The organism is Telluribacter roseus, from assembly GCF_017355915.2.
GTDB lineage: Bacteria > Bacteroidota > Bacteroidia > Cytophagales > Spirosomataceae > Telluribacter.
Genome location: NZ_JAFEUV020000010.1, coordinates 57,672 through 115,342, shown reverse-complemented (window position 1 = coordinate 115,342; position 57,671 = coordinate 57,672). Strand labels below are relative to the sequence as shown.

Genomic DNA, 57,671 nt, shown 5'->3' with positions numbered 1-57,671 from the left:
GGCTCAGCGTTTGTATCATACTATCGGGAGCGAAATAGCCGGTTAGGGCAAAGTCAAGAGCACGTTGCAGGTGAACACTCATAGCGTAAGGAAGAGATTGCGATTGTACTTTATTAAAGAAAATGAATTTGATCCGTTTTTACAACCTAATAAGCGTATACTAGCCGGAACGCTGCCCGGCTAATACAGACTGAAACCTAATACCCAGAACGTTGATCTTTTTCAGCCTCTTCGCTGGGCATATCTGGTATTTATTTGTGATCGGTCAGGACACAAACAAAGAACTTTAGTTGTATTCGTACTTGAACTTTAAATCCATCTGGAGCAGGCTATGACTAAGCTTTCCGTAGAAAGGGGGAAGGACATGAGGGTAGTATTGTTCTAAGCGTAGTTCCGAGAGCTCTGCGGCCGGTTGTTTGTCTTATCTATTCCCTAACATGCACAAATCTATTGAGCGCTGAAAAGTAGTCAATTGTGTGTATTTGTAAAAAAATTAATAAATTATTCTTAATTCATCAGCAATGTCCTTTGTGAGCTTTGATAGGATTCGTTTATGTAACATGTCAGCATGAATATAATTTCCGAGGACGAATTCAATAACTTCTTCTTTTGAATTAAATATAGAATTATAGTTAGTGTATAGCTCTTCTACCTTACTTTCTGAATATACATGTGATTTGCGAATAATATCTTCTACATAATCTTTATGAAAGAAGTATCGTTCTTTGATGCCAAAATCTCTAATACTATTATTGGCTCTAGTCAAATCATGGACACTTGCGTTTTTACAAGGTTCTAGTATTATATTGAATTCTGTATTATTAACTAAAAAGTCTACTGAATTGATATGAGTTTTGAAATTATATAAACCTTCAAGACAATCAATGAATGGATGCAGATGGGTTGCAATAGAATATGTGTTGCTTCCTTTGATGTTAGAGTTACAAACATAACAGGCAGGTATTAAGTTGTAGAAGGATAAGGCAAAATATGGATGAGACGACTTATTAAGGAAATGATCAAAGTGAGGGCGAGTTTTAATATTCTTATTTATAGTAAAAGTAAACTGCGCATTACAATATAAGCATGTAGTTAAGCCAAGCCTTGATGCATGTTTATATGCAAGTTCACCCCTTCTCAACTTTGTAAATGAACGACTACTCCTGTCGTAATCAAATATTTCTAGTATATTCTTGTTAAACCATTTTTTTACTTCCTTTGGAGGATAAGGTGGAGTAATACTATTGCTGTAAAGGTATTTTGCTGTGCGTGATAGAGTATTGATATTCGGAATATGTCCCTCTAATGTTGAGGGACGACCTTTAATTATTTCCTCAAAATTAATCAGAAGGTAGTCAAAGAGGGGACTTAGAATGTCCTCTTGCCTATTGGTGATTCTGTTTTTTGTGTCTAATTCGGTAATGAGGTCATCATAGAAGCTTTGAGCTAGGTTATCAAGCTCTGTTAGAGAAAAGGGAGCTCTAATCATTTTGATTTCTTTTTTAACCTTAGTTCGTTTATTCTTCTCTCTAGTTGTTCTATTTCTTCGTCCACACCAAATTTTATATTCCACATATCTAGTAACTTATTTCGTATAATAGGTTCTCCTATCTGCTCTATAACCTTCTTGTATTTGCTATCAGGTTCTCGATTACCAGGGTTCTTTAAAAAAAGTATTATTTTATCAATTTTGCGCTTTGCAAACTCTCCAATTAAAGCTCCATCCATATAGAAGCTGTCTGATAGGAGCGAATGTATGTTGGCACCGAATGTTTTCTTTCTGTTGTTTTCTTTGCTATGTATTATTGATTTTCCTTTGCCTTTTTTTTCGATAAAAATTAGATGGTGTTTAGGTAGATCTGATGTTAAAAACGGTGTATTCGCTGTAAAAATTAATTGAATCTTACGGTCCTGGAATAGCTTTGATAGAAAAGTAATTGTGTTTTGAAAAAAAGATCTTTGCCATTCAGGGTGAAAGCCAGCATCTCCTTCGTCAATCAATATCATAACATTATCTTTTAGTTTTTTATTTGAATGATGTAATAGGTTATGAAACCTTGCTATAAAGGATAAAAAAGATTGTTCTCCAGTACTAAGTGTCCGCCAGTTAAATTCTAAAAAGGATGTTATACCCATTATTTGTAAGTATAAGTTTATGAATATTTCAAAGTCATTATTTATTTCTTCTTCTATATTAAAAGAAAAATACTCTTCAGTATGTACAGTTATTGTTCCTTTTTTTATCAGTTCTTCAATATGTTCAATAAATTTTGGTATAAGCTTTGATAGTGTCGCATTTCTAGTATAGCTAACTGGTGTTCCATTGAAGTTGTATTCTGTTGGCAAGTTTTTAAAGAAATGCTCTGTTATTGATTTTACCAATTTTATCTTTCCTATAGATAAGTTATATTTAAATTTAATATTTATGTTAAAATTTAGATCAGTTACAAAAAAATTACAGACTAGTGATAGGAGTAAATTGTTTATTAGTCTTTCTTTGGGTTCTGATGTTGTGTTCAGTTTTCTAATATTTTCTATAAATTCTGTAACATCCTCGTCTTTATTTTTATTGAATAAAAAAAAGTAATCAGTTAGGTCAATTTTTATAAAAAGTTTCTCTGGGCTTTTAAAAGGAATGTGAATTTTGTTTTTTGAGGCTAATAGTTGAACGGCTCTTGCAGTTTCAGATGTTACATAATAATCTAAGTCAGAGGCTGTTACATGTAAGTTTTCTTTAGTAGTTTCTTCATTTGGTGAAATTAATTGATTTTCGCTTTTTTCAATTAACAGCCTGCTTGTTGATAAATCTACTAAACCTTCTGAGTTGTACTTTAAAATGGGATTCTTTTCCAAGAAGTAAGAGTAGTATATATATGAAATGTCCTCTTGTGGATTCTTGTCTAAATAATTATTATTGATTTCTTTGAAAGATTCATAAGGTCTAGCTTCAAAATGGCTTATATTGCTATCTAACGTTAATTTCATATGCATAGGATATGCGACAATATAGTATTCTTGATCAGAGATTATCGTTGAAAAAACTATTATGTCGTTTTTTATTTCATCATAAGACCCGTCTGGTAAATAGGTTTTTAAATAATTCAGTATACTGCTTTTGCCTGATCCATTTTTTCCAATTATTGCAGTTACATTTTGAATATTATCTTCTTCAAAAAAATTTTCTGTAAAATCCTCATTTCTTGTGATTTGAAGGTTGTACATTTCCTCGCTTTCTGAGGTTGGAGTAAGTTTGAAGATAAACCTAGCAGATAAATTTATTTCAGCTTTTTGTAGGTAGCCAAAGTCTTTTATCCAGATATAATGAATTTCCATAGGCAGAATTTGTTACTTATTCTCTTCTTTATTCGGAAGTTTGCATCTGTATAACTTCTATCAGATTAAGTGTCTAACCTTTATCTTCTTATACTTCTTACCCATGCCTAGGACAATCGCCGTAGAGTTTTTCAGTATAAGCTCACCTTTTTGTAAACCTGCTATGGCTTCTTTGATTTCCTGGAATTCCTTGCCAGATACACCAAAGAGATCCTTTATGACTCCGTCATTGATAGACTGTTGCTTCATGATGAGGGGGTACTGGGCGTTGGCGTAGAAGTCAAAGTATTCGCTTTTGTAGCTATCCATGTTCTGGGTTGCCAGGATGATAGACAAGCCTTTGTTACGGCCAACAGCGATGAGGTCGCGGAGGGGTTTGTTGTCAAACCCTAGCATGTAGTGTGCCTCATCAATGATGGTGAAGTGTCGGAGTTCTACGCTGGTATCGTCTACTGCCTGTTTGGGGAGCCGCTCGTAAATAAGTGTTAGCTTTGATACGATGAAATATACAATGGCTTTGGCTACTGGACCATCTTTGGGGAATGAGTCCATCTTTATGATGTAGCTATCCTTAATCAGATCTATCCTGTCATCGTCGGTGAAGAGGTTGTTGCGTATAAGTTGTTTCAGTACTGACTTTACACTGTCGTCACGGTCTTTTTCTTTGTCTGGCTGTAATGCAGTATATTCCTTTAAAATACCAGAAAAGTTGACGGGGCTATTATTGGTTTGCTTGTAAGCATTGATAATAGCCTCAGATAAGCGGTTGCTCATATTAGCGCTGATACGAGCATTATCAATGGCGCATAATGCATTTGCTAGCTCAGTAGAGTATAGGTTAATTTCATTCTGTGTACGTCCAGTGAAGTCTTTGAAGGGTGAGAATGGGAGCGGAGCAACAATTGGGTCTAGGATGGCACTTTTGTCAGTTTCAAAGAGCTGTAACCAACTGTTGTTAGCGGGATCGGAAAACTCACCTTTATAATCAAACAACAGAAAGTTGACTGGGTAGGGACTATCAATAGAGAGGCTACGAATCTCGTTAATCAATACTGCCAATAAATTGGACTTACCTGAGCCGGTGGTACCAGCAATTAGTATCTGTGTATTAGAAATTTCTTTACCATTCAGATTTAAAGTTGCCGGTATTTCGTCTTCATAGGTTCCTATGTTCAAGTCAAGTATAGGAATGGCGCCCGCCCTGCCTCCTGTTTGGCTATTGGTATTGAGCAGCCAGTCATCAAGTATGCTGTCTTGCTGAAGTAGTTTACTGCCACGTAGAATTTCAGCGTTAATAATCTTGCTTTTAAGTACTGCGTTTTCCCAGTCTACCTGCAGTCCGTGGTACCGAAGTTTGAGCAGGGCGGAGTACATAGTGCTCAGGTTGTGCAAGGTGAATAGGGTTTCAAAGATGCGCTGACTGTTTTTGGAAAGCGGAATCTGTTCTATACTTTCCAGCTCCCGTGTTTCTTTACTGGAAAGACCTGCCAATAAACAGATACGCATGATTTTGTTTCCACTGATTGAAACTGACTTTTGTCCTTGACTGTACCTGTCCAGATTGACACGTTGTTCTATCTTTACCTTACAAGTGTGTAGGTGGTCCAGCAAGCCCTCAGATTGACGGATATTTTGCAGGTTTATAACGCTCATTGTTTTATTAATTAACTGAGTTTCCGAAATAGCCATCAACTACCCGTGTAAGCTGCTGCTCCCTGTCACGTTCCAGAGTATAGGCTTTTGATACGAAGGATTCTATCTTAGTTAAATCGGAGCCAGGTCTTATTTCACTGTCAGAACTGAACAGGATGGTCTGATCAGATAACTCTGGAAAATAATTTTCTAAAACTGTGGAGCGACTGGTTTCATCCAGAACTCCCATGACAGTATCAATCATCACAGGAGGATCATAGTCACCAAACTCATGAAGGGCTTTCAGAAGTACTTGGACCACCACCTGCTTGGAGGCTGTATTAAGCTGATTGAGGTAAATTTCGTTACCAGCTTTATGGAATATTTTAAAGGTTAAGTTGGCTAAGTTTTCAGATAATTCTACCCTGTCTATTACATCTTTATACGCAGCCAGGTTGATGTTGAGGTCCTGCTTCATACGCACCTCAATCTCTTGCTTTTTAGACCTAAGCAGTTTATCAGCTACATCTTCAAAAAAGCCTTTCAATCTGCCTAATGCTTCATACTTGGGGTCAGGCTCCTGAGTAGTTTGGATATCAAATTGGTGTAGCCTTTTATCAATTTTAGTAATTTCACTCTTCACTTCGAGTATCTGCCCTTCCAATTTCCTGAGGCTGGCTTCATTTTCCTCATACGATTTCAGTAAGGTATAGTCCCGACCAGCTATCTGTTCTTTCATCTGTTCCAACTGAACTTCTAGCATCTGATTTTGGCTCAATGCCAGAGTCAGCTCAACTTGTTGCTGATTGAGAATAGGGAAGGGGTTATTGTTTTTGGTATTCACTAAGTTCTCTAGCGCTTTCACTTCTGAGAATTCCAGAAAATCATAGGGGTCGGACTGAGGGGGAGTATGAGTCGAGGCTAATACGTGATCTATTACCTCATCAAGCTTTATATCCTGTAAGACCAACTTGCGCTGCCGGAGGTATTCGAGGATGGTGTAACTGATAGCTTCTACCTGCTCGGGTTGCATAGTAATAAAACTATTCTGCTGTTGTTCCTGCCGGGCTTTTAGAACTAGCTGTACTTCGGACTTTACTGCCTCACGCAGCTTAGGAAGACAAACATCCAACTCGATATCTTTTACGAAGCTGTCTAGGTCACTTCTATATTGGGACTCCTTTTTTAAGATATTCTCTATCTGCACTTTGGTTTGCTCCATCTTATTTTTGATGGTAGTTTCCTGGCTGAGTCCATTTTTTAGGCCATCATAGAGTTCTTTGTTAGCTACTGAATATTGAAGTGCATCCTGTAACTGTTGCTGTAAAGTACTAAGGGTCGATTCAAATTTCTTTTTCTGTTCCAAGAGCTGCAGGTACTCCTGTTTTTCATTTTCGACCTGCAGTCGTTGCGCAGTATATACCTGATGCAGGCTTTCAGCTCCCCTGGCTAACTGAAGGTACTTGTTAAAGCCCATCACATTTTCGATGTTCTCTTTAATGACCCGGTTGAGATGATCTTCTTTGAGCAGGTTACCTGCCTCCATGGCGTCAAAGAGGAAGTAACGGCTCAGTTCTTGTGGGAGGTTGGCTTTGATGATCTTGTTAACCTGGGCTTCCTGTTCGGCACGCTGGGCGGATGGAGTAGCAGAGCCATAAAGGAAGATGGTACCGTTCATATTGAGCCGGACACTTTCTACCGGATGCTGAGATGCATTGAGTGCATAGGTGCGGGTCAGGACGTACTGCTGGTCCTGGTTGAGTACCTTACCTGTAAAATGAAGTTCAAGTACAATCTTCGCTTCCTCCCGGCCAAGAGCACCTGCATTTAATAATTCATGAAACTGTCTTGGGCTGTTGATTTTAAGGCCGTACAAGGCGCCATAAATGGCTTCAAAGAGGGTAGTTTTACCACCACCATTTTTTCCACCTATCAATATAATAGGCTTATCAGGCTCTACGGACAGGTCCAGGTCCAGTTCAAGATAGGTCTTGAAGTTTCGGGCTTTGATTCTTTTGATGAGCATGGGCTACTTGATTTTGAGGAGAGCTTTTTCGATGAGCCGTTCAATAGCTTTCTCGTTCAGATCCTGGTTGCTGATCCTCTTTTCATGGAATTCTTTCAATAAATCTTCCCGGACCCAATCGTATTCCAACTGGTGCTGGGTGGATAGGGTCTCGATCAGGCTCATGTCGCCCTTTCGGATGCCGTAGTGGATGAAAGTTGTATCTAGTCCTTTCTTGGCCATTGGTGAGGGAGTGTTTAGGATATAGTATGTGAAAATCAGTAAGCCTGCACGAGGGCTGGATTAAAATAGTCCCAGCCGGTGAGGTCGTGGGTATTTTCAATTTTGTTGGTACAATACCGCCAAGTCGTGGTGCCTCCCGTCTCGTTGCCAATCAATACTCCACCGATGGTAGGCTTGCCTTGCTGGTTGCGCTGGGCGATGTAGTCTACCAAGGCATTGTGTTTGAGGTGGGCCGCTGCTGGGTCGCTGCCCGCCGTTTTGGTATCAAACAGGCAGGTAATGCCTGATTTGGTCAGGATCACAAAATCCACGTAAAAAAGCCTCAGGGTTCCGCGGGCATCCGTATAGGGTACAGCGAAATGTTCCTTGCCATTGTCACCGTTTTTGTACCACCAGGCTATGTGTGCTTTGTGCTGTACCAGAAAATCAGAGAAAAGTACTTCTGGTTTGGAGGCTCTCTTTAACTGAAAGTAGGGTTCCAATACGTGGCATTCCTTGGGATTGGCTTCGTAGGTATCGTTATAAATACGCTCGGAGGGTACCTCCCAGGCGTAGTGGGCAACATCTTTCTTAGCTTTGTTGGCCTGTTGTTGCAGCAATTGCTCGTAGGCTTCGAGAGCCCGCGCAATCAGCTCGATGAAGGAAGGTTTATTTTGTTCATACAGCACCACCTTCACGGCTTCAAATTCACTCATGGCCAGGTACTCCTCAAAAAAAAGTTTGAGGGCCATTTCCAGCACGGGTGTAGAGTCTACGGGCGCGTAACCTCCCACATTGTCGCGGCAAAACTGCCGGAAAAGGATCATCAGTTCTCCTTCTGTTTTGGCAAAACGTACTGTTTCGTCCACTCGAATCACTTCGACACCTCCACTCAGATGCACGTTCTCAGGTATAACGATGTCAATGCGGCTCACGTCCAGTTCGATGAGCTTTTCAGTCAGCTTTTGACGGCTTTCGTCGGTATAGTCGCTTCTACTCAGGTCTCGGTGAACACCCCAGAGAGCTTCGGCAGTCTGATACAAGGCCAGTCGAAACTTGGAGCCCAGACGATTACGGTCAATGCGGGTGTTGATGAAGCTCGATTCGAGCAGGACGGGCCGGTAGTCGGGCTTGCGTACGGCCCGGTCCATGCTGATGTAACTCATGTCGTCCTGTACAATCACAATGCGGTCTTTGCTGAGGTTGGTGAACACGTATCCCTGATTGAGCAGGGCATCGGGGTAGTGCTTTTGCTCGGGCATTCGCAAAATTCGGCCTACTGTTTGAATGGTGAAAGTAGTACTGTGCAACTCACGGAAGATCACCAGCACGGCGGCCCGGGGGCAGTCCCAGCCCAGGGCAATGGCCTGCTTGAATAGCAGTACCTCCACCATGTTGTCAGGGGCTTCGATGCCGTCGAGATTGTCTTTCTTCCCTGACAGCCACACGGCTAGTTTGTGGTTGCTGGTGGAGATGTCTTTGCTCTCGAGATAGTGAATCACTGTGTCGATGTACTTTTTGTCCTCGACAGTTTCGGATTCACTGGTGTCGTTAGGGAGCTGAATGAGCAGCAGAGGGTTAATACTTAGGCCGAGTTTCTGGTAGGCCTGCCTGATTTCTTCCCGTTTTTCAAGGGCGATGTCCATCAGTATTTGTTCCAGTGATTTGCCGCCCGTTTGCAGGTACTGATCCAGGGCGGGATTTAGGATAATGCCCTCTTTGATCATCTCGTCCTGGATAACGTCGTGGCGCTCTACGATTACCTTGTAGTCACTGGGCGTGGTGGGCGTGGCCGATACCCGGATTTCGAGTTTGGGGTAAATCCCCTGAAGAACCTCAGTGGCGCGTTTGGCCGTGAGCGTGTTGGCAAACATGTGCTCTTCGTCAATGATGACGATGATCTCGGTTTCGTGGAGGCGGGCCTGATTGACGTAGTTGTAGAGGGTACGGCCATGCTCGTTGTCCTTTACCATCAGGTTTTTTTCCTTATTGATGCTCTCCCAGTTTACAAACAGGACGTCGTTGGGCTGGAGGGCGTCGCCGCTGATGTCGTCGAAGAAAACGGGCCGCAACGAGCGCAGTTCGGCGAAGTAGCTTTTTAGGGCGCGGTAGCTTTGAATATACAGCTTATTGGGGGCTATCCAGATAAAGGCCGCCTGTCGTTTTTCAAGGTCGAGGTGGTCGGGGAGTTCTTCGCAGAATTTGTTCAGGAAGGCCGCAATCATGATGGTCTTGCCCGCGCCGGTGGGAGCCTTGAACACCAGAGGTTGCCGCGCACCGGGGCGTTTGAGTAGCTTGAAGGTATTAAAGGTGAGAGTATTGACAGCTTCTTCCTGGTAGGGTTTAAGATGGATCATGGCAGTAAATCAGAACAAAGTGAGGGGGGTAGTTTCGGCGGCTTCTTCTTCTACAATTTGGGCCGGGGCTTGCTCGTCGGGCAGTACCTGCCGGTAGGCTTTATAGATAGCGTCGGGCAGGGCGCAGAGCGTGACGTACGGAAGTACCTCCTCAAATTCCTCGGTGTAGGGGTACTGCCCGTTGCTGAACACGTAGACCTTAAACCGTGCCTGGGGCTCTGCCTCCACGGCCTGGCGGATTAGTAGAACGGCTTCGTCTATGCAGAGGTCGTCGTAGATGATGATCAGGTACCGGCCGATACGGCCATAGCCACGGATCTGCTCGTCCAGGCTCAGGGAGGGTACCTCCTCGTACAGCCCCTCTTTAATGCAGAGCAGCTCGGTGGCACGTTGCATTAGCAGGCGCTTGGCGGGCAGGGAAGTTTGGCGGGGTACCATGTCGCTGCGGTAATACCGCAGGCTGTTGTTGGTAAGCCCCGGTACCTGCTGCCCTTTGGCATTGGTGTAGCCTTGTATTACGCGCTTGTTGCGCTCGTAGCAGACTTCCTCGGCAATTCCATTTTCATTATTAGTGACCAGGATGCACTGTCTAATACCGCCATCCTCGGCGTTTAGCTGCATGGTGGCGTGGAGGGTGGTACCGCTGCCGGCGAAGAAGTCTAAAATGATAGAATTTTTATTGGAAGCTATATTTAATATTCTGTTTAGCAATTTTAATGGCTTAGGTGTTGTAAAAAAACCTTCATCATTCCCGAAGACTTCTAAGACTTCTTTCTTTGCTTCCTGTGTATTACCTGCTTCCGTATGTAGCCAAATTGTTTGGGGTAGAACTCCATCCTGTACATCGGACAAAAATCTCTTTAGTCTTGGAACTCCCTTCCCATCACTTCCAAACCAGATTTTATTTTCTTCGACTAATTTTTTAAAATTTTCTTCTGATACTCGCCAATACATTCCTTTTGGAGGTCCATCAATCACTCTTCCACCTGGAGTAACAATCTTATAAGTCCCTAAACTATAATAGTTCCTTGCAGATAAATCACCTGAAGTCCAAATCCCTCTTGGATCATTATCCGGGTTTTTATATCTATCATTTTGTGTGCTAGTCCGTGGAAGTAGATTTAATTTTAAGGAGTTTTTATTCTTGGTATAACAAAGTATAAATTCATGATTTGAAGAGAAGAATTTGGCAGAACTCCTAGGTGCAAAATTCTTCTGCCAAATTATACAATCTATAAAATTCTCCTCCCCAAACACCTCATCACATAGGAGCTTCAACTGCGCCTGTTCATTATCGTCAATGGAGATGAAGATTACGCCCATACTGGACAGCAGCCGTTTGGCGATTAGCAGCCTCTTTTGCATAAAGCTCAGCCACTTGGAATGGCGATAGGTGTCTTCGTGATCTATGAAGCGGTCATTGTATTTAAAATCCTTGTTGCCGGTATTGTAGGGAGGGTCTATGTAAATCACGTCTACGAGGCCTTCGTGCGTAAACGTCAGGGCTGTGAGGGCGTGGAGGTTGTCACCTTCGATGAGGATATGGTCGGGGGCGGGTTTGGCTTCGCCTGTACCGGGGGCTTCTCCTTCGCTCGGATTGCCAGGTTCTTCTGCTTCTTCCTCCGTAGCGTCGGTAAAGCTAATGGTTCCTTGTTTGGCTGTTATGGAAGTAAAGAGTGGCCGAGGTGTGGGGAGTGGGTTTGATTGGGGTGATGCCAATATACGCCGCTCTACTACTTCGCTCAGCACGGGCAGGTGCTGGCGGAGGAATTCTTCGACGTCTTCGGGCTTGTCTTCCCACATGAGGCCATATTTTTTCTTGGTATTGACCAGGTTGATGAGGTATGCTTTCTGGTCCTGAGTAAGTCCCTCCTGTTGTTTGAGGGCTTCTATTAGTTCCTGTTTGTTCATAAAGTGGATGAGGGATAAGTAACCCACAGTCGTGGGTATGGTACACATTTGGCTGAGCCGGAAGGCCAAAATACTAAAAATAGCGGGTCAGGAGGGATAATTTGAGGTTTTTTTGTGATGGTACGGGGAAGTAGTACCGTTGGATAAAAAGATGGACCGTAGGATAAAAAGTTGGGAGAGGGAAGGGGTAGAAATGGATGTGTATAAGTAATATGGCTGCTTCAATATCCATTCGTCTACGATCCCACCTATCATGTTTATGAAAAATTTTCTGACTCCACTAATTCTTCTGGTTCTATTGGCTTCTGAGAAAGCATATGCACAGAAGATAAAAGCACCTTCAAATTCGGGCCAAAAAATAGATTCAATACAAATTGATTTTAGTAAGTTAAAAGATGGTAGCTGGAAGAATGCCCTGCCTGATACATTGGCTTATGGAGGAAAATATATTATCAAAATTGATAACATTAACCGGCATTTATTCAAAGTTGATGGCACAGTAGGGCAAAAGGACTTTAATGTTGATCTCCCATCTATATTTGGTACAATTAAATTGCCTGGATTCATGACCTTTGAGTTGCCTTCTATAAGTCCAGCTTCACATTTCTCTACAATTAGAGGTACAGAAAAAATGGCTAGCGACTCAGTAGTTATAAAATTTGCAGAGATTAAGAGTCCTTTGTCTATTATTGAAGAAAATTATCTATATCTACAAAAGGTAGCGAGACTTAGTAACACAATAAAAGCTTTGCAAATGGACTGTGGCCATGGTTATGCAGCCATTGAGAGAATGTTGAGGGACTCAACGAATAAGGCCTTAAGTTTAAAAGATGGAACTTCAAGGTCTGAGCAAATTGAAGTGCTGGGGAATAATTCTTTGGCAAGAATTGAGAAAGCACGAAAAGCCGGACAAATGTTGGAGGGGCTACAGGAAGAGTTACTAATGAAAATTCAGGCGAAGATTGATACAAATGATAAGATAATTCAAAGATGGGTCTTGAGCCCATTAAAACCTCAGAGTAATAATTTTAAAAATGAAAGTGAAAAGTATATTCAAGCTCAGCTTGATAAAAAGGAAGGGGAGCGGCGAATAGCAGATGTAAACTCAACTATACAAAGAGCGCTCAAAATGGTTGAAGAATTAGAAAAGATAGAAGCTGATAATAAGATACAACTGCTGGTAGATAGCTATAAGCGAATAAATCCTTCCAATTTTACTTATGTCTCAGATCCAATCAAGATTTCAAAGGATGAGACTGAGCTAAAGTTTGTTTTCAAGGCTGATACTCTCCTTACGTGTAATTATCCAAATAAGCTTACAATGCAGGAAGACATACCTACGGTAGGTGGATGGAAAGTGGATTTTAGTACAGGTGTCTTTTTTAGTGGTGGACTGGGGGGGAAAGGATTTTTCGGGCAAGAAGTATACTATCTAGCTTCATCTGATGATTCTACTAAAACAATAATACGTGAAAAAGATGCAGGTGGACGTTTGCTTATGTCTCTTGGTGCACTCGCCCATATATATAAGCGCAGCATCAATAATACAAAGTTGGTTATTAGCCCAGGAGTAAGTACAACGACCGCTTTTGATAGCTTTATGTTTCACTTGGGGCTATCAGCTATATTTGGAAGAAAAGATCGTTTTGTAATAACGCTTGGGACTACACTAAAAGAGAGTACCATTCTTGACAAGCGTTATGAAGTAGATACACCATACAGTACAAAAGAACTGCCCAAGGAGGTACCAACCATTAAGGTATTTCCGAGAGGAGGCTGGTTTTTATCATTAACGTATAACCTGTCGTCGTTGAAGAAAAATAGCTAATCAGAGTACAAAAGCAGTAAGTTTGTGTTAACTTAACGCTTAAGAAATAGCTTAATTTTATCATTGATTTGTGAATGGTTGTTGGGTAGGGTAGCTATTATTTTTGGAAAAAACGAGAAAAAAACGTGAGATGAACGAACAGAACTTAAAACCATTCTCTTCGGAGAACCAGCCAAAGAACAGGGGTAGGAAACCAGGAAGTAAGAACCGCTCGACAATAATCAGGGAATGGCTGGATGTGGAACAAGTCACTGAGAACCCTGTGACAGGCGAGATGCAAAGGCTAACGGTTGAGGAGCAGATAACACTTTCTATGGTAAAAAAAGCTTTATTAGGGGATGTAAATGCCTACAAGGCTTTGATGGATTCGGCCTATGGCAAGCCCACGCAATACATTGATACAAATCAGGATATTACAGTACATTATATTGATGATGATGGAATGGTGATGGATGAAAGTATGATGGCTGAACTAGCTCATTAAACTATTTACCCACTATACTTTTATTATGCTCAAACCATTTTTCCCCTCTATTTCATTTCTACTATTCGTTCTATTAGTTGTTGCCTCCTGTAAGTCAAGTGAGCCAGAGCCTGTTAAAAGCAGCCAAAAAGAAATATCCAGTCTGAGTCTTGATGGCGTCACTGCGGTGACTGTACTATTTGATGTTGCGTCAAATACCTACATCATCACGGTACCAGCCGGAACTGATGTCAAAGCGCTTCAACTTAAATTTACACTACCTCAGGGGGCTACTTCCAAACCCCTATCAGGTGCGGTGCATGACTTTACTAATCCAGTGACCTATACAGTTACCGCTGAGGATAGGAGTACAAAGACTTTCACGGTAAAGGTGGTGCTGCAGGATGCTCCCAAGTCTTCGGAGAAGCAGATTACGTCTTTTGCCTTAGAAGGTTTTAACCCTATAATCAAAGGAAGTATTGATCAGTCTAAGAGGACAATAACAGCTATTGTTCCATCTGATGCTAGTCTTACTGCTATCATACCTACTATATTAGTATCACCCAAGGCAGTTGTATCACCTGCTTCAGGTGTAGCTCAGGATTATACAAATCCGGTAAAGTACACTGTTACAGCAGAAGATGGGAGTACACAGGTTTATGAGATAAAGATAGAAAAGGCTCCAAAGTCAAAAGACAAGCAGATTCTGGCCTTCTCTTTCAAAGGTCTTACTCCAGAGGTTAAGGCGAGTATCAATCAGTCAAACAGGTTGATTGCGGCTACTTTACCAGCTTATGCAAATCTAACAGCACTAGTGCCTACCATTGAGGTATCAGCTAAAGCTACTGTCTCACCTGCTTCCGGTGTAGCTCAGAACTTTTTGAATACTGTAAACTATACTGTAACAGCCGAAGACGGTAGTACGCAGGTTTATGAAGTAAAGGTATCGAGGGCGCCTGCTGTGACATTGGCAGATGTAGTGGATGATCCGGCTTTAGTGGAATACTTACATGGTACATGGGGTATATATGTAGATGGGGAAGAACAAAAGTTTGACAACTATTCGTACAAGTTTGATAGATCTAGTAAAGTAATGCGTTATGAGAACTACTACAATGACTTTTATTATAGTTCTTATCCAGAAAGATCAAGTATTGATTACACCATAAAGATTGAAAATAACATTATTTTTAGAACAGCACTTCTTAATGGTACCTATGAAAAATACGCTAGAATTGAAAAGGTCTCAAATGATGAGATGAAACTTTTCTGGATATGGGAAACGGAGAATTCTTATAGAGAAATTTATATAGGCGTATTAACAAAGACCAGTAATGTTGAGAAAGCTGCGTCAGATGTAATAAAGGATAATCAGCTACTTAATGTGCTTAAAGGAGTTTGGAAGCAGGACAAGTATTCTATTTATGATAATATAACATTTGACTTTTCTTCAGGAAAGAACTACTACCAGTACGGCTATGAGTTCCAAGGAGCAAAGACCATTGATAAGATGGAATATAAAGTGGATGAGAGCGGGGTATTTAATTACCGGAGGTGGAATAGTTCCTTTGATCCATCTTGGAAGAAGTACCATGTCGAAATCATATCCGAAAGTGAGATAAAGCTTTACAAAATAGTAGATGGGAAAAGGAGATCTACTCCTGATTACCATTTAAGGCGATGAATACATTGAAGTATTAGTGGAAGAATTATTTTTTATTAAATATTTCTCTAATTCATATTCTGACTTGAAGCCAAAGCAGGGGTAATGTTCTAATATTCCAAAATTAGTGTAATTGCCCCTGCTGAATCGTTGTCGTATGAAAGCTTTTCTTTCCTCCGCCAGCAGTTGAGTCAGGTGCCTTTGGCCCAATGTATAAAAATAATCCGGAAGGGTGTCGGCTGTAATAGGGAAGGGAAGTTGCTTTATGTTGTGGTGGTAAATGAGTTGCCAAGGCTTTCCAGCGTCCAAGTCTTCGATCAATACATCCAGTAAGGCTAGCTCCTGTTGTAGCGTATCAAAAAGTATAGGGTAGCCCTCTTGGTTAATTTCGAGAGCAAAAGTAATTCCTTTCTGGTTGGTAACGTTGTGAACGCCTGCTTTTAGTGGGTTGGGTTGATGCTCCTGCTTTTCCTTATTATTCTCAGACTGAAATAATTTTGGGACTTCTGCCTGCTGCTGTTTCCACTCCTTATAATCGATCTCTAACAAATAATCGGCTAAGTCAAGCCCCTGTTCCTTTTGCTCTGAGGTAGCGATAGTTTCCAGAAAGTCTGAAACTACAAAGTGGGCAAGGGAACTGTTACTGCGGCCTTTTTCTGCCCATTCAGCGAATGCTTTTCCGTCTTTGGATAAGTCAGGGAATAACATGATTTTCCGACCTATGAACGCCTGTAACATGCTGCTGTTGAAGTTACCTTTTCCGCCAGTAGCAAGCCACACGTACTGCGGAAAGTAAATGCTTCCGATTATAGCGGACTTTTCACTCTCTACAAGTGCAACTATTTTGTCTGGTTCAAGGCTAAGCAAGTGTTCTCCAAACAGGCACTGTCCAAGGTTGTATTCCTGAGCGTTAACTTCTTTGTGTGCCCAGTGAATGTGGCTGTAGGGTTGTTTAACACGCTTGCCGGTGGAAGAGTTGTAAAGCATAATCTTGCCTGTCCGTATATTTCCTTTGCGATCTATTTGCCAAAAGATGCAAGCTCCCAACCATTTCTTTGAAGTGCCTATGTAGTACATGTTGTTTACCATCTGAACTACCTCATCATCAAATACTGCTCGTAAGAACTCAATAAAGTTATTGCTCTCATAGTGGCAGAGTGTCTTTTTTAGGATAGAGAGTGGAATGAAAGAAACTTGCTTAGGCTGAGGTTTGACCAGGGCAGGGGGCCTGGGTAGCCAATCGCTTTTGTTGCCGCGTTCCTTATCATAGATCATCTTACTGTACCCATCGCTGTATGGGCTTATATGATAACTGCATCGATCTTCACGATCGCAGCGCCCGTATAGCTCTGACAGTAACTCTCCGGTATGGGTATCGATGTATCGGGTAAAGGTCTTCCTGCCACAGTCAGGACACCGTTCTTTGTCCTTGGATGTCTGGTAGGGTTTGAGGGTATAGCGGTAGTGATTGTTTGACATGGTTTGGAACTTTTATATAGAAGTAGTAAAACGCGGTGCAACTGGTGCAGGAGCCTATACCTGGTTGCACAAATGCACCAGTGTAGTTTAGTGCATTTGCACCGGTGCAGATTAATTTGCACCGGTGCTTAGCCGCCAGTTACTATCTCCTCCTTCTTCAATAAATCCATGTGCTCTTGCCTCCTTGAAAATATCTTTGGCCGTACGATTCTTTTTCTTGGTAGCTGCCATTATCTTCTCAATAGCATCACCATAGGTATATGATTTTTGCCCACTGAATATTTGTTTACAAATGTTCAGAATATCCTCTACACGCTCACTATCTTTGTTAGTCTGCTGGGTCTGTTTTACACCTGCATCAACGTGGTAGCCTTTTTCCTTACTGTATGTGAATTGAAGCTGAGGGATATCTCCTTTTCCGGCCATTCTTAAAAACTTTGGTTCGATGTATGAGACATCACCCTCTGATTTTACCTGAATTACGCTTTCACTCTTTCGTTGGCATTGGCTCCCTAGGTGACCTCGCTCTTTATCGCTACCAGGATTAGTATGTACTATTACTATGATTGGACATGCATAACGAACAGCCAGTCCTTCAAAGAATTTAACAATAGCATTACTTGCATCCGGGTCATTTACATCCCGAATAAAATCAGCTATCCCATCTATAATTATCAGATGTATCCCTTCAAACTTTTCGCTGGCCGCTTGACAAATGCCCTCTGTACAGGATTGATATTGGTTAATATCCAATTCCCTAATATTATAGGATAGGAGGTAGTCAGGACATGTACTTTGTGCCGCCCTTCTTAATATTGTTCTTAAATTGTGTTGGTGCTTGTGCAGTGCCTGTTCGGTATCGATATGTATGATGGCTTTATCCTCAGTATTCGGTTCAACTGTCAAACCATGAAGACCATCCGTTATTTCAGACGAGGATTTAACAATTGCCCCGGCAATAATGAAGGAGGTTAAGGCACTTTTTCCGCTTTTAGCGGCTCCTGATATGGTAGTAAGGTTGCCCTCTGTACTTATTATCTCACCATTAATGGTGATAACGGGTATCGGAGGGGGTATAGATGAAGTATCAGTAATTCGAAAGCGGGCGAATGCTTCCAAAGTAGGAGCAATATTAGTGTCACTGATTTGTGTATCTTTGAAATTTGCAATCTCTTCCATGTGATCTTGTAGTGATTGCAATCCTGAAAGATCAGGTTTTAAGGCTGCTTTTGTCGAAGAATTGTTATCTTTACCTTGTTCTTCTGGTTGGGGGTGATCTTGGTTAGCGGCCATTTTTCACCCCCTTTCCTTTTTTGTAGTGACTTGCCTCGTCCCGGATTTCGTCTACTGTTTTCCTACGTCCAGCTTTGAGCCATTCTGTGAGTTCATGTTTGGAGAAGTACAATCTGTTTCCGCGCTTGCAAACGGGAATATTAGCCTTGTGTACATGGCCATATACGGTTGGTACCGTTAGATCCAGCAGCTTGGCAGCCTGCTGGACGGTTAGCATCTCATCCTCCTCCTTAGGATGAGTCAGGGATGCAAAAGATGTGTGCTTAATATCAAGGAGAAGTTCCTCGATATTTGATAATCGTCGGTCAATAATTTCAAAAGGATTTGACATATGCTTAAATAATTATTTTCTGCAAATGTCAAGAAGAGTTAAGGCTATCAGGGGGCATCAGGCCTGACGTCAGGGCCTGATATATTTGTAAATAGCTGGTATTCAATAATTTACGTTTATAATGTTTGATTGCTAAATCTTGTTTGTGATTGTTTGACTTTTTGGCTAGGATTTAAGGACCGAGATTTTGTATTCATCTTCTGCCATTATTAAAGCTTTTAGGTACCTCGCATTTTTTAGCATTTTTATAGCCATTTCTATGAGTTCAGGACGTTGTAGCCTATTCTGTCTATAAAAGAACCTTGTATAATGATTCCTGAAGTTCCTCCAACTTGTCATCTCAGGGTAGGGCTCAATAGCTTTTTTATAAAATTTAATTTGTCCCTCTTTGAGGATGTCAATCTCACCACCCTCAATTGCATACCAATAATATAAAGCCAATTCTGCTACGGTGATTGTTGATACTTTTTTACCACTATCCAATCCGTTAAGATTTGGACTTAATCTGGAAGCCATGTTTATGTTGTAGTCTCTTTCCATCCCTTGGAAGCTTTCATACAGCCATTTAAGTATATGATGTTCAGGATGTCTATTAGGAGAAGTAATTAGTGGCAATATTTGGTCTCGAAAGCCCCAGAATTCATTGTCAAACAAGTCGATGATTTCGTTCACCTCATCTCTTGTTGGTAGAAGTTCTATAAGCAATTCATACTCTTTGGGGAGTTGAAGTAACCAATCATAGTAGCGATAAGCACCCTCAATTATTGCATCATATTGGTTAGGATTGTTATCTGGGATAAGTATAGGGAGCCTAACTACGTACCAACCAAAGACATGTGGTTTTATGGATGATACTATCTTGTCTATTAGGGATTCTGCTATTTTACTCTGGCTATTCAAAAATATAGGGCTAGCAGCGTAATGTATAGCGAACTTCGCCTTACACCATCGAAAGGCTAGTTCAACATACCTTTTATATCGGTTCTTCATCCATTCATAAATGGCATCCCCGTACTTTTCTTTTTGATAAAGGATGTAGTATGGTTCCTCTTTTGTGATTATTTTTTCTTCACGTTCTGGGGAAAATATTTGTATTCCACCTCGGTATCCACTAAAATGTAAGTTTTTAATTTTGTCAGCGTCAAAAGATCGGAAGTCAATATTGACCCACTCAATTCCGTTCCCGTCATAGGTCCTAAGAATACGCTCATAAGGGTTGTCGAAATTAGTATAAGTCAGCCAGTGGTCGAGGTCTGCCTCATAGTATAGGTAGCCGAATATGTCTCTTTTAGCTTCCATCAGCTCATTAATGAATTTTATATAAAATCAATCTTTATACGGTTTGCTGCCTGCTGTTTGGTTTTATCTACAATCTTTGCGTAAATCTGGGTCGTCTTCAAGTCCCGATGTCCTAGCATCTTTGAAAGCGTGTAAATGTCGGTACCCAGTTCAAGTTGTAAGGTAGCATAGGTATGGCGGAACGAGTGAAAGGTGATTCCCTTCTTTTTTATTCCGGAATCCAGAATCCACTCTCTGAGTTTTAGATTTGTCCAAGCTGAATATACCAATCCACTGAAGATCCTTTTCTCAGGCTCACCTCGTTCTCCCAATAGCGAAACTGCCTGCTCTGAAATGGGTAAAACCTCCATTCCTTTTGTTTTCTTTTGCCTGAAGCGGATTGAAAACCCGCTCTCCTGGCTGTACTGGATCTCACTCCATAACAGCTTTTCAATATCTGAATACCTGAGTCCTGTTAGAGCTGAAAAAAGAGCTGCCTGTTTTAGTTGAGGTAATTCACAATCTGTATTTGCCAACTTGTTCAGTTCTTCGAGCGTCAGGAACTGCCGGTTGGTTTCGGCCTGCTTGATCCCGTCCACCCTACCATTCAAATCTGTTTTTAGATGCCCTTCTTTATAGGCTTGTTTCAGGGCAGCTTTGAACTTATTGAAATAGGAGTGGGCGGAGTTTTGGGCCAGCGTTTTCTTGCTGCTACGGTTGGTTGGTGATGATTGCAGGTACTCCCGAAAGTCATCACACATTTTTAATGTTAAATCCTTGAACGGTAATTTTCCACCCGTAAAAGCTACCAGGTATTTGAGCGAAGACTGCCAGTTGTCAGAGTTAGGTCCTTTGCGCTTTGCGGCTAACTGTCTGAAATATTCTACAAAGTCTCCCTTTTCTGAAGGATTGCTGATAAATCCATAATTCTGGTTCTGGATTGAAGACTGCCTTTGCCCCTTAATGGCCTCAGCCAGTGCCATTGTATTTTTGTTATGCTCCTTCTCAAATGGATTCTTTGGCTTGTCGTATATAAAGAGCTTTAAGAACTCCCGCCGGGTAGGTTTTCCTGTTTCTTCATTAGGAATTGGCGGATAGTAGTCCAGGTACAGACTATGCCTGTTGTCTGTCATTGACTTCTTCCTTAGCTTAACCTTTGTCATACAGGTGAATGGTTTTGATTACTGTAATAGTTTGTCTATGGTTGCCCGATCTACGTATATAAACTTACCCCGCTGCACCCTTTCTACCCCATTACGTCGGATGAGGTTGTACAGCGTTGATTCTGTGAGGTTAAACTTTGATTTGATCTCAGTTAGGGAATAGAAGTCAGACTCCTGGAACTCCTTCTTTATAGATGGTGACTCCACTTTGAAAACTATTGGCTCGGGCTGCTCGAAGAGCCGGTCGATATCTGAACGCCGGATGATGGTCCGGCTACCTACTTTGCCAACTTGTATACCCTTCCGCTCAATGACCCGGTAGAGGGTCCGTCTGCTTATTCCCACCAGTGCAGCGGTGTCTGCTATACTTAGGAATTCCCGGGCTTTGATTGCTTCCATAGGCCGGTCTTTCACTGCCTTTGTCTGCTGGTGACTGGTCTCCACCTTTTCGCCTCTTTTACGGGCCTTATAAGCCCTCTTTCTACAAGGATCAGAGCAGTAGCCTGTAACGGTAGTGCGGGCTGTAAACTCTGCTCCGCAGAACTCACAAATCCGGTTTATCCTAATGGTTGAAGACATAACTGTGCCTGCTTTTAATATGTGTCATGATGTGTCTAATTGTGCCATAGTGTGTCATCATGTGACATAATCTCGCCCATTCAGGGGTATGAGGTACAAAATAGCTCTGTTAGGTACAGCTAAGGTACAAAAAAGAACAAAATAAACACATACTAGATATTAACTAAATATAGGTAAAGACAATAAAAAAAGCCTCATAGAGAGGCTTATAAGTGCAATTTAGTATGATTTGGTACTTGTATATTTTGTTCTGTTACTTTCCAATACAAAACTTCGAGAATATATTCGCTAACAGGTCGTCATTCACGATGGTGCCTGTGATCTCTCCGAGGTGGTGCAGGGCCAGGCGGATGTCCTGCGCCAGGAAGTCTCCAGTGATACCCATATCCAATCCATTCAGTACATCATCGAGGGCAGCCTGCGTCTTAAGTAGGTGCTCGTAGTGCCGTAGGTTCGTTACTACTGTATCTGAGGCCGCCTGCTTTTGTACCTGAGCCACGATGGTTTCTTTAAGTACCTCGAGTCCTTGCTGGGTCTGGGCCGAGATGGGGAGTGCATCATCCATGAGTCGGAGCTCAGACACATCTACCTTATTCTGCACCCACAGTACCCTTTTGTCAGCAGGTAAGCTCTCCGCCAGCACCTGTATATCAGCAAAGGTTTCGGGGCTGTCGAATAAGAGCAGTACGATGTCCGCCTTCTCCATGGCCTTACGCGAGCGCTCGATCCCCATCGACTCTACCAGGTCCTGCGTTTCGCGGATACCGGCGGTGTCGATGAAGCGGAATTTGAGGCCGTTCAGTACCATGGTATCTTCGATGACGTCGCGGGTAGTACCGGCTATGCTGGTCACGATGGCCTTCTCTTCGTTGAGCAGGGCGTTGAGCAGGGTAGACTTACCTACATTGGGTGAACCAATGATCGCCACCGGTACGCCATCCTTGATGGCATTACCGTAGTCAAAGGATTCAATGAGCGGAGCTATGGTGCGCTGCAGGGAGTGGATCAGATTGCGCAGGTCGTCGCGCTGGGCAAACTCTACGTCCTCTTCCCCGAAGTCAAGTTCCAGTTCGACCAGGGAAGCGAAGTGGATCAACTCTTCGCGCAGCGACGCCAGCTTTTTCGAGAATCCCCCGCGCAGCTGGTTGAGTGCCGTGCGGTGGCTGGTTTCGGAATCAGCGGCGATGAGGTCGGCAACGGCTTCGGCCTGTACCAGATCAAACTGACCATTGAGGAAGGCCCGCTGCGTAAACTCGCCCGGACGGGCTATGCGGGCGCCCTGTTTGACGAGGAGCTTGATGATTTGCCGGATGATGTAGTCAGATCCGTGGCAGGAGATTTCAATGGCGTCTTCCCGGGTAAAGGAGCGGGGCGTTCGGAATACCGTCACCAGTACTTCATCCACTAGTGTGGCACCGTCGCGGATAGTACCGAAGTGTACCGTATGGCTCTCGGCCTGGCTGAGATCTTTGCCTTTAAATATACTATTAACAATATCGATAGCGCCCTGTCCGGATACCCGGATCACAGCGATGGCTCCCACTCCGGAAGGGGTAGCCAGGGCACAGATGGCTTCCTGTTGGAATACGGTTGGTTGATTCATGGTGCAAAGATGCTACTCTGCCAGGTTTTTGTTATTACTATTGTATCTATCTACTATACAAATCCAGTTTTTATGAAATTCATTCCGTTTCGCAACACCTTATGCGTAGCTGCTATGGTATTGATGGCGAGTTGTTCGACTACCCATATCTACCTGGTACGACACGCCGAGAAAGCGCAAACGCCTCCTGGCGATCCGCCTCTGACGGCAGCGGGTCAGCAGCGGGCCCAGGCGCTGGCGGATACTCTTCGTACCAAAAATATCGTGGCGATCTATTCTACCAATACCCTGCGTACTCGCTCTACGGGCGAGCCCCTGGCTAAAGAGCTGAACCTGCCTATCCGTGCCTATAGTACCGATACCCTCTGGGAAACGGCTCGTCACCTGATGAAGACCAAAAGAGGCAACGCCCTGATTATCGGCCATAGTAACACGCTGTTGCCACTGCTGGACCAGTTCCCGGTAGCGCACCGCCAGACTGCCATACCTGAAAGCGACTACGACAACCTGTACCGGGTTAGGGTACAGAAGAGACTTCTTCTACCCGCTAAGATTACTATAACAGAGGGTACGTACGGTGCTATGACAGAGTAGATTAGCGCCAGTACTTTTCCATGACGGGAGAGTCGGGCTGTTGCAGCGTAAGCAGCTGGGGAAATAAGGGGACCTGATAGAAAAGCCGCAGGAAACGGTCTTCCCACTCCACCTGAGGTACGTCCAGCAGGTTGGCCAGTTCATCCCCCAGAAAGTACCGCATCTGAGCCGCCGGCAAGTTGCGCAGCGAGGGCTGGGGCGTTTGCTGCTCCATGACCTGCAGGAGCGCCCGGGTAAGTCCCTTGCCTGCTTCGGAGGGGCGGAACTGCCTGCGTGCAATAGCCTGGCCTAGATGGTAAGCCTCGCGCAGATTGTGGGGCAGGATCTCTTCTTTTACCCCCAGCAACTGACCCACTACATTCCAGAAGTACAGGTAGGCTTCCTCTCCGGCATCCGTGGTGGATTGGTTGAGCTGGCGCAACCCCCGGATGATGATGTACGAAAAGGCTAGGTTGGTACCTGCCATATCCTCCTGACAGATGGGATACCCCCAGTCCAGATTCCAGCGTTCACTCCTTAGAGTATACCATCTCACGGCCGCGTGCAGTAGCCGGACCTTGGCGATGCGGATAAAATTACGGCCGTTGGTCCAGTCTTTCTCCTGCATAATGCCAAACACAAAAGCGCCCGTCTCCTCCAGACGCTGGTAGGTCATGGACTTGATCCGCTCCGAAATCCAGAGTACCTGGGCTCCGTTGGCTCCGGCGTAGCAGTAGGGCAGCGAGTAGGTGCCCAGCAGGAGGGAGATCAGGCGATAGTGTTGCCAGAAAAAATGGATACCTTTGTTAAAGGTTTGCAAATCAGTACCGTTAGATAGGGTACTTTGCTGCGTGATAAATTCCCTAACAGCGATAGGTTGTCCTTCCAGACTCAGATTTTCGTAGTCGGTCAGGTACTTCATGAGGCTGCCTACCACCGGGTGGCCTCCCTGTTCTGCGACTTGACTAATTACTGCATCCGCCTCCACATCACCAGTCTGGCGGAGCGGGTTGAGCAGGGAGTCCGGGAAAGATCGGCTGGATTTGATAACTTTGGGCATTCTAATGGCAAGGTTATATACCTATGAAACCCGCCGTTGAAAAATTTAGTTTTACTCAGTTAGTAACCATTGCAAATACTCTCCTCAGTGAGCCAGACTACCATGAATACCGTAGAGAATTTCGAATCATTGATCATAGATAAGCAATCAGCTCAGCTTCCCGTCATGGAGGCTTTTTATACCTTACAGGGGGAGGGTTCCCACAGTGGCAAGGCTGCCTACTTCATTCGTCTGGGCGGATGTGACGTGGGCTGTCACTGGTGCGATGTGAAGGAGTCGTGGGATGCGGATGTTCATCCTAAGTATTCCATAGAAAGTATCGTAGAAGGAGCACTGCGCTACCCCGGTCGGCTGGCGGTCATAACGGGGGGAGAGCCCCTGATGTACAACCTCGACGAGTTAACGAGCCAGTTGAAGCAGGCCGGTTTCAAAACCAACATCGAAACTTCTGGTGCCCATCCGGTGAGCGGGCTCTGGGACTGGGTGTGTTTTTCTCCCAAGAAATTCAAAGCGCCGCACGAAAGTATTTATGCGGCAGCCAACGAGCTGAAAGTAATCATCTATAATTCCAGTGATTTTGCGTTTGCAGAAGAGCATGCCTCCCGGGTATCTGATGACTGTGTGCTGTTGCTGCAGCCGGAATGGAGCCGGTCGGAGCGCGTGCTTCCGCATATAATTGAGTACATCAAATGCAATCCGAAGTGGCAAATGTCGTTACAGACCCACAAGTACATGAATATTCCCTGATGCGATCTCTTATTCGATTTACCTTTCTGTGGTGCCTGCTGGGAGCCGTACCCCTGCAGGCGCAGGATGTCGTGCTATCCAGGCGCGCCCGTGATGTCTTTGATAATGCCAAAAAGGCATGGCAGGAACGTAAACTCGATCAGGCACTAGTACTTTACCAAAAGCTGGTCGAGCTGGAGCCTTCCATCCCGGAGGCACACATTCGGCTGGGCCAGCTTTACGACTGGCAGCGCCAGCCCAACCCTACCCGCTACCACTACCAGCGGGTAGTAGCGTTGCTGCCGGGGGCTGCTGAGTCGGTGCCGGCTTACCAGTGGCTGGGCAGAGATGCTTTCCAGCGGGCCCGCTACGACTCGTCGCTCCTGTACTACGAAAAGCTGCTGCCGCTTTATCCGGAGAAGTCCAACCCGGCCCAGGTGACCCGGAGACTGATTGCCTCTGCCCAATTTGCGCAGGAGGCCCTGAAAAAGCCCCTTCCGATCCAGAAGCGCTCGTTGGGCGATACCGTCAACTTCCTGGGGCTGCAGTTTTTTCCGGTCCTGACGGCCGACAAAGAAACTCTGATCTTTACCGGGCTTACTCCCGAGCGCGATGAGAATATGTACATCAGCAAGCGCCAGGGAGGCAGCTGGAGCGAGCCGCAGGAGCTTTCGCGCAATATCAACTCCCGTAACAACGAAGGTACCTGTTCCATTTCAGCCGATGGGCGTACGCTCGTCTTTACTGCCTGTAACCGTACCGATGGCTACGGTGGGTGCGACCTGTATATATCCGTAAAGGAGGGCAATGAATGGCGCACTCCCCAGAACCTGGGCGCTACCGTCAACAGCCGCCACTGGGAGTCGCAGCCTTCGCTCTCGGCCGATGGACGTACTCTGTACTTCGCGTCGGACCGCCCGGATGGTGTAGGCAAATCAGATATCTGGAAAACCGAACGTGATGCCGAAGGCGAATGGACGAAGCCCCAGAATCTGGGCTCATCCATCAACACCTCAGAAGACGATAACGCACCTTTTATCCATGCCAATGGTCGCACCCTATTCTACGCATCCAGCGGGCGAATAGGGATGGGTGGACTGGATATATATCTGTCGCAACGTACTGATACCCTCTGGACTGAGCCGGTCAATATCGGGTACCCCATCAATACCGTAGCCGATCAGGTAGGGCTATACATTACCTCTGACGGTAAAGAAGCCTACTATACCGACGACCGTACAGAAAACGGCAGGCGCCGCTCGCACCTGTATACCTTCCGGGTACCTGACACTCTCCTCACGATGTTCAAGCCTACCCGCTATGCCAAAGGAAAAGTACTCGACAAACAGACCCAGAAGCCCCTGGCGGCCACTATCCGGCTGTACGACCTCCGTACCCAGCAACAGATCTCAGAGTTTTCATCCCAGACCGCTACGGGTGAGTACCTGGCCGTCCTGAACCAGGACAGCGACTATGCTTTTTACGTAGAGAAGGACGGGTACCTGTTCAAGAGCCTCTCTTTTACACTGACAGATTCTCTTACGGCTATACAGCTGGATATTCCCCTCGAGCCTATACTAAAGGATAGGGTAGAGGTACTGAGCAATATCTTCTTTGCCACGGGCTCCCACACGCTGGATGACAAGTCAAAGGTTGAGCTGGAAAAGCTGGCGGAGTTTTTGAGAAAGAACCCGAAGCTGCGCATTGAAATAGCTGGCCATACCGACGACGTAGGTAGTGATAAGGACAACCTCGAGCTTTCGCGCCTGAGGGCCCAGTCGGTGGTAACTGTCCTGACTTCCGCCGGTATTAAATCTGATCGCCTCATGGCTATTGGGTACGGCGAAAGCCGCCCCAAATTATCTAATACCAGTGAAGAAAACCGCCAGCAAAACCGCCGAATCGAGTGGCGCGTCCTGTAATCGCTTTGTGTTTTTGGGCGAAAAGTTGCACTTTTGTAGATGACTTCGTGTTCCTCTGTCAGAAACATTTATTGCAAAGAATATTTATAGTCGTCTACCATGTTATTCGAAAAAGTTGATTGCCTGATCATCGGATCAGGTCCCGCCGGATATACCGCCGCCATATATGCTTCCCGTGCTGGTTTAAAACCCGTTCTCTATCAGGGACCCCAGCCAGGTGGACAGCTCACCATCACGACTGATGTAGAAAATTATCCAGGCTACCCCGACGGAGTGGGCGGTCCCGAAATGATGATGGACTTCGAAAAGCAGGCCCGTCGTTTTGGAGCAGACATCCGTTATGGTCTGGCTACCTCTGTTGATTTCTCTTCGTATCCCCATAAAGTGACCATTGACGACCAGAAGGGCATTGAAGCCAGTGCGGTCATTATCTCTACCGGAGCTTCGGCCAAGTGGCTGGGACTTAAGGCGGAGCAGCGCCTCAATGGTAAGGGCGTATCGGCCTGTGCCGTATGTGACGGTTTCTTCTTCCGTGGTCAGGATGTAGTCGTAGTGGGTGCCGGTGATACTGCCGCCGAGGAAGCCAGCTACCTATCCAAGCTATGCCGCAAGGTATATCTGCTGGTACGTCGTGACGAAATGCGTGCTTCCAAAATCATGCAGAAGCGGGTACTGTCAGCTCATAACATTGAAGTACTCTGGAACACCGAAACGGTAGACCTGCTTGGTGAAGAGGAACTGGAAGGCGTTAGGGTAATCAACAATAAAACGGGTCAGGAAACCGTATTGAATGTTACCGGATTCTTCGTAGCGATTGGTCATAAGCCCAACACCGAAATATTTAAAGAGTATCTGGATATGGACGAAGCTGGCTATATCAATACCATTAAAGGAAGTACTCGTACTAACATTGAAGGGGTATTTGCCTGTGGTGATGCCCAGGATAATGTATACCGTCAGGCTATCACGGCCGCCGGCACAGGCTGTATGGCCGCCCTGGATGCGGAGCGTTTTCTGGCCGAGAAGGCTGTTTACGAAGAAGAACAGGAATTTTAAAAATAGAGCGGATAGTACGGTCCGGGAGCCAGAATAGAAAATGTGCAGCAATGCACATTTTCTGGTATAATTAGTGCACCTCTATTTCGTATTTAGAGAACTCTTCTACTGAATTAGTGACAATAACATGAAAGGAAAACTCATTGGTTGCCTGCTGATGATGATGTGTTTGGTGGGTTTAGATGCAGAAGCTCAGGAGCGTGGCAAATTCAAAAAGAATCCTAAAATCAAACAGAGCGGGACAACCACTACTCCCAATCCCACTAATCCCAATTTCCCGGCCGTAGAGCCCCAGCGCGAGCCGGAGGCCGACTTCAAAGTAGAAACGTCCAATATCAACTTCCAGAGCCAGTTTGAGCCGGCCAAGCCGCTCAACCCGGTCGTTAGTGAAGATACCAGCAGTATTGACGAGGGCGAAACCAACGTACTGGAGGTAGTAGACTCCATGATGGTGGGTAATGAGTGGGTAAAGATTGCTGATTATTATGTGATCTGGGACTCACGCACCATCGACCCCTACAACGTAAATCCGGTAGAGTTCGACGAAACCATAGACCTCAAGCTCTACGACCCGGCCGAAAACCGCTTCTGGAATAGTCCCCTGGACAACATCCGTGTAACCTCCAACTTCGGCTTTCGCTGGGGGCGCTGGCACAACGGTACCGACCTGGACCTGAATACCGGCGATCCGGTGTACGCTACTTACGACGGTATGGTGCGGATCGTGGCGGTAGATGGTAGTGGCTACGGTCGCTTTGTACTGGTTCGTCACTACAACGGACTCGAGACGCTGTACGGTCACCTCTCCAAGCCGCTGGTAGAGTCAGGCCAGCTGGTAAAGGCCGGTGATCTGCTCGGACTGGGTGGTAGTACGGGTCGTAGCTCGGGGCCGCACCTGCACTACGAAAACCGCTACGAAGGTAATCCCTTTGATCCCCGTAATATATTTGACTGGGACAATAAGCAAATTCGTTCCGACCACTTTATCCTGACCAGTAGTGTATGGGATCACCTGCGGGCAGGCCGCAACCACAAGAGCGAGTACGAGAGTGGCGAGAAGCCCGCTTTTAGCCGGACGCTGCTGCACAAGGTACGCTCCGGCGAAACCCTGACCTCCATTGCCAGCCGCTACGGCTTGTCGGTAAGAGCTCTGGCTCAGAAAAACCATATATCGGTACGCTCAACGCTGCGAGTAGGTCAGAAGCTACGCGTTAAATAGTTGTTCACACTCATCCATACGAATGAAATTAGATATTCTGGCCATTACGGCTCACCCCGACGATGTTGAACTCAGCTGCGCCGGCACCCTGCTTTCACAAGTTCAGCAGGGAAAGAAAGTAGGCATCTTGGATCTGACCCGGGGAGAGCTAGGTACCCGAGGTACCCCCGAGGGACGTATTCAGGAAGCACTCGATGCGGCTGAAATCATGGGAGTGACCGTAAGGGACAACGTAGGTCTGGCCGATGGATTTTTTAGTAACGACGAAAAGCACCAGCGCGCTATTATTCCCTTCATCCGTAAGTACCAGCCGGATATCGTCATTACCAATGCCATTGAGGACCGCCACCCCGATCACGGGCGGGCGGCCCAGCTAGTAGCCGATAGCTGCTTCTACTCCGGTCTGCGCATGATCGAGACCACCGACGAGCAGGGCAACCCGCAGGCGGCCTGGCGGCCCCGTCAGGTATTCCATGTGATTCAGGATCGTTTCATCAAGCCTGACTTTGTCGTAGATATTACGCCGTACATGGATATCAAGATAAAGGCCATGCTGGCTTTCCGGAGTCAGTTTCACGTACCCGAATACAAGGAGAAAGTAGACGAGCCGCAGAGCTATATCTCCACGCCCGAGTTCTTTGATTTTATCAGGGCGCGCGCCCAGGAGTTTGGACACTCCATCGGGGTACAGTACGGCGAAGGCTTTACCACCCGCCGTATGCTGGGAGTGCAGGATATATCCGTATTTATATAGGTAGCTTATCTAACACCCTTAGGGGGATAGCCTCTCAATTATCCAGGAGCCATTTTCAACGGACCGGTACCTGATCCGGTCGTGCAGGCGGCTGGGGCGTCCCTGCCAGAACTCGATCTGGTGGGGGATTAGCCGGTAGCCTCCCCAGTGGGGCGGACGCGGTACCTGTTTGCCTTCAAACTGCTTCTCGTAAAAGGCCTGCTTGTCAGCTAGCTCCTGCCGATCTCTGATCACGACGCTCTGGTTGGATACCCACGCGCCAATCTGACTGCCCCGGGGCCGGATGGCAAAGTATTCATCCGACTCCTGGTCACTGACCTTCTCTACCACGCCTTCCACCCTGACCTGCCTTTCCAGTTCTTTCCAGAAAAACGTAATAGAGGCATAGGGATTCACCAGCAGGTCCTGTCCCTTCTGACTCTGGTAGTTGGTGTAAAACACAAAGCCCGTATTGTCAAGTCCTTTCAGCAGTACAATGCGTCCGTTGGGGCGGTTGTCGTGCCCTACGGTACTCAGGTGCATGGCGTTGGTCTCGGGTACTTGGGCGAGTAAAGCTTCATCAAACCACTTTTTAAACTGAAGGAAAGGATTTTCGGAAACATCAGTCTCCGATAAACCGTTAAGGGTATACTCTTTCCGTAAATCAGCAATATTTTGAGTCATTTGGCACGTTGGGGTACAATGTTACTTCAACAAAATTAGTCATTTCACAGTAAAGATTGTTATTTTTGCGGATATAGGCACTTACGAAACACTTAGCACGATGGCACAAGAAGAACGCGACGCAATCGGAAACACGGAGCAGGACGACCAGCTGGTTAACAAGCCGGCGGACGATCTTGACATGGAACTGCACGAGGATCTGGAGGTAGTAGAAGGCGGAGAAGCTGTAGATTACAGCCAGCTTAGCAAGAAAGAACTAGCTGAGATCCTTGAAAGAGAATTGGCCACTATCAAGGCTGAAGGGGCTACCCCTGCCCAGCTGAAAAGGGCTGATGAGGTAGTGCGCGAGATCCGTCCTGTTGCTGACCAGATAAAGCGTACTGAACTGGAGGAGGCCCGTGGAAAATATATAGCCGATAATGGCAATGAAGAGGGATTTGAGTATAAGCATGATGAAGATACCCAGCGTATCGAGGAGCTGGGCCGCCAGATCCGGAGTCAGAAGAATGCCTACTACCAGAATATAGAGAAGAGTAAAGAAAAGAACTTCGCCACCAAAACGGCCCTGCTCCAGCGCCTGCGCGAACTGGTAGAAGCCGAAGAGTCCAAAGAGACCGACGCTTCGGATATGAAAGCCAGCTGGGAGGAGTTCAAGAAGATACAGGAAGAGTGGAAAACGGCGGGTAATATTGCCTCTCCACATAATGGTACCCTGTGGGCTACCTACAATGCCCTGGTTGACCGTTACTTCAGTATCCGTAACATCTACTTTGAGCTGAAGGAATTGGATCGTAAGCGTAACGCTGATCTGAAAACCGAGCTGTGCGAGAAGGTAGAAGCCCTGGTGGCCTCACTCGAAAATCGTCCGATGACGCGCGAGATTCTGGACGAAGCCAATCAGCTTTTTGAAGAATATAAGCACATCGGTCCGGCCCCCCGCGAAGAGCAGGAAGAGCTCTGGCAGCGCTTCAAGAAGTCGCTGGATGCCCTGTACGATGCACGTAGGGCGCAGTACAGCGACCAGAAGAAAAACATGGCTGCTACTTACGAGGAAAAGTCAAAGATCTACGAAGCCATTGTTCCCTTTACCTCGTTCTCATCGGGCAGTATCAACGACTGGAACGCCAAGACCAAGGAGATCCTGGCCTACCAGGATCAGTGGGTAGCTACCAAAGGCCCCATGCCCCGTGAGGAAGGCAAGGAATTGAGCAAGAAGTTCTGGGGAGCACTTAAGACCTTCTTCCATAATAAGGGTGAGTTCTTCAAGCAGCTTGAGTCCAAGCGGGAGCAAAACCTGAAAGCTAAGACCGAACTGTGCGAAGAAGTAGAACAGATCCTGGCAACGGGTGAGGATACCCCTCAGAATACCCAGCGCGTAATCGAGCTTCAGAAAAAATGGAAGACCATCGGTCAGGTGTCCGAAAAGTACAAAGACTCGATCTACGTACGCTTCAAGGAAGCCTGTGATGCCTACTTCAATAAGAAGCGCAACAAAAACCAGGAGGTAGAGAAGGAGTTCGAAGATAATCTGGCTAAGAAGAAGGAGCTCTGCGAGCGGATCGAGAAAGCGGCTAGCAACGCGGGTGACGCCACTCTGGATCAGCTGAACGCCTTCAAGGAGGAGTGGGCTACCATTGGCTTCGTGCCGAAGAAGGACATGCAGACAATCCAGAAGCGCTACATCAATGCCATCAACTCGTACGTCAGCGCCATTGGTAAGCTTTCTTCCAAGGAGAAGGAGCAGATGGTACTGGAAAGCGAAGTAGAGATGGTACGCGAAGGGGAATCAAGCCGTGGTCTGTACCGCAAGGAAAACGACATCCGCCGGAAGATTACTCAGCTGGAAAACGACATTGCCCTCTGGCAAAACAACATTGAGTTCTTTGCCAAGTCGAAGGCATCTGACAAACTGAAGGCCGATTTTGAGCGCAGAATTAAAACCGCCGAAGAGCAGCTGCAGGATCTCAAGCACCAACTCTCTATAATTCAGGAAGCTATCTAAAACCTGAAAAAAAGTTGAAAAAAATAGTGCGAAAACGCTTGCGTAGTATATTCCAGCCCACTATTTTTGCATCACCAAATCAGAGAAAGGGACACGGAAACGACTCTTCGAAGACTTGGAAGGAGAAGTCCGAAAAAACTACATAGATCAGCTGCGGTTCGACGCTTCGATAGAGCAACTGACTTGTAATCAGTAGGTCACTCCAAAATAAGCCTCCATAGCTCAGCTGGTAGAGCAACTGACTTGTAATCAGTAGGTCGTTGGTTCGATCCCGACTGGGGGCTCTTGAAAATCAGCCACTTAACAGAAATGTTAAGTGGCTTTTTTGTTTGGCTCGCCCACAATATAATTTTAACTCTTATTTCTGAGCATAGGGCAATAGGTTTTCTTTACTAGTTTAAGTTTTGGGTAGAATTATACCAATTGAATTAATATATTCAAAAAAGAGCATATTTAATAACAAATACTATGGATTGGAAGGTTTGGTGTTCAAATCCCTACGGACCACTTCTTCCTTGAAAAAGACGCTTTACAGGCTGTAAAGCGTCTTTCTTTATTGTTACAACTTTTATAAGCCGTTGTAGATCGTGCGCTTCGATATATGAGTAAATGTATGCCTCCAATATCTTCTCCACTTACTCACTAACTACCCCAACCTCCACACCATGAATATCACCTTTCGTCCCGCCCAGCCTGGGGATGTTAAGGCAGTGGTGCCGTTGCTTTATGCTTCAGGGCCGCATAAGTTTTATTATGTGTATACTACCTACTACTGATAAAACCGCTTACCGCATAGAATCTAAGGTGTCTTTTCTTCGGGCTGTTTGGGTTCCTTCTTTTTAATATTCACCGGCCGGTAATCATCCACTCGTTCCATCCGTTCGTAGACCGACTCATGTACCGATTCGTTGGTGTAAGGGTCCTGCATCACGGGCCGGTTGTACGCGCCCAGCCAAGAGAAGGGGGCCACAAAGGAATTATAGAGTTCTTTATTGGAAGCAGGGTTCACATTTTTCCGGAGGTACTCTGCCTCGAAGTCCAGTCCCGTTGCTTTGGCTTTATCTACCAGCCATTGCAGGGCTATGTCACTCAGTCCCTCGTCGGGGTACCCGCCCCCGATGTTGGAGTGTACGCCCGGAAACCACACCTGTTCCAGTACCTGGGCGACCTTATGCTGTTTTACACTATTGCTCTGCTGCCATATAGCGGGCTGAAAGCTTTTCCGCTTTTCGTCCACCGCCAGGGCCTGGTAGGCATAGTCGATGGTGCTGCTGAGCGTGGTGTCATGAAACTCGTACTTTTTCTTATTACCCAGAAACTTAACAGGTATTCCCAGGGAGCCGACCGTATCCCATACCCCTATAAATTTAATTCGTACATCCGGCTGGCAGTGCCTCTGCCGAAACTCGGTGGCTATGTCGCCTTCGGGGTGCATACCTGGGTTAGTGCGGTCGCGGTAGATCTCGTAGGCTCTTTTGATGAGCAGCAGGTCGTTGTTTCTGACCAGTCCGGAGGTGCGGATAAGGCCGGCCAGGCTCCGGGCGGTGTAGGCCCCGCGGCTAAACCCAAAGAGGTAGATCTCGTCACCCTGGGCATAGTTCCAGCAGATAAACTTATAGGCATCCAGTATATTCCGGTCCAGGCCACCGCCGGTAGCTCCGTCGAATAGCTTCCTGAACCTGTTGCCAAACACACCGATGCCCTCGTCGTAGTACTTGAGCTGGTGCGTACCATCATGGGCTTTGTTGCAGATGGCTTCGAAGATCTTCTGGACATTGGTACGTACGACATGGCCCCTATAGGTGTCGCCGGGCATGTTCCAGGTACCGTCACTGCAGGTAATGATCCTTTTCATACAGCAAAGAGTTGAGTAAAACTGACAGGAGAAAGTATGGCAGCCCGGCTGCTTCCGAAGTCTGGAAAGGCGCTGGAGCTGATGAGGAGGGTGAGCTTGCCAAAGTACATATAAGTTACTCAATATCTTATACTTAACAAAGTTATATAACCGATTTGTGGCAATGATTTTATTAAGTGGTTGAGGCGGAAGAAGAGGGAGGCAGTCTGGCAATAGATACTACCCAATCACCTGGACGGTATATATTGAAATTTCAGAGAGGAGTTATCTGTACGTGGGGCGAAAGACACCTTTATTTAGCTACTTGATCAACAGAAGTAGTTTCTGTGTACATACAGTAGACAATTTAGGGGGTAGGTTATTGTTTTGTCTATAAATTTTACACAGGTGCTACAGAGGTGAGATATTTAATTTCCCTGCCCAACCAGCTCATTCACGAGTTTTACACCGGTGATCTGGCTATAGAGCGAAATAGTCAAGTCCAGGTCGTAAAGGGCATCGTGTAGTTTGGATTCATCTACGGGAATACCCATCTCCTGAGCTACGGTACTGAGCTTGAAGTCGGGCATGAGGTGGCGGCGGGCCATCAGGGCCTGGGAGGCCAGGATGAAGCAGTCGATGGGACTGGACCAGAAGTAGGAACCAAAGTACTTGTCGCCGTTTTTCTCGAAGAAATTACGGAGGAAAGGGTTGTCGAAGCTCGCGTTGTTGTAGCCAGCAAGGAAGTACTTGTCCTGCTTGTCGAAGCGGTCGCAGTACATATTGAGGGTCTTGATCAGGGCGCGGTACACCAGGTGCGGGTGCACGTGGTGCTCGTTGGTGAGGTCGGCGCGCGTTTTGCCGGCTATCTTCAGCGAGTAGTCGTCTATCTCATCTCCTTCAAAAGGCCTGACGTGGCAATTAAATTCCTTGACGAGTTTCCAGTTGATGTACAAGCGGCCCGAAAGCTGGTGAATGCCGTGCTTGCCCGGGTGCAAGCCGGTAGTCTCGAGGTCGTAGAAAAGTACCTTTAACGATTTGGCCATGTAGGATGAGCATGAAGTGTACGTAAATATCGCCAAAAAGATAAAAGAGAAAGCACCCGTGGCAAAAAAGCTTTCTCTTTTATCTCTGGTTTTTATTCAGCGTGTTTGTAGCTAAGTCGGTACATTTCTTATTCCTCTATAACAGGGATGATAGGAATATCGGCTTCCAGAGCAAGCTCATTGATCTGAGGAATCTGTTTGCCTCGGGAGAATTTTTTAACATTATCTCTTACATACTGGTACAGCTCCCGGGTAGAAACGATGTTGTCTTTCAGGTCTGTACCGTAGCCATTGGCTTTGCCTCTCATTCCCTGCTGCAGATAGTACGAAAAGACACCGCCGAGATCATGATTCTCGATGGAGACGTCGCCTACTCTGGTAGAGGTAAGAACAATAGTACTTGGATCATACTTCTGACGTCGGGAGTTGTATTCCTCAAGGCGATCAGGCGGTATTGGCGTACTCATAGATATGTTTTTGGATTTGCAGGCTTCAATCACACACAACTTTACTTTGGCCGGACTGGTCCTGATTTGATTTACCAGTTCCTCCTCACTAATCAGATCACTTGGGTCTAGATATTCGTAGGGACACAGGCCAAAGCTAGTGGTGTCCAGGGCGGTACCGTGACCCACGAAATAAAAGATGACCATATCTTCAGGGTAAACCTGTAGTGAATCGCAAAGGTGGGTTTTGATTGATTCAAGTATATTTTCCTTAGTAGCTTTGCTATTAACTAGGACCTGCACTGTTTCTGGTTTGGTTAATGCTGAGGACAGGAATATATCCTTAAACCGGAATGCATTCGAAGCTGAAAAACGCAGGGGAGATAGCAGATGGTCAGATTCATAGTTATCTATTCCCACGGCCATAATCCAGATCTTGGGTCTCCGGACAGTGACAAGCTGGTCCAGTCGGTTGCGGGCTAAGGTAAGATTTAGGTTGTAAGACAAAGCGGTTGTATAATCTTGGGTAGCGCTTTCATAATTGGCTAATTTCTCATGGCTCAGGCCTCGGTTCTGGTAGGCCTCGGCCAGGTCAGGCATTAGTACCACCGCCTGGCTAAACTTCTCGATGGCTTCCTTGTATCTGCCCAGACTGTGCAGACTCAGGCCGAGGTTATTTACCACATCAGCCTGGTCTGGTTCCAGTTCGATTGCCTTTGAGAAGTCCTGAACAGCCTCCTCAAACTTATCCATCCGGTGGTAGCAAAGCCCCCGGTAATTATAAGCTTCGGTCAGTTCAGCATCCAGCGCCAGGGCTTTGTTCTGATCCAGCAGGGCCTCTTCGTACTTTTCAAGATTGTAGAGGCAGTTGCCCCGGTTCATATAGGCCAGCGCGTCATACGGAGTAAGCGAAATGGCCTGCGTAAAGGCCATGGTGGCATCGGCGTAGTCTTTGGTGTTCATTTTGTCGTAGCCTGCGGCGTAGTACTCGTCGGCAGTCTGGGCCCAGGAGGTGGCTGTCCAGGCGGCTACCAGAATGGTGGTGAAGTAAAGGTTACGTTTCATGTTTTTCCAGTTTGAATAAGGCAACTACTACAAAGCTCATGTAGGTCCCGAATGTGGTTTCGATGAATCCCAGGAAGATGTTCATTTCTTTAAAGCTTATCAGATTCAGAGCCTTGATGAAAATGAGTGTCCCGACCAGAATGAAGTGGGCAGGAATGACCAGTTTCACCAGCCTTACCGCCAGGTTGTCGGTGTCGGGCAGGGGCGGGGGGGCGGGTGCCGGTACGTCGACACTGCGCAGGCTCTGACTAAAAAACTGAAACAGAGGCGCAATGTACAAGGCAGAAATGGCAGAAAGCGTAGTGAGCAGCGAGGTAAGCTCGTCGTCAATGATGCCGGCAAACGTGTACAGGACGATGGTCAGAACGATCAGGGACAGGTATCCCAGGACGATCTGCTTAGCAATGCGCTGTTGGAGTTGACTGATCAGCATGGGCTATGTGTTATTGAGAAAGCCATTGTTCGATTCGTTTTTCCATCAGTCCGGCGTAGGCATTCACGTGCCCGTCGTACTTGCCGTCCATGCTGTAGTAGAACTTGTCCCGCTGTTCGGGGCAGAGGAGCCCCCCGCAGTACTTGCCGCGTACAGCCAGCCTTACCTCCACCGAGTTGTTGGCCTGCTGGGCCACATCCACAGCTAATTCGATGGCTTCGAAGTAGTCTTCGTTGATGATTTCATTTTTGAGGCAGGTAACCCGGTAGATGAGCGAGTTATAAAAGGTACGTGTGGTATCTACCTTGACACTATAAAACCAGGAGGAAGGCTTGCTGCTGTAGTATTGCTTCAGCTCCTGAGCCAGCGTCTGAGTCACGGCTTTGACCAGCTGCTTGCCACTGAGGGTGATCCGCTTGTAGGCTGAAGGTAGCCGAAGCTCCTGTACGGCAATCACAATAGGTTTGCCGCTCATGGTAACATTTTTAAGCATTCTGGCCCGCTCCGTGTAGACTATCTGGCCCAATGGTACCTGGTATGCTCCTAAAATTTCAAACCGCAGGTGCTGAGGTGATAGGTCAAAAAGAAAAGCCCCCTGCTGGTGAAGCACTTCCGCCAGAGAAATCCGCCTGTCACTAAGCAAAAAATTGTTAGTGGCATTCCAGGCAGTAGAAAGGGAATCCAATGTAAGGTAGTTTGAGACCAGCGTTAGCACCAGGGTGTCGCCTTTTTGCTGGTGGGATAGACTATCAATTTTCAAATAGGCCGAAAGTTGGGTGTCTGAGAGCCAGTGGTTGTATTCGGCCAGTTGATCCTTATAAAATTGAGCCTCTTTGTCCTGGGCGTACGAGAGCGCGGACAGTGAGTAGAGGTAGAGCAGCAGTATACATTTTTTCATAGGTGTATGGTTAAGGGGTGGTGGATCGCTGGATGAGGAGGAACTGCTGTGCCAGTTCTAAAAGGAGGTCCTTACCTTGAAGATGAAGTGAAGAATTGCCTAAGTAGGAGAAAGTTACACAATGTAACTGATATTTCAAACTTATATCCTTAATGAGTTTTTGAGGTAAGGCGTTATGCTGTTGGTACGGATTATTTACGGCAGAAAGAATAATGTGTGACAGAAAAATAACCAGGTGAACAAATGCTCAGCAACGAAGAAACCGTACGAATCAGTAAGTTCCTGAGCCTGGTACTCAGGCACCGGCCCGACAAGATCGGTATAAGCCTGGATGAGAACGGCTGGACGGACGTTCAGGAATTGATCCGTAAGGCCGGGGCGGCCGGAGTACAGCTAAGCCCTGATGTGCTGCAAGAGGTGGTGGAAACCAATAATAAAAAGCGGTTTGCCTTTAACGAGAGAGGGGATATGATCCGGGCTAATCAGGGGCATTCTGTGTCGGTAGAGCTGGGGTACCAGGCCAAGCAGCCACCGGAGATACTGTACCACGGTACTGCCCTGCGGGTGGTGGACTCCATCAAAGTACAGGGGCTAATAAAGCAGAAGCGCCACCACGTACACCTGAGTCCGGATGTAGATACGGCCGTCAGCGTAGGGAGGCGCCATGGAAAACCCTTTGTCTATACGGTACAGGCCGGACAGATGTACCGGGATGGGTACACGTTCTACCAGTCAGCCAACGGTGTGTGGCTGACCGAAGAGGTACCACCCAGGTACCTCCAGCCTACTTCTTACTAACTCTGGGAATAAAGCCGAAGTAGTCGTCGACGTAGTGCGCTAAAAGCAGACCCGCCACAAACAGTACATAGCCATCCACGATGGGAGCTAATGCGTGCAGGTGAATATTCTGGAACCAGCAGACCACGCGGATAATCAGAAACACAGCTGCCAGAGACAAAATAAACTTAATAGGTAAATGCAAAGAGGAGTGGTACTCGTTCATGGGGTTTACTAGGTGTACGTTACGAACACCAAAAATACTGAAACCAAAGGTAACTTGGAATACTTGTCGGTAGAAATTTCTGCTGTTGCTGAATCTCTTATCTCTATAGTACCAGTACGTACGGGCTGTCGTATAAGCATAGCAGTAATGGGTGCGCGTACCGTTAAATAAAATTTTTTGGACAGAATCGACTTTCCCCTAATATTTATCTACAACTACTTCAGGAAGTTGCACTGTAATGTATCATTGATCGAAAGGGGGCTGGGACGCATTGTTTGACCATTTACGAAGTGACATTTTTACAATTTACGAAATCCGGCTTTGTTTCGTTGAAGGGTAGAGAGGCAGTAAATACACATAAACCCTTACAGAAAAGTACGTAAACCCAATGATCAATCAGATACTTTACGTGGATGATGACAGCACTGCCCAGTCGCTATTCAACCTCGTAAACAAGAAAGCCGCTTTTGCGAAGGAAGTGCTCTTTGCCACCAGCGGGCAACAGGTACTGGATTTTTATGAGCAACTACTGCTCAAGCTACCAGCCATATCTCCCTTATATCCCGAACTTTTGTTCATCGACCTGGTGATGCCTATCATGGATGGTTGGGAACTACTCGATACCTGGGTCAGCAAGTACCTTCCGGCTTTTCCGGCTACCCAGGTCATTATTATTTCTTCATCCATCAATCCGGCCGACAGAGCTAAAGTAGCTCACTACCCCTGCGTGCTAGATTTCATCTCCAAGCCAGCGACCGTGCCATTGCTCAACGAGATACGGCTCAAGGTTCAGAAATCATGAGGAGCTAACTCGGGGGAAGTAGGCAAGATAGGCTGTTATGTGCCGAGTAATGGCGTGAAAAATTATATTTGTTGGGATACTAAACCATCTTTTATTTTCGAGGTTCAATAGGAGCAGCAGCAGCAGCCTGTGAGCCAGGAATTAAAGTAAAAGGCCGTACGGCCACATTGGGATCGAGCATAGAATGGAATTACGAGAGGAAAGCGCCCAGCAGTACCCTAGACAAATTGATACAACCGAAAGTCGCCATAACAAGTCTCATACGACGCCGGCTACTGTGCCGGAGGTAAAGCGTAGCAATAGCCAGTGGTCTGGAGGCTATGATCTGCCGTGGATACAACGGGCTCCGCAGGCTCCCTACTTTGAGACGGAGCAGGGAGAAGACTGGACTCCCATCGGACAGAACGACGCCATTACCTGGCCGGATTTTGCGAATCTGTTTCGCCGGAAGGACCTGAAGCAGGTAGAAGGTCACCTAGCCTGGCTTGCCGAGCACCAGGTGACCTGCCTGCGCTTCATGCTGGAGTACGCCCAGACCGAGCACCGGTACTTTGAGCGGCCGGCCGGTACTTTTGCTCCCAATATGATCAGGCTGTGGGACGATCTGTTTGCGTTATGTGCTAAATATGGCATTCGGGTCCTGCTGACTCCCTTCGATACTTTCTGGATGTGGATTCGCTGGAAGCACCATCCTTACAACCGCAAGAACGGCGGCCCCTGCAGCCGGAGGTCACGCTGGCTGCTGTGTCCCAGTACGCTGAACTTCATCAAGGGCCGGCTCACCTACGTGACGGAGCGCTGGGGGGGGAGCGGCGTGATATTTGCCTGGGACCTCTGGAACGAAATACATCCCGCCCACGCCAACAACAGCACAGAGGTTTTCCATGACTTTGTCAGAGAGCTAAGCCACCATCTGCGTAGTACTGAACAGCGGCTGTACGGCCGTTCGCACCTGCAGACGGTATCGCTGTACGGTCCCGTACTGGACGACCACCCGCAGGTGGCCGATGTGATATTCCGCCATCCCGATCTGGACTTTGCCAGTACCCATTTTTACGATAATACTACCATCAACTACCCCAAAAATACGGTAGACTCGGCCATCGTCGCTGGTCGGCTGGTCAAAGAGGCGCTGGAACACCTACCTGACAACCGCCCCTTCTTTGATAGTGAGCACGGGCCTATCCACCTCTTCAAGGACAAGCACGTGACCTTGCCCGAGTCTTTTGATGATGAGTACTTCTCGCACATCCAATGGGCGCACCTGGCATCCGGAGCGGCCGGCGGAGGTATGCGCTGGCCCAACCGCCACCCGCACACGCTGACGCACGGTATGCGCCGGGCACAGCATAGTCTGGCCCGGTTCAGCCAGTTGGTCAGGTGGAGTCGATTCAACCGCAGGAATATCAGTGACCAGGTACATGTAAGTACCTCCGGCATGGCGGTGTTTGCCAGTGCCGATGGCGCGCAGGCGGTGGTGTGGCTCCTCCGTACCGATACCCTGAGAAAAGACGGGACGCTCAATCCGCAGGCCCCACCGGTACCGGCTACCATCGAGATACCGGCTATGGAAGCAGGTACCTACACCGTAGCAGCCTGGGATACCCGTGAGGCACGTTTGCAGATGGAGTGGAAAGTTGAATCAAAAGGGGCGAGTCTGATTATTGAGCTGCCTGCTGTACGTACTGATATAGCTCTGGCTATACGTAGGGAGCAAAAGTAACCCGGTGCAGGCAGATGGATTACTACCGATGGGGCTATGCCAGCCAGTGGTTAATTAGGGATCGTTTACGTACCCTTAAGAATAAGGTATTGTAATATTAATTGAACGTTTAGGAGTATTTACGGGGCAGCCCAGGCTTTATTCTGTGTTAAAACCTAACATAGCAATACAAAACTGTTCAACTACTTCCTAATCGTACAATACGCATGCATATCTTCAATATCAACCGTCGGCAGTTTCTTCAGGGAGCCACGGCTACGCTAGCTCTTACCGCCTTCGGGGCCCAGGGCATGGACCTTATCAACCCACCTAAGCCGTATCGTGTCGGACTGATTGGTACGGGCTGGTACGGCAAGAGTGACCTGTTTCGCCTCATCCAGGTAGCACCCGTAGAGGTAGTAGCTCTGTGTGACGTAGACAAAAATATGCTCAATGAGGCCGGCAAGCTGGTAAGTCAGCGGCAGAAATCAGGTAAAGTACCACGTCTCTACGGCGACTACCGCAAGATGCTCGCCGACAACCAGATGGATATCGTACTTATAGGTACCCCCGACCACTGGCACGCTCTGCAGATGATCGATGCCGTGAAGGCCGGATCCCACGTGTACGTACAGAAACCCATCAGCGTGGATGTACTGGAAGGCGAGGCCATGGTAGCCGCCGCCCGTAAGTACAATAAAGTAGTACAGGTAGGTACCCAGCGTAAGAGTACCCCTCACCTGATTGACGCCAAGAAGAATATCGTAGACGCCGGACTACTGGGGAAAGTATCGCACGTGGAGATGTGCTGCTACTTCCATATGCGGGCCAATGGTAATCCTCCTGTGGAGGCCGTACCCGCCCACCTCGACTACGAAATGTGGACCGGCCCAGCGCCGATGCGCCCGTACGATGGATCGCCGCACATTCGCTGGTGGCGTACCTTCAATGAATACGGCAACGGCATCATGGGAGATATGTGTGTACACATGCTGGATACCGTGCGCTGGATGCTGGGACTGGGCTGGCCCAAGAAGATCAGCTCTACCGGTGGTATCTACGTACAGAAAGAAGGCAAGTCCAACATCGCCGATACCCAGTCCGCTGTATTTGAGTTTGACGGCCTCAACGCCGTTTGGCAGCACCGCTCCTGGGGAGGACCTAACAATCCGGAGTACCCGTGGTCATTCACCCTCTACGGCGAAAAAGGTACCCTCTGGGGCAGTACCATGCAGTATGACTTCATTCCTTTAGATAAAGACGCTAAGCGCATCCATAAGGATGTGGTGTACGAAAAAGAGAAGTACCCTGAGGATTTGACCGAGGAGCGAATCGAACTGAACGCCGCTCCGGCTACACGTCTGCACATGCTGGATTTCCTTTCGGCCATTGAAAATAGCAAACGTCCCATCGCGGATATCCAGGAGGGGCATATTTCTACGGCCAGCTGTATCCTGGCAAACATGTCCATGCAGACGGGACGTCCAATGGTATACGATCAGCAGAAACGCATTGTGGTGGGTGATCCGGAGGCTACCAAGTTGCTGGCGCGTCCGTACCGTCAACCCTGGAAACGTCCCGATCCCAAGTTGGTATAGTCACCATCTAACGGATGCAGTAGTCCTGGTTCCATAAGTCAATGTAGTCTCCATGCTCAAGCGTATATATCGAATCGTTTTGTTTGGATCGGGTCTGGTGGGCCTGATTGGTTGTGTCGTCAACTACGGAAACCGGCACAGAGCCGACGAGGGACCATCGCCTGCCCTGACACCAGTCCAGGAGTTAGCTACCTTTCAGATCGAAAAGGGGCTGAAGGTACAACTCGTAGCCTCGGAGCCGATGGTGCAGGACCCGGTGGTACTTACGTTCGATGAGGATGGGCGCCTTTGGGTAGTGGAGATGCGCGGCTTTATGCCGGACATTGACGGGAAAGGAGAGAAAGAGCCAGTGGGTCGGGTGTCGGTGCTGGAAGATACCAACGGCGACGGCAAGATGGACAAGAGTACCATTTATCTGGACAGCCTGGTACTGCCCCGGGCGCTGGCCCTGATACCCGGTGGTGCGCTGGTGTGTGAAAACGAAGCCCTCTGGCTGACGCAGGACCTGAACGGCGATCTCAAGGCCGACTCCAAGGTACTGATCGATAAAGACTACGCCGGAGGCGGACTTCCTGAGCACTCAGGGAACGGACTCTGGCGGGGTATGGACAACTGGTACTACAACGTGAAGTCACGCTTACGCTACCGCCTCATCGACGGCAAGTGGGAGCGTGACAGCACGGAGTTCCGGGGACAGTGGGGCATCAGCCACGACGACGAAGGCCGCCTGTACTATAACTACAACTGGTCGCAACTGCATGCCGACCTGGTCCCGCCCAACTACCTATCCCGTAACAAGAATCATACGCCAACCACAGGGATTGACCACGGCTTAACCGTAGACAGGAGAATCTATCCCATCCGCCCCAATCCTGCCGTGAATCGTGGCTACATACCCGGTACCCTGGATGCGCAGGGGCGTCTGCTGGAATTTACGGCTGCCTGTTCGCCCCTCTACTACCGGGGCAAAGCTCTCCCCAACGAGTACTACGGCAATGCCTTTGTGTGCGAACCCTCGGGCAACCTGGTGAAGCGCAATGTGGTGGAGGATAAAGGTCTCATGCTGACGGCCTACGATCCACATCCCGGTAAGGAGTTTCTGGCTTCTACGGACGAGCGCTTCCGTCCGGTACACATGGCTACGGGTCCCGACGGGGCCCTGTACATTGCGGACATGTACCGGGGACTGGTGCAGCACGGAGCATACATTACCCCTTACCTGCGGGAGCAGACCATCAGCCGAAAACTGGTACAGCCCGTCAACCGCGGGCGGATCTGGCGGGTAGTACCCGAAGGCTGGAAACCTTCTAAACCCAGAAAACTTTCGGCGGCTACCTCCGAAGAGCTGGTCGGCTACCTGTCGCACGCCGACGGCTGGTACCGCGACGCGGCCCAGCGATTACTCGTAGGACGCAATGACCAGAGCGTTAAAAAATCTTTGACCGAACTGGCCCGGAAGGGTAACAACCCCCTTGGCCGCTTCCAAGCCCTGTGGACTTTGAAAGGACTCAAGCTTAGCAGCCCTGAGCTACTCCTCGAGCTGGTTGCCGATCAGAACCCACTGGTGAGGACTACGGCGCTACGTCTACTAGAGCCAGTTGTTCAATCGGACAAGGCGGTACGTGAAAAGCTGGGAAAGTTGCTGTTGCAGGAGTGGGAAAAAGCCCCCATTGAGCAGGTACTTCAGATGGCGCTTTCGGCGAATGTTCTTGAACCGAGTGTATCACACCAATTGCTGGCTGGTATAGCCGACCGCTATGGTGAAACTGCCCTGATCCGTGACGCGGTCATAAGTAGTCTGCAGGATCAGGAATTCACTTTCCTGCAGCAGCTATGGAAGTCGCCGCGCTGGCAGAATCATGAGCCCGCCAAGGAGATATTCCTCGAGATGCTTACTACCTCTATTGTTCGGAAGCGTGACCCACGGGAGCTGACGGCCCTCCTGGCTCTTCTGGATGAGAATAAAAGTACCCTGCGCTGGCAGGATAAGGCTGTGCTGACGGGTATGGCTATCCAGGGCAGCAACGGAAAAGTAAAACCCATTGCTCTGGCCGCCGCACCGGGTCTGTTTGCACGACTGGGGGCTGAGGTAGGCCAGGCGCGTCTGACTACGCTGACGGCTATGTTTGAGTGGCCCGGTCACAGCGCCGGAACAACGGCTGTACAAGTCAGGAATCCGCTGAGCGAAGAAGACCAGAAGCAATTTGCGCTGGGACGTCAGCACTACCTCACTACCTGCGCCGGTTGCCACGGCACCGATGGGGCCGGTCTTAACCGCTTCGCTCCGCCGCTGATAGGCTCCGAGTGGGTAACCGGCGACGACAAGCGCCTGGCCCTGATCGTGTTGCACGGTATGGAAGGACCGCTGGAAGTAGCCGGTAAAAAATACGATGCCCCCGACATTCTGCCCGTCATGCCCGCGCACTCCAGCATGGATGATGCGACCATTACGGCTATCCTAACCTACATCCGTAACGAATGGGGCAATAACGCCGGCGCCGTAAGCCGCCGCACTGTGGGCATGACCCGCAATACCTCCCAGGGGCGCGTAGTACCCTGGACTGTCAACGAGCTCAACGAATACGTACTAAAGCTTCAGGCTTCTACCGGAAAATAATCTCACCCAATCAATCCTTACCCTATGAAAGGCAACAATAATCCTCCGGCTGATCCCATCAAGATGGACAGGAGGAGTTTCTTATACGGAGCTTCCGTAAGCGCTATGGCTTTTTCGATGCCTGATATGCCTGAGCTGTTCAAGAGTACCAACATGGGAGTGGTAGTACATTCGTACTGGGCGCGCTGGGGCTCCAAGGTACCCAGCCAGAACTACCCCGGCTTCACCAACGCCATTGATATGATCGACCATTGTCAGCGTATCGGAGCGGGAGGTGTACAGGTAGGTGTTAAGGATTGGTCATCGGACTTTGCCAAAAAGGTAAGGGACAAGCGGGAGAAGGCCGGACTGTACCTGGAAGGCTCTATTGGATTACCCAAAACGGCCGCCGATGTTGCCACCTTCGAGCAGGAAGTAAAGAGCGCTAAGGAAGCTGGTGCCACGGTACTCAGGACCGTATGCTCGGGTGGCCGACGCTACGAAACTTTTAAGACCAATGCGGACTTTCAGGCTTTCAGGAAGAACTCGATTGCTTCGCTGCAGCTGGCAGAGCCGGTACTGCGAAAGCATAAGGTGAAGCTAGGTATCGAAAATCATAAGGACTGGCGGGCCGATGAACTGGCGGCAGTACTGAAGCAGCTCAACAGCGAATGGATCGGTGTGACGCTGGACTTTGGCAATAGCATAGCCCTGGTAGAAGACCCGATGGTAGTGGTAGAAACGCTGGTACCCTATATCGTAAGTACCCACGTCAAGGACATGGCCGTGGATGAGTACCAGGATGGCTTTCTGCTGTCGGAGGTACCGCTGGGTAAAGGGATTCTGGACCTGCCCCGGATCGTAGAGCTGTGTAAGAAGCACAACCCCAACGTGACCTTCAACCTCGAAATGATTACGCGTGACCCGCTGGAGATTCCCTGTCTGAAAGATGATTACTGGGCTACCTTCGAAGGGGTTCCCACTACTGAGCTGGCCCGTACGCTACGTATGGTAAAGCAGCAAAAGTACAGCCAGGGACTACCCAAAGTGTCGCAGCTAACGGCGGAAGATAAACTAGCGAAGGAAGAACAGAACATTTTGTCGTGTCTGGTATATAGTAAGGATAAATTAGCGCTACGATAAACTTATAACTAAACAGCTTACTACATTAAACCGCTAACCATGAGTAACGAAGCATTACCCGGTATTAAACTATTTGACTTAACAGGAAGAACAGCAATCATCACAGGAGGATCCAAGGGATTGGGCCTGGCTATGGCCGCCGGACTGGCCTCGGCCGGAGCCAATGTCATGCTCGTCAACCGCACCGCCGCCGATGGTACCAAAGCCGCCGAAGAGCTCAGCCAGACCTACGGCATCCGGGCTATTTCGTTTAGTGCCGATATATGCAATCGTGAACAAACCGAAGCCATGGCTCAGAAGGCTATGGAGGAGTTTGGTCGGATCGACATCCTGATCAACAGCGCCGGTATCAACATCCGGGGGGCCATCGATGAGGTAACACCCGATGATTTCCAGAAGGTAATGGATGTCAACGTCAATGGTACCTGGCTGTGCTGCCGGGCCGTAACACCCTTTATGAAGAAGAGTGGCTCCGGTAAGATCATCAACCTGGCCAGTACCCTCGGCTTGGTGGGCCTTGCCAACCGCACACCCTATACGGCTAGTAAGGGAGCGGTGGTGCAGATGACCCGGGCCCTGGCATTGGAGCTAGCCCCCTTCAATATCAATGTCAATGCCATTTGTCCCGGTCCCTTCCTGACCGAGATGAACATCCCCATAGCCGGTACGGAAGAGTCTAATAAATTCATAGTAGGAGCTACTGCGTTGGCTCGCTGGGGTGAACTGAAAGAAATCCAGGGAGCGGCTCTCTTACTGGCAAGCGACGCTTCCAACTACATGGTAGGTTCAATGCTCACCGTTGACGGCGGCTGGACGGCTAAGTAAGGTACTTTATTAATTTAGATATGAAGAGGTCGGCCCGGTGTAAAATCGGGTTGACCTCTTTTGCTGTTTGAATGGTACATTCTAATGTGAATCCCTGTAAAGCTTTCTCAGAATACTAATCTGTCCCCGGTGGTGTAATTCATCTTCGGCCATGTGATATAGTACCCAGGCCAGATTACAGCCCTCTACCGGATCGTACCCTGCTATCCGCTTCTGAAAATCTTCAAATGTTAGGTTCTTTAATGCCTCCAGCAGCAGGTGCCTTGATTCTTCCATTTCAGCGATATATACTTCGAGAGGCTGATTGCTGATGAGCTGAGGTACATAGGGCCCCAGATCCAGAGCCGGCAGCCACCTTTCGTTTTCCTCTTCTGTAAGGCTCCGCCTCTCCAAGTACTCAATCCGGAAGTAGTGGTCAAGGGCGGTCATGTGTGACAATAGGGCGCCGATGGTATTCCAGCCTTCCCGGTACTGCCAGTCCAGCTCCTGCGTCGTACAACCAGCTACCCGCTGTAGCGTGGTAACCCGTACATCATCCAGTATCCCCAGCAGGTAGTCGAGGGAGTGATCGGCGGTGTGACCGAAGGGGATGTGAAAATTTCGTTTGATCATACCTGGATTTTCTGCTTGTTCCGCAATATAGACCTCTTTCAGCCTGTGAGTGAGTAGGTAGTACTACGCATTAAAAAAATTTAATGAGCCAAAGATGCATGAGTATAACCGGTTACTAAATAACTTGCATGTTACTGAAAACTACCTAACAGTGATTCGGCTATTTCAGTACAAACTACGTTATTGTCAGTAGGTGACATATCTCGTGCAGTTGGTCCAGTAACTTTTTACTTATTGACATACTCAATTCATGAAACTCTTCAATTTTTTATCCAGTGACATTGCCATTGATTTAGGTACGGCCAATACGTTAATTTATCATGATGGTGATATAGTCGTCGACGAGCCCTCTATTATCGCCATCCATAAAGTGGGAAACAAAGTACTAGCCATCGGACAGCAGGCCCGGCAAATGCACGAAAAGACCAATGAAAATATCCGAACCATTCGTCCACTCAAAGATGGAGTGATCGCAGATTTTACGGCGGCTGAACTGATGATCCGCGGACTGGTCAAAATGGTTGGAGGCAATAGCCGATTTTTCTCGCCGTCGCACCGCATGGTCGTTTCGATTCCATCCGGAATTACGGAAGTAGAAAAACGGGCGGTTAAGGATTCGTGTGAGCATGCCGGGGCAAAAGAAGTTTTTATGGTATATGAGCCCCTGGCTGCAGCCCTGGGGATAGGAATTGATATTACCCAGCCCAATGGTACCATGATCGTGGATATTGGAGGAGGTACTACCGAGATTGCCGTGGTGGCCCTGTCCGGTATTGTTTGTGAGCAATCCATCCGTACGGCGGGCGATGTACTGACAAGCGATATTGTTGACTACATGCGCAGAGAGCATAACCTGCTGATTGGTGAGCGCTCGGCCGAACAAATTAAGATCGAGGTAGGCTCGGCCCTGTCGGAGTTACCCAATCCTCCGGCCGATTATGATATCAGAGGGCGTGATCTGATGACCGGTATACCCAAGGAAATCAAGATTTCGTACAGCGAGATTGCCTATACACTCGATAAGTCCATCGCTAAAATCGAAGAGGCGGTTATGAAGGCCCTCGAAAACACCCCGCCGGAACTGGCTTCGGATATTTATTCGAACGGTATCCAGCTCACGGGTGGAGGAGCCCTATTGCGCGGACTGGATCAGCGCCTTCGGGCCAAAACCAAACTGCCGGTACACGTGGCGGACGATCCGCTGAAAGCGGTGGTGAGAGGAATTGGTGAAGTAACCAAAAATCCTGATTTATACCGTCCGCTGTTAGTAATGTAAGTACTCAGTATAACTAGAAATATGATTTGCCGTTTACTACCGGAATGCCTGCCAGCGGGTAGCCCATTCCGGTAGTAAACGCACATTATATCTATGTCCATCCCGCTAACGCAGTAGCATTGGCAAGGGGTGGGTTAGATAAATAGTGTAAGGGTGTAAATGATAAGGATAGCCGACACCGCCATGATCAGGGTACCCAGGCTGTGCGACTGATTGCCCTGCTTGATGTTCATGCCGGTTAGCTGGGTCATGGCCCAAAAGAAACTATCGTTGGCGTGGGAAATGGCAATGGCACCGGCTCCGATGGCTAGTACCGTGAACACCCGCATCATTTCAGAATCTAACCCCAGCGTAGCCATCAACGGAGCTACGATCGAAGCCGTAGTGATAAGCGCTACGGTGGACGATCCCTGCGCGGTTTTGAGCGAAAGAGCCATTAGAAATGGAAGGAACAGGCCCCACGAAGCACCGTCCAGATTGGTACTTACCAGGTCGGCGATTCCAGAGTTCTGCAGCATTTTACCGAATACTCCCCCCGCACCCGTAATCAGGATAACCGGTGCCGCTATGAGTAGCGCTTCTCCCAGCCAGCCGGAGGAGGATAGCAGCTTCATGTCGAATTTGGGCGGGAGTGTAAAGGAGAGAAATGCTCCCAGGAGCAGGGCGATCACCGGTGTCCCCAGAAACAGGATCAGCCGGGTGAAGGTATTATCACCCAGGGGCTGGGTGGGGTACTTGGCGATAGAGGCCAGAATGATCAGCAGCAGAGGTATGAATATGGGCAGAAATGACCGGCCCAGGGAGGGGTACTTTTTAACCTCCGTTGTTTGCTCTACTTCGGCAAACTGTGGCTCGAGGTGAATACGTGTGAGCGCGTACTTGACAAAGAAAAAACAGGGTACCAGCGCCAGTGAGCTAACTATAATACCCCAGAAGATAATCATCCCCAGATCCGCCTCCAGAATACCGGCCGCCGCGATAGGCCCGGGTGTAGGAGGCACCAGCGAGTGACTGGCCGAAATACCCAGAGTTAAGGCTACAGTGGTGGCGGCGAAAGGTAGCTTTCCTTTGTAGGAGAGGGATTTGTTAATGGGATTCATCATGATGAACGCGCTGTCTCCGAATACCGGAATGGACAGAATGTAGCCCGTTACCATCATGGCCAGCATCACCGATTTCTCCCCGATCCACGAGAGTATCTTCTGAGCAATAATGAAGGCCCCGCCGGTTTTTTCCAGAAAGGTACCAATGATCACCCCCAGCAGGATCAATAAACCAATACTACCAAGTACCCCGCCAAAGCCCTCAGTAATGGATTTGATGATCAGGTCGGCGGGCATGCCTACCAGCAGGCCGTATACTATAGCCCCCACGAACAGGGCCAGAAAGGGGTGAATGTCAAATTTGATAATGGAAGTAATAATAAGGGCTAGGGCAAATAGAATAATGAGCAGAGTCAACATGAGTTGTCGGAATTTGGGTATGAGTGTTAAGAGTTGAACCGGATGAGATGACAGTTATATAAAGACAGAAAAGGGCGCTGTATATTCATCATTGGCATAAAATATGGATTTCTGCTCAAAATATTGGAGTAATTGAAGGCTTGGCTCCGCTTTATACCAAAGACAGAAACCGCTTAAACCACTGACTTCATGCATACTTTCAACATTAACCGGCGCCAGTTCCTGCAGAGCGCAACGGCTTCTCTTGCGCTTACTTCTTTTGGTGAACGAGGACTAGATCTGATCAATCCCGCCCAGCCGTATCGTGTCGGGCTGATCGGCACGGGCTGGTACGGCAAGAGTGACCTGTTCCGCCTCATCCAGGTTGCACCTGTCGAGGTAGTAGCCCTGTGTGATGTGGACAAGAATATGCTCAACGGAGCCGCCAAGCTGGTGAGTGAACGACAGAAGTCGGGCAAGACACCGCGCCTGTACGGTGACTACCGCAAGATGCTCGCCGAGAATCCAATGGATATTGTACTCATAGGTACCCCCGACCACTGGCATGCGCTGCAGACAATCGACGCCGTGAAGGCCGGAGCTAACGTATATGTACAGAAGCCCATCAGTGTGGATGTGATAGAAGGGGAAGCGATGGTGGCGGCAGCCCGTAAATACAAGAAGGTAGTACAGGTAGGTACCCAGCGTAAGAGTACCCCCCACCTGATCGACGCCAAGAAGAATATTGTAGATGCCGGACTACTGGGTAAGATTGCCCACGTAGAGATGTGCTGCTATAACCACATGCGCAACAATGGTAACCCGCCGGTGCAGGAAGTACCCGCCTTTCTGGATTACGAAATGTGGACCGGACCCGCTCCCCTGCGCCCATACGACGGACTCCCTCACCTGCGTTGGTGGCGCACCTTTGAGGAGTACGGCAACGGGATCATGGGTGATATGTGTATACATATGTTCGATACGGTTCGCTGGATGCTGGACCTGGGCTGGCCCAAGAAGATCAATTCCACCGGAGGTATTTACGTACAGAGCGGAGGGAAGTCCAATATACCTGATACCCAAACCGCCACATTCGAATACGACGGACTTAACTGCGTGTGGCAGCAGCGTTCATGGGGTACTCCCAACAATCCGGATTATCCCTGGTCATTTACGCTCTACGGTGAGAAGGGTACCCTCTGGGGTAGTACCATGAAGTATGACTTTATACCGGTAGATAAGAATGCCGAGAAGATACATAAGGATGTGGTATACGAGCGGGAGAAATATCCGGAAGATCTGAAAGAAGAGCGCATTGAGCTGAATGCCGCTCCGGCCACGCGACTACATATGCTGGATTTCCTTTCGGCCATTGAAAAGAGCAGTCGTCCCATTGCCGACATTGAGGAAGGCCACATATCGACGGCCAGTTGTTTGTTAGCCAATATATCCATGAAGACGGGACGCCCGGTGGTGTACGATCCGAAGAAGCGCGAAATCGTAGGCGACAAGGAAGCTACCGCCTTACTGAAGCGGCAGTATCGTCAGCCGTGGATACATCCGGAGCCCAACCGGGTTTAGCATACATAGGAGTTAAAATGAGAGGACCCGGCCATTACAGCCGGGACCTCTTGTATAGTAAGGTACAGTCTTTACTCGGGCATGATGATATCCAGTAGGCCGCTTTTGAGTTCTATTTCTACTTCAATGGGTTTCTTTAGCTTTACCACCTCGTCGTCTACGTGTACGACGGATCCTTTCCAGGTAATTTTGATGGTTCTGGCCTTAACGGCTTGTATGGGTATTTCGGTAGGCCGATCATGGATGCGATCCTGCAGGTAGTTGGCCAGCGCTTCCCGTTGGCTACCTTTTACCATTACTACATCAAATACTCCATCACCAGGGTCAGCGTGGGGAGCCAGCAACAGCTTCGGCCCTACGGCCTTTATGTTCATGATCTCGACTATAATGTATTCATCAGAGTAATCCTTACCGTCCAGACTGATATGACACCAGGCCGGATTACAAGTCTGCAGGATATGGTGCATGAGCTGCTGAGCAGCGCGAATTTCTTCCTCTGGAGTATCGAAAGACTTTTCGTACTTTTTCTTGAACTCCTGTATGAGCTGAGGCACAGTACCAAAGCCCATCGACTCGATCAGGAAATTATTGTCAGGTAGTCCGGTTACTTTTCCTACGTCGAAGTTCCTTGGCTCCCTCGTATTCCATTTGCTTATCACCTCATTGATATCTCTGTTCAGATTTAGCGTAGTAGCGATGTTATTGGCCGTACCGAGGGGAAGTATGGTGAGCGGAGCCGGTTTATCCAATAGTTTCTTGTTCAGGAGCTTCTTGGCTACTTGTCGAACAGTACCATCTCCACCCGCAATAATTAGAAAGTCAATATCTGAACTGATCTCATCCCATTCTTTATCTTTTACAGATGAATATTTGCAGGTATAACCTTTAGACTCGATTAGCGAAATCAAGTCTTCCGGGGTATGTTCTTCTTCCCCCGCACCGGGATTATGTATGAGTTTTGCAACTGGCATTTTCTTTTGGAATTAGAGAAAGTTCAACATAAAACATCCTGATGGGTAATTTGTTAGATAGATAAAGGACTAAAATAATGGATCATGAGAATACTGGTAACGAACGACGATGGTATTTATAGCCCGGGTATAGCTGCCCTGGCCCGTATCGCAAGTAAGTTTGGGGAGGTTAGGGTGGTAGCACCCGATGTGGAGCAGTCGTCCATGGGGCACGCCATTACGGCTACCCGTCCGCTGTCCTATAAAAAATCGCCTATCAAGTTTGAAGGAATTGATGCTTATCGGGTAAATGGTACACCGGCCGACTGTGTGGCCCTGGGTACGCACCTCTGGACTACTACTGATCTGGTACTATCGGGTATCAATCTGGGGCCTAATCTGGGTAATTCCATGTGGCACTCGGGTACACTGGCCGCGGCGAAGCAGGCTGCGCTGCTGGGAATGCGGGGCATTGCCTTCAGTACACCCGTAGGGAAGGAAGAACCCGATTTTGATAAATTGGCTCCCTTTGTGGAAGAGTCGCTCCGGCTGCTGGTCGAGATGAAGGATCTATGCCTGGTAAACGTAAACCTGCCACAGGAGCCTACCGGTATCCGCTGGACGAGGCAGTCGGTACGGCTGTATGACGGAAAGATAGTACCCGGTATGGATCCCATGGGACGTAAGCATTACTGGTTTACTGTAACGCCGCTGGAGCCGGCCGAGGAAGGTACTGATCGCTGGGCCGTTGAGAATGGTTTTGTGTCAATTACACCGTTACGCCTGGACCTTACCAATGAAGCTGAGCTGGCAAAAGCCCTGCAAAAGCAACCGGTTGAAAATTCCTGATAGAGCCTATAAAAGAAGAGGCAGTACCTGTCTAACCAGGACTGCCTCTTCTTATCATGTACTTCTATTTCTTATTCTTCGTTATTGGGGCCTTTCGCCTTCTTTACGTCTGACTCATCTTCCATACGCTGAAAGTTTCTGGCGGTAGGGTCAGCACCCTGCAGCGTGTCTTCATCCGGATCGACCTCCGTATGATCAAAGCTGCGGGCTGTTTTATCAAATCCTTCGTCCGGATTGTTGGCCTCCTTGTTATCTGGCTTTTTTTGATCTTGCATGACTGTAGAATTTACGGTTTCTGGTTTTTTATACCTTTTACTACTTAAAAAACAGTTCCAGTGGCTTATCCCGCTTTTGCTTTGATTTCACACGTACCTGCGGGCAAATTATTCAACAAGCCGCTGCTGCTGCTACTGCTTCGCTGGTATATCCTTCTTCTCCAGATTATGGATAGCGGGACCCTCTATGACGGTACCATCTATCATAAAGCGGCTACCGTGGCAGGGGCAGTCCCAGGTTTTTTCGGCGTTGTTCCAGTTGACGGTACACAGCAGGTGTGGACATATGGCCGAGCACACATGCAGCTGGTTTTGCTCGTCGCGGTAGGCCGCCAGCTTTTCGCCGTTTACTTTAATGGTTTTACCCTCGCCCTTCTGAATCTCATCAAACTCACTAACATCAGCCGTAAACGGATTCCCTTTAATGTACTGTAGGGCAACGTTGGCATTTTCCTTGATAAATTCCGTGACCGTTGACAAGCTGGCTATGCGGGTAGGGTTAAATGCGTCAACCCAGGCGGGGTTTTCCTGTCCCAGGATCAGATCCGAAATATGCATACCGGCTACGGTACCATAGGTAAGTCCATCTGCATCGTAGCTGGTAGCCATATAGGTACGTTTGCTATCCATAGTAGGCAAGCCGGCCGCGCCTATGTGTGTCTGTCCGATGTAGGGTACACCATCGCCCGAGCGGTAGTGCTGGGCCGACCACCGGTATTCTACCGAAGCCACATCAAAGGCCTTGCGGGCATAGTCTTCTAGTTCTTTAAAGTAGTGCTGGTATTCCTGATCGCTGGCCTGACCGGTTTTATGGTGGTTACCTACTACCATCAGTATGTCCAGATCTTTGGATTCGGAGCCGTGGGTAGTGATGGTTTTATGAATGCCATCATTGTGCCAGAAGTAAGCATCGGGGTACTCACCTTTCAGTTTTACGGCGATGGCATAGCTGCGGTAAGGTCCCGCGACGGTATGTACGGTATGCACGCCAATGGGTAGGTGAGTGGCTACTACTACCTGGCTGGCCTTAACGGTACCGTTAGTAGTTTTGACTATACAATATTCTTCCTCCTCTTTGTAATCATATACTGTAGTGTATTCATATAGCTGGCCGCCATGGCTGGCAACATTCTCGGCTAGTCCGAGTACGTAGCGAAGCGGATGAAAGCGAGCCTGACCATCCAGACGTAGGGCCTTCTTGATATCAGACTTGTGTAGGGGAGGGACCTCATCTACCAGTTCTGGCTGTAGGCCGGCTTCCCGTAAGGCCACAGCCTCACTTTCAATCTGAGCAGCCATTTTATCCTCATAGGTATAGTAATACCAGGGTCTTCTCGAAAAGTGGCAGTCTATATTTTTGCTGGTAGACTGGAGTTCTATAAAATCCAGTGCGGCACTTCGGGCTTCGGCGATCGTCTGGATGGTCTGAACGTCACGATTGGATCTGATAGTCTGGTAGTAGGGGCTTACCGGTACATACAGGTTACCGGACGACCAGCCAGTGGTACCTCCGCCAATACGACGGGCTTCCAGTACGGCTACTTTTTTGCCGGCGGAAGTCAGACGCTGAGCGGTAGTAATACCGGTTATGCCACCACCTATGATTGCTACATCTACTTCAATATTTCCTTCCAGCGAAGGGTATTCCGTACGCTTACTGATAGTGGCTTCCCAGAATGATTGTGTTTCCATAGAAAGGTAAAAATGAATGGTGTGAACGAGATAGTATGATAACTAGTACATAGCTAATTGGTTTTGACAGGGTTGAGCTATTGAGGAGAATCAGAATGTTAAGTTGTAGAACTATATGTTCATTTAAGGTAGTATTAAAACGATATTATTGCGTTAAATAAAGTTTTAAAAAATATAAAGTGAATGAAAAGTGATGAATTGTGAGAGATAAGGATTGTGTCTCGAAGGAGTAGGAGGGACTTATAAAGCTGATAGGAGCGGTAAAATGAATACCTGATTATGGAAGTGAATATATTGTTTGTTGAGGAAGTATCTAAGGCTGGAAGTAAGTACCAGCGTTGAATAAGCTGTGTACTACTGCTTGATTTATTGGTGGCAGGAAATCTAAGGAGCAGAAATAGAAGTACTTATCTTCCTGGTGGATACCAAGCACTTCTATTTCTACCAGATCTATCTACTTCCAGGCTATTTCGAGAAAATTGACCCAG

48 protein-coding genes and 1 tRNA gene (1 of these 49 only partly in view) are annotated in these 57,671 nt (G+C 47.6%); 21 read left to right on the top strand and 28 right to left on the bottom strand.

The window, feature by feature from the left end; genetic code table 11:
- Positions 1–493: 493 nt before the first annotated feature.
- Genes JTN23_RS18110 through JTN23_RS18080 form a run of 7 tightly spaced genes read right to left on the bottom strand, consistent with a single transcriptional unit; the run spans position 494 to position 11,460 of the window.
- On the bottom strand, positions 494–1,489 hold the full coding sequence (locus JTN23_RS18110) for a hypothetical protein (RefSeq protein WP_247236438.1): 996 nt from the start codon (positions 1,487–1,489) through the stop codon (positions 494–496).
- Positions 1,486–3,333 carry an AAA family ATPase gene (locus JTN23_RS18105; protein WP_247236437.1) on the bottom strand — a complete coding sequence of 616 codons (1,848 nt, stop codon included), beginning with the start codon at positions 3,331–3,333 and terminating at the stop codon, positions 1,486–1,488. Before JTN23_RS18105 ends, JTN23_RS18110 begins: the two co-directional genes overlap by 4 nt.
- Before the next feature lie 60 nt (positions 3,334–3,393).
- On the bottom strand, positions 3,394–5,022 hold the full coding sequence (locus tag JTN23_RS18100) for an ATP-binding protein (protein WP_247236436.1): 1,629 nt from the start codon (positions 5,020–5,022) through the stop codon (positions 3,394–3,396).
- Entirely contained in the window at positions 4,994–6,991 is a 1,998-nt protein-coding gene (locus JTN23_RS18095) for an AAA family ATPase (protein ID WP_247236435.1), read from the bottom strand. The genes JTN23_RS18100 and JTN23_RS18095 overlap by 29 nt, the downstream gene beginning before the upstream one ends.
- A gap of 3 nt (positions 6,992–6,994) precedes the next feature.
- On the bottom strand, positions 6,995–7,213 hold the full coding sequence (locus JTN23_RS18090) for a DNA modification system-associated small protein (protein ID WP_247236434.1): 219 nt from the start codon (positions 7,211–7,213) through the stop codon (positions 6,995–6,997).
- Between the two features lie 35 nt (positions 7,214–7,248).
- On the bottom strand, positions 7,249–9,549 hold the full coding sequence (locus JTN23_RS18085) for a DEAD/DEAH box helicase (protein ID WP_247236433.1): 2,301 nt from the start codon (positions 9,547–9,549) through the stop codon (positions 7,249–7,251).
- Between the two features lie 9 nt (positions 9,550–9,558).
- Positions 9,559–11,460: a site-specific DNA-methyltransferase gene (locus tag JTN23_RS18080; protein ID WP_247236432.1), complete on the bottom strand. Its 1,902-nt coding sequence runs from the start codon at positions 11,458–11,460 to the stop codon at positions 9,559–9,561.
- A gap of 259 nt (positions 11,461–11,719) precedes the next feature.
- On the opposite strand from JTN23_RS18080, the gene JTN23_RS18075 reads away from it, so the two are divergent.
- From JTN23_RS18075 to JTN23_RS18065, 3 genes are all read left to right on the top strand, one after another.
- Positions 11,720–13,288 carry a hypothetical protein gene (locus JTN23_RS18075; protein ID WP_247236431.1) on the top strand — a complete coding sequence of 523 codons (1,569 nt, stop codon included), beginning with the start codon at positions 11,720–11,722 and terminating at the stop codon, positions 13,286–13,288.
- 130 nt (positions 13,289–13,418) lie between these two features.
- Complete coding sequence (locus JTN23_RS18070; RefSeq protein ID WP_247236430.1) at positions 13,419–13,772, top strand: hypothetical protein; 354 nt, start codon at positions 13,419–13,421, stop codon at positions 13,770–13,772.
- Positions 13,773–13,797: 25 nt separating this feature from the next.
- Positions 13,798–15,435: an SGBP N-terminal domain-containing protein gene (locus JTN23_RS18065; RefSeq protein ID WP_247236429.1), complete on the top strand. Its 1,638-nt coding sequence runs from the start codon at positions 13,798–13,800 to the stop codon at positions 15,433–15,435.
- Here JTN23_RS18065 and JTN23_RS18060 read toward each other — a convergent pair.
- The 7 genes from JTN23_RS18060 to mnmE form a co-directional block, all read right to left on the bottom strand.
- A complete protein-coding gene (locus JTN23_RS18060) occupies positions 15,424–16,893 on the bottom strand; it encodes a DUF6371 domain-containing protein (RefSeq protein WP_247236428.1) in 1,470 nt (489 codons plus the stop codon). The genes JTN23_RS18065 and JTN23_RS18060 overlap by 12 nt on opposite strands.
- Before the next feature lie 111 nt (positions 16,894–17,004).
- Positions 17,005–18,186 carry an AAA family ATPase gene (locus tag JTN23_RS18055; RefSeq protein WP_247236427.1) on the bottom strand — a complete coding sequence of 394 codons (1,182 nt, stop codon included), beginning with the start codon at positions 18,184–18,186 and terminating at the stop codon, positions 17,005–17,007.
- Positions 18,176–18,517, bottom strand: a complete 342-nt coding sequence (locus JTN23_RS18050) for a helix-turn-helix domain-containing protein (protein WP_247236426.1) — start codon at positions 18,515–18,517, stop codon at positions 18,176–18,178. The genes JTN23_RS18055 and JTN23_RS18050 overlap by 11 nt, the downstream gene beginning before the upstream one ends.
- A gap of 165 nt (positions 18,518–18,682) precedes the next feature.
- Positions 18,683–19,816: a hypothetical protein gene (locus JTN23_RS18045; RefSeq protein ID WP_247236425.1), complete on the bottom strand. Its 1,134-nt coding sequence runs from the start codon at positions 19,814–19,816 to the stop codon at positions 18,683–18,685.
- A gap of 17 nt (positions 19,817–19,833) precedes the next feature.
- On the bottom strand, positions 19,834–20,958 hold the full coding sequence (locus tag JTN23_RS18040) for a site-specific integrase (protein WP_247236424.1): 1,125 nt from the start codon (positions 20,956–20,958) through the stop codon (positions 19,834–19,836).
- An 18-nt stretch (positions 20,959–20,976) separates the two neighbouring features.
- Entirely contained in the window at positions 20,977–21,537 is a 561-nt protein-coding gene (locus JTN23_RS18035) for a helix-turn-helix domain-containing protein (RefSeq protein ID WP_247236423.1), read from the bottom strand.
- Positions 21,538–21,790: 253 nt separating this feature from the next.
- Complete coding sequence (mnmE, locus tag JTN23_RS18030; protein ID WP_247236422.1) at positions 21,791–23,140, bottom strand: tRNA uridine-5-carboxymethylaminomethyl(34) synthesis GTPase MnmE; 1,350 nt, start codon at positions 23,138–23,140, stop codon at positions 21,791–21,793.
- A gap of 72 nt (positions 23,141–23,212) precedes the next feature.
- Here mnmE and JTN23_RS18025 point away from each other — a divergent pair, with 72 nt between their 5' ends.
- Complete coding sequence (locus tag JTN23_RS18025) at positions 23,213–23,734, top strand: histidine phosphatase family protein (RefSeq protein ID WP_247236421.1); 522 nt, start codon at positions 23,213–23,215, stop codon at positions 23,732–23,734.
- Position 23,735: 1 nt separating this feature from the next.
- On the opposite strand, the gene JTN23_RS18020 is transcribed toward JTN23_RS18025, so the two are convergent.
- A complete protein-coding gene (locus JTN23_RS18020) occupies positions 23,736–24,773 on the bottom strand; it encodes an oxygenase MpaB family protein (protein ID WP_247236420.1) in 1,038 nt (345 codons plus the stop codon).
- A 165-nt stretch (positions 24,774–24,938) separates the two neighbouring features.
- Here JTN23_RS18020 and JTN23_RS18015 point away from each other — a divergent pair, with 165 nt between their 5' ends.
- The 5 genes from JTN23_RS18015 to bshB1 all read left to right on the top strand — a co-directional run bounded on the left by JTN23_RS18015 (position 24,939) and on the right by bshB1 (position 30,450).
- On the top strand, positions 24,939–25,520 hold the full coding sequence (locus tag JTN23_RS18015) for a 7-carboxy-7-deazaguanine synthase QueE (protein WP_409049458.1): 582 nt from the start codon (positions 24,939–24,941) through the stop codon (positions 25,518–25,520).
- A complete protein-coding gene (locus JTN23_RS18010) occupies positions 25,520–27,421 on the top strand; it encodes an OmpA family protein (RefSeq protein WP_247236418.1) in 1,902 nt (633 codons plus the stop codon). The genes JTN23_RS18015 and JTN23_RS18010 overlap by 1 nt, the downstream gene beginning before the upstream one ends.
- 99 nt (positions 27,422–27,520) lie before the next feature.
- Positions 27,521–28,477, top strand: a complete 957-nt coding sequence (gene trxB / locus JTN23_RS18005) for a thioredoxin-disulfide reductase (RefSeq protein WP_247236417.1) — start codon at positions 27,521–27,523, stop codon at positions 28,475–28,477.
- 127 nt (positions 28,478–28,604) lie between these two features.
- Complete coding sequence (locus JTN23_RS18000; protein WP_247236416.1) at positions 28,605–29,696, top strand: peptidoglycan DD-metalloendopeptidase family protein; 1,092 nt, start codon at positions 28,605–28,607, stop codon at positions 29,694–29,696.
- 22 nt (positions 29,697–29,718) lie between these two features.
- Positions 29,719–30,450: a bacillithiol biosynthesis deacetylase BshB1 gene (bshB1, locus tag JTN23_RS17995; RefSeq protein WP_247236415.1), complete on the top strand. Its 732-nt coding sequence runs from the start codon at positions 29,719–29,721 to the stop codon at positions 30,448–30,450.
- Positions 30,451–30,468: 18 nt separating this feature from the next.
- Here bshB1 and pdxH read toward each other — a convergent pair whose 3' ends face one another.
- Positions 30,469–31,113 carry a pyridoxamine 5'-phosphate oxidase gene (gene pdxH / locus JTN23_RS17990; RefSeq protein WP_247236414.1) on the bottom strand — a complete coding sequence of 215 codons (645 nt, stop codon included), beginning with the start codon at positions 31,111–31,113 and terminating at the stop codon, positions 30,469–30,471.
- Positions 31,114–31,213: 100 nt separating this feature from the next.
- Here pdxH and JTN23_RS17985 point away from each other — a divergent pair, with 100 nt between their 5' ends.
- Both JTN23_RS17985 and JTN23_RS17980 read left to right on the top strand, forming a co-directional pair.
- Positions 31,214–33,115: a DUF349 domain-containing protein gene (locus JTN23_RS17985; RefSeq protein ID WP_247236413.1), complete on the top strand. Its 1,902-nt coding sequence runs from the start codon at positions 31,214–31,216 to the stop codon at positions 33,113–33,115.
- 211 nt (positions 33,116–33,326) lie between these two features.
- Positions 33,327–33,399: transfer RNA gene (locus JTN23_RS17980), tRNA-Thr, on the top strand.
- 515 nt (positions 33,400–33,914) lie between these two features.
- On the opposite strand, the gene JTN23_RS17975 is transcribed toward JTN23_RS17980, so the two are convergent.
- The 5 genes from JTN23_RS17975 to JTN23_RS17955 form a co-directional block, all read right to left on the bottom strand.
- Positions 33,915–34,970 carry a T6SS phospholipase effector Tle1-like catalytic domain-containing protein gene (locus JTN23_RS17975; RefSeq protein ID WP_247236412.1) on the bottom strand — a complete coding sequence of 352 codons (1,056 nt, stop codon included), beginning with the start codon at positions 34,968–34,970 and terminating at the stop codon, positions 33,915–33,917.
- Between the two features lie 407 nt (positions 34,971–35,377).
- Positions 35,378–35,995, bottom strand: coding sequence for a 3'-5' exonuclease (locus JTN23_RS17970; RefSeq protein ID WP_247236411.1), 618 nt, complete (start codon positions 35,993–35,995; stop codon positions 35,378–35,380).
- A 128-nt stretch (positions 35,996–36,123) separates the two neighbouring features.
- The gene (locus JTN23_RS17965; RefSeq protein ID WP_247236410.1) at positions 36,124–37,506 is read right to left on the bottom strand and encodes a tetratricopeptide repeat protein; all 1,383 of its coding nucleotides are present in this window, start codon (positions 37,504–37,506) and stop codon (positions 36,124–36,126) included.
- Positions 37,496–37,939, bottom strand: a complete 444-nt coding sequence (locus JTN23_RS17960) for a hypothetical protein (protein ID WP_247236409.1) — start codon at positions 37,937–37,939, stop codon at positions 37,496–37,498. The genes JTN23_RS17965 and JTN23_RS17960 overlap by 11 nt, the downstream gene beginning before the upstream one ends.
- A gap of 10 nt (positions 37,940–37,949) precedes the next feature.
- Positions 37,950–38,837 (bottom strand): hypothetical protein, encoded by an 888-nt coding sequence (locus JTN23_RS17955; RefSeq protein ID WP_247236408.1) that lies wholly within the window; start codon positions 38,835–38,837, stop codon positions 37,950–37,952.
- Positions 38,838–39,080: 243 nt separating this feature from the next.
- Here JTN23_RS17955 and JTN23_RS17950 point away from each other — a divergent pair, with 243 nt between their 5' ends.
- Entirely contained in the window at positions 39,081–39,635 is a 555-nt protein-coding gene (locus JTN23_RS17950) for an RNA 2'-phosphotransferase (protein WP_247236407.1), read from the top strand.
- Here JTN23_RS17950 and JTN23_RS17945 read toward each other — a convergent pair.
- On the bottom strand, positions 39,622–39,819 hold the full coding sequence (locus JTN23_RS17945) for a hypothetical protein (protein WP_247236406.1): 198 nt from the start codon (positions 39,817–39,819) through the stop codon (positions 39,622–39,624). The genes JTN23_RS17950 and JTN23_RS17945 overlap by 14 nt on opposite strands.
- A gap of 409 nt (positions 39,820–40,228) precedes the next feature.
- Between JTN23_RS17945 and JTN23_RS17940 the strand changes: the two genes are divergently transcribed.
- The 6 genes from JTN23_RS17940 (at position 40,229) to JTN23_RS17915 (ending at position 48,506) form a co-directional block, all read left to right on the top strand.
- Entirely contained in the window at positions 40,229–40,642 is a 414-nt protein-coding gene (locus JTN23_RS17940) for a response regulator (protein WP_247236405.1), read from the top strand.
- A gap of 184 nt (positions 40,643–40,826) precedes the next feature.
- Positions 40,827–42,365 (top strand): glycoside hydrolase 5 family protein, encoded by a 1,539-nt coding sequence (locus JTN23_RS17935; protein WP_247236404.1) that lies wholly within the window; start codon positions 40,827–40,829, stop codon positions 42,363–42,365.
- A gap of 206 nt (positions 42,366–42,571) precedes the next feature.
- A complete protein-coding gene (locus tag JTN23_RS17930) occupies positions 42,572–43,942 on the top strand; it encodes a Gfo/Idh/MocA family oxidoreductase (protein WP_247236403.1) in 1,371 nt (456 codons plus the stop codon).
- 52 nt (positions 43,943–43,994) lie between these two features.
- Complete coding sequence (locus tag JTN23_RS17925) at positions 43,995–46,559, top strand: DUF7133 domain-containing protein (RefSeq protein WP_247236402.1); 2,565 nt, start codon at positions 43,995–43,997, stop codon at positions 46,557–46,559.
- Positions 46,560–46,622: 63 nt separating this feature from the next.
- A complete protein-coding gene (locus tag JTN23_RS17920; RefSeq protein WP_247236541.1) occupies positions 46,623–47,681 on the top strand; it encodes a sugar phosphate isomerase/epimerase family protein in 1,059 nt (352 codons plus the stop codon).
- 39 nt (positions 47,682–47,720) lie between these two features.
- Entirely contained in the window at positions 47,721–48,506 is a 786-nt protein-coding gene (locus JTN23_RS17915; protein ID WP_247236401.1) for an SDR family NAD(P)-dependent oxidoreductase, read from the top strand.
- Between the two features lie 81 nt (positions 48,507–48,587).
- Here the strand turns inward: JTN23_RS17915 and JTN23_RS17910 are convergent, their stop codons facing one another.
- The gene (locus tag JTN23_RS17910; protein ID WP_247236400.1) at positions 48,588–49,118 is read right to left on the bottom strand and encodes a DinB family protein; all 531 of its coding nucleotides are present in this window, start codon (positions 49,116–49,118) and stop codon (positions 48,588–48,590) included.
- Positions 49,119–49,368: 250 nt separating this feature from the next.
- On the opposite strand from JTN23_RS17910, the gene JTN23_RS17905 reads away from it, so the two are divergent.
- Positions 49,369–50,394 (top strand): rod shape-determining protein, encoded by a 1,026-nt coding sequence (locus tag JTN23_RS17905; protein ID WP_247236399.1) that lies wholly within the window; start codon positions 49,369–49,371, stop codon positions 50,392–50,394.
- 134 nt (positions 50,395–50,528) lie between these two features.
- On the opposite strand, the gene JTN23_RS17900 is transcribed toward JTN23_RS17905, so the two are convergent.
- Entirely contained in the window at positions 50,529–51,857 is a 1,329-nt protein-coding gene (locus JTN23_RS17900; RefSeq protein ID WP_247236398.1) for a GntP family permease, read from the bottom strand.
- A gap of 189 nt (positions 51,858–52,046) precedes the next feature.
- On the opposite strand from JTN23_RS17900, the gene JTN23_RS17895 reads away from it, so the two are divergent.
- Positions 52,047–53,417, top strand: coding sequence for a Gfo/Idh/MocA family protein (locus JTN23_RS17895; RefSeq protein WP_247236397.1), 1,371 nt, complete (start codon positions 52,047–52,049; stop codon positions 53,415–53,417).
- Positions 53,418–53,488: 71 nt separating this feature from the next.
- Here the strand turns inward: JTN23_RS17895 and JTN23_RS17890 are convergent, their stop codons facing one another.
- The gene (locus JTN23_RS17890) at positions 53,489–54,388 is read right to left on the bottom strand and encodes a diacylglycerol/lipid kinase family protein (RefSeq protein ID WP_247236396.1); all 900 of its coding nucleotides are present in this window, start codon (positions 54,386–54,388) and stop codon (positions 53,489–53,491) included.
- Between the two features lie 84 nt (positions 54,389–54,472).
- Between JTN23_RS17890 and surE the strand changes: the two genes are divergently transcribed.
- Complete coding sequence (gene surE, locus JTN23_RS17885) at positions 54,473–55,216, top strand: 5'/3'-nucleotidase SurE (RefSeq protein WP_247236395.1); 744 nt, start codon at positions 54,473–54,475, stop codon at positions 55,214–55,216.
- A 71-nt stretch (positions 55,217–55,287) separates the two neighbouring features.
- On the opposite strand, the gene JTN23_RS17880 is transcribed toward surE, so the two are convergent.
- The 3 genes from JTN23_RS17880 to JTN23_RS17870 all read right to left on the bottom strand — a co-directional run.
- On the bottom strand, positions 55,288–55,491 hold the full coding sequence (locus JTN23_RS17880) for a hypothetical protein (protein ID WP_247236394.1): 204 nt from the start codon (positions 55,489–55,491) through the stop codon (positions 55,288–55,290).
- Positions 55,492–55,623: 132 nt separating this feature from the next.
- A complete protein-coding gene (locus JTN23_RS17875) occupies positions 55,624–57,183 on the bottom strand; it encodes an FAD-dependent oxidoreductase (protein ID WP_247236393.1) in 1,560 nt (519 codons plus the stop codon).
- Between the two features lie 454 nt (positions 57,184–57,637).
- On the bottom strand, positions 57,638–57,671 hold the final stretch of the coding sequence (locus tag JTN23_RS17870; protein ID WP_247236392.1) for a dipeptidase. The gene runs 1,037 nt beyond the window's last position; the window shows 34 of its 1,071 coding nt (coding positions 1,038–1,071); the start codon falls outside the window, past its right edge — the gene reads right to left on this strand; the stop codon is at positions 57,638–57,640.

What these genes read in the sequence shown, in the direction of transcription:
- JTN23_RS18095 (WP_247236435.1), bottom strand. Translation starts at nt 6,991, where the DNA reads ATGCTCATCAAAAGAATCAAAGCCCGAAACTTCAAGACCTATCTTGAA.
- JTN23_RS18065 (WP_247236429.1), top strand. Translation starts at nt 13,798, where the DNA reads ATGCTCAAACCATTTTTCCCCTCTATTTCATTTCTACTATTCGTTCTA.
- JTN23_RS18045 (WP_247236425.1), bottom strand. Translation starts at nt 19,816, where the DNA reads ATGGAAGCTAAAAGAGACATATTCGGCTACCTATACTATGAGGCAGAC.
- trxB (WP_247236417.1), top strand. Translation starts at nt 27,521, where the DNA reads ATGTTATTCGAAAAAGTTGATTGCCTGATCATCGGATCAGGTCCCGCC.
- JTN23_RS18050 (WP_247236426.1), bottom strand. Translation starts at nt 18,517, where the DNA reads ATGTCAAATCCTTTTGAAATTATTGACCGACGATTATCAAATATCGAG.
- JTN23_RS18010 (WP_247236418.1), top strand. Translation starts at nt 25,520, where the DNA reads ATGCGATCTCTTATTCGATTTACCTTTCTGTGGTGCCTGCTGGGAGCC.
- JTN23_RS18070 (WP_247236430.1), top strand. Translation starts at nt 13,419, where the DNA reads ATGAACGAACAGAACTTAAAACCATTCTCTTCGGAGAACCAGCCAAAG.
- JTN23_RS18105 (WP_247236437.1), bottom strand. Translation starts at nt 3,333, where the DNA reads ATGGAAATTCATTATATCTGGATAAAAGACTTTGGCTACCTACAAAAA.
- JTN23_RS17985 (WP_247236413.1), top strand. Translation starts at nt 31,214, where the DNA reads ATGGCACAAGAAGAACGCGACGCAATCGGAAACACGGAGCAGGACGAC.
- JTN23_RS17895 (WP_247236397.1), top strand. Translation starts at nt 52,047, where the DNA reads ATGCATACTTTCAACATTAACCGGCGCCAGTTCCTGCAGAGCGCAACG.
- pdxH (WP_247236414.1), bottom strand. Translation starts at nt 31,113, where the DNA reads ATGACTCAAAATATTGCTGATTTACGGAAAGAGTATACCCTTAACGGT.
- JTN23_RS18015 (WP_409049458.1), top strand. Translation starts at nt 24,939, where the DNA reads ATGGAGGCTTTTTATACCTTACAGGGGGAGGGTTCCCACAGTGGCAAG.
- JTN23_RS18040 (WP_247236424.1), bottom strand. Translation starts at nt 20,958, where the DNA reads ATGACAAAGGTTAAGCTAAGGAAGAAGTCAATGACAGACAACAGGCAT.
- JTN23_RS17950 (WP_247236407.1), top strand. Translation starts at nt 39,081, where the DNA reads ATGCTCAGCAACGAAGAAACCGTACGAATCAGTAAGTTCCTGAGCCTG.
- JTN23_RS18055 (WP_247236427.1), bottom strand. Translation starts at nt 18,186, where the DNA reads ATGGCCGCTAACCAAGATCACCCCCAACCAGAAGAACAAGGTAAAGAT.
- JTN23_RS17965 (WP_247236410.1), bottom strand. Translation starts at nt 37,506, where the DNA reads ATGAAACGTAACCTTTACTTCACCACCATTCTGGTAGCCGCCTGGACA.
- bshB1 (WP_247236415.1), top strand. Translation starts at nt 29,719, where the DNA reads ATGAAATTAGATATTCTGGCCATTACGGCTCACCCCGACGATGTTGAA.
- JTN23_RS17975 (WP_247236412.1), bottom strand. Translation starts at nt 34,970, where the DNA reads ATGAAAAGGATCATTACCTGCAGTGACGGTACCTGGAACATGCCCGGC.
- JTN23_RS17960 (WP_247236409.1), bottom strand. Translation starts at nt 37,939, where the DNA reads ATGCTGATCAGTCAACTCCAACAGCGCATTGCTAAGCAGATCGTCCTG.
- JTN23_RS18075 (WP_247236431.1), top strand. Translation starts at nt 11,720, where the DNA reads ATGAAAAATTTTCTGACTCCACTAATTCTTCTGGTTCTATTGGCTTCT.
- JTN23_RS17890 (WP_247236396.1), bottom strand. Translation starts at nt 54,388, where the DNA reads ATGCCAGTTGCAAAACTCATACATAATCCCGGTGCGGGGGAAGAAGAA.
- JTN23_RS17915 (WP_247236401.1), top strand. Translation starts at nt 47,721, where the DNA reads ATGAGTAACGAAGCATTACCCGGTATTAAACTATTTGACTTAACAGGA.
- JTN23_RS17970 (WP_247236411.1), bottom strand. Translation starts at nt 35,995, where the DNA reads ATGGCCAAATCGTTAAAGGTACTTTTCTACGACCTCGAGACTACCGGC.
- JTN23_RS18110 (WP_247236438.1), bottom strand. Translation starts at nt 1,489, where the DNA reads ATGATTAGAGCTCCCTTTTCTCTAACAGAGCTTGATAACCTAGCTCAA.
- surE (WP_247236395.1), top strand. Translation starts at nt 54,473, where the DNA reads ATGAGAATACTGGTAACGAACGACGATGGTATTTATAGCCCGGGTATA.
- JTN23_RS18025 (WP_247236421.1), top strand. Translation starts at nt 23,213, where the DNA reads ATGAAATTCATTCCGTTTCGCAACACCTTATGCGTAGCTGCTATGGTA.
- JTN23_RS17875 (WP_247236393.1), bottom strand. Translation starts at nt 57,183, where the DNA reads ATGGAAACACAATCATTCTGGGAAGCCACTATCAGTAAGCGTACGGAA.
- JTN23_RS18000 (WP_247236416.1), top strand. Translation starts at nt 28,605, where the DNA reads ATGAAAGGAAAACTCATTGGTTGCCTGCTGATGATGATGTGTTTGGTG.
- JTN23_RS18090 (WP_247236434.1), bottom strand. Translation starts at nt 7,213, where the DNA reads ATGGCCAAGAAAGGACTAGATACAACTTTCATCCACTACGGCATCCGA.
- JTN23_RS17930 (WP_247236403.1), top strand. Translation starts at nt 42,572, where the DNA reads ATGCATATCTTCAATATCAACCGTCGGCAGTTTCTTCAGGGAGCCACG.
- JTN23_RS18020 (WP_247236420.1), bottom strand. Translation starts at nt 24,773, where the DNA reads ATGCCCAAAGTTATCAAATCCAGCCGATCTTTCCCGGACTCCCTGCTC.
- JTN23_RS17880 (WP_247236394.1), bottom strand. Translation starts at nt 55,491, where the DNA reads ATGCAAGATCAAAAAAAGCCAGATAACAAGGAGGCCAACAATCCGGAC.
- JTN23_RS17935 (WP_247236404.1), top strand. Translation starts at nt 40,827, where the DNA reads ATGGAATTACGAGAGGAAAGCGCCCAGCAGTACCCTAGACAAATTGAT.
- JTN23_RS17940 (WP_247236405.1), top strand. Translation starts at nt 40,229, where the DNA reads ATGATCAATCAGATACTTTACGTGGATGATGACAGCACTGCCCAGTCG.
- JTN23_RS18085 (WP_247236433.1), bottom strand. Translation starts at nt 9,549, where the DNA reads ATGATCCATCTTAAACCCTACCAGGAAGAAGCTGTCAATACTCTCACC.
- mnmE (WP_247236422.1), bottom strand. Translation starts at nt 23,140, where the DNA reads ATGAATCAACCAACCGTATTCCAACAGGAAGCCATCTGTGCCCTGGCT.
- JTN23_RS17925 (WP_247236402.1), top strand. Translation starts at nt 43,995, where the DNA reads ATGCTCAAGCGTATATATCGAATCGTTTTGTTTGGATCGGGTCTGGTG.
- JTN23_RS17900 (WP_247236398.1), bottom strand. Translation starts at nt 51,857, where the DNA reads ATGTTGACTCTGCTCATTATTCTATTTGCCCTAGCCCTTATTATTACT.
- JTN23_RS17905 (WP_247236399.1), top strand. Translation starts at nt 49,369, where the DNA reads ATGAAACTCTTCAATTTTTTATCCAGTGACATTGCCATTGATTTAGGT.
- JTN23_RS17910 (WP_247236400.1), bottom strand. Translation starts at nt 49,118, where the DNA reads ATGATCAAACGAAATTTTCACATCCCCTTCGGTCACACCGCCGATCAC.
- JTN23_RS17955 (WP_247236408.1), bottom strand. Translation starts at nt 38,837, where the DNA reads ATGAAAAAATGTATACTGCTGCTCTACCTCTACTCACTGTCCGCGCTC.
- JTN23_RS18100 (WP_247236436.1), bottom strand. Translation starts at nt 5,022, where the DNA reads ATGGCTATTTCGGAAACTCAGTTAATTAATAAAACAATGAGCGTTATA.
- JTN23_RS18080 (WP_247236432.1), bottom strand. Translation starts at nt 11,460, where the DNA reads ATGAACAAACAGGAACTAATAGAAGCCCTCAAACAACAGGAGGGACTT.
- JTN23_RS17920 (WP_247236541.1), top strand. Translation starts at nt 46,623, where the DNA reads ATGGACAGGAGGAGTTTCTTATACGGAGCTTCCGTAAGCGCTATGGCT.
- JTN23_RS18060 (WP_247236428.1), bottom strand. Translation starts at nt 16,893, where the DNA reads ATGTCAAACAATCACTACCGCTATACCCTCAAACCCTACCAGACATCC.
- JTN23_RS18035 (WP_247236423.1), bottom strand. Translation starts at nt 21,537, where the DNA reads ATGTCTTCAACCATTAGGATAAACCGGATTTGTGAGTTCTGCGGAGCA.